This is a genomic window from Nocardia colli (assembly GCF_008704205.1).
Classification (GTDB): Bacteria; Actinomycetota; Actinomycetes; order Mycobacteriales; family Mycobacteriaceae; genus Nocardia; species Nocardia colli.
This window is the reverse complement of record NZ_VXLC01000045.1, coordinates 57672-99465: the sequence shown is the minus strand read 5'-3', so window position 1 is coordinate 99465 and position 41794 is coordinate 57672. Positions and strand designations below refer to the sequence as shown.

Annotated in this window: 18 protein-coding genes (1 of these 18 running past the window's edge); 12 read left to right on the top strand and 6 right to left on the bottom strand. The window is 65.5% G+C overall.

Features of this window, described 5'->3' with window-relative positions:
- Positions 1–21: 21 nt before the first annotated feature.
- Both F3087_RS43900 and F3087_RS43895 read left to right on the top strand, forming a co-directional pair.
- Positions 22–21729, top strand: coding sequence for a C2 family cysteine protease (locus F3087_RS43900; RefSeq protein ID WP_191094444.1), 21708 nt, complete (start codon positions 22–24; stop codon positions 21727–21729).
- Positions 21730–21845: 116 nt separating this feature from the next.
- Entirely contained in the window at positions 21846–22610 is a 765-nt protein-coding gene (locus F3087_RS43895; RefSeq protein ID WP_150408132.1) for an SDR family NAD(P)-dependent oxidoreductase, read from the top strand.
- Between the two features lie 21 nt (positions 22611–22631).
- Here F3087_RS43895 and F3087_RS43890 read toward each other — a convergent pair whose 3' ends face one another.
- Positions 22632–23279, bottom strand: coding sequence for a TetR/AcrR family transcriptional regulator (locus F3087_RS43890; RefSeq protein WP_191094443.1), 648 nt, complete (start codon positions 23277–23279; stop codon positions 22632–22634).
- Positions 23280–23615: 336 nt separating this feature from the next.
- Between F3087_RS43890 and F3087_RS43885 the strand changes: the two genes are divergently transcribed.
- Genes F3087_RS43885 through F3087_RS43860 form a run of 6 tightly spaced genes read left to right on the top strand, consistent with a single transcriptional unit; the run spans position 23616 to position 33370 of the window.
- Entirely contained in the window at positions 23616–23921 is a 306-nt protein-coding gene (locus tag F3087_RS43885; protein WP_150408130.1) for a WXG100 family type VII secretion target, read from the top strand.
- Between the two features lie 30 nt (positions 23922–23951).
- Positions 23952–24440, top strand: coding sequence for a YbaB/EbfC family nucleoid-associated protein (locus F3087_RS43880; protein ID WP_150408129.1), 489 nt, complete (start codon positions 23952–23954; stop codon positions 24438–24440).
- Between the two features lie 12 nt (positions 24441–24452).
- Positions 24453–29693, top strand: coding sequence for a WXG100-like domain-containing protein (locus F3087_RS43875; RefSeq protein ID WP_150408128.1), 5241 nt, complete (start codon positions 24453–24455; stop codon positions 29691–29693).
- Positions 29686–32226 carry a hypothetical protein gene (locus F3087_RS43870; protein ID WP_150408127.1) on the top strand — a complete coding sequence of 847 codons (2541 nt, stop codon included), beginning with the start codon at positions 29686–29688 and terminating at the stop codon, positions 32224–32226. Before F3087_RS43875 ends, F3087_RS43870 begins: the two co-directional genes overlap by 8 nt.
- Complete coding sequence (locus tag F3087_RS43865) at positions 32223–33032, top strand: ESX secretion-associated protein EspG (protein ID WP_150408126.1); 810 nt, start codon at positions 32223–32225, stop codon at positions 33030–33032. The genes F3087_RS43870 and F3087_RS43865 overlap by 4 nt, the downstream gene beginning before the upstream one ends.
- Positions 33033–33061: 29 nt before the next feature.
- Positions 33062–33370: a hypothetical protein gene (locus tag F3087_RS43860; protein ID WP_150408125.1), complete on the top strand. Its 309-nt coding sequence runs from the start codon at positions 33062–33064 to the stop codon at positions 33368–33370.
- Positions 33371–33385: 15 nt separating this feature from the next.
- Here F3087_RS43860 and F3087_RS43855 read toward each other — a convergent pair whose 3' ends face one another.
- Positions 33386–33808, bottom strand: coding sequence for a MarR family winged helix-turn-helix transcriptional regulator (locus tag F3087_RS43855; RefSeq protein WP_150408124.1), 423 nt, complete (start codon positions 33806–33808; stop codon positions 33386–33388).
- Between the two features lie 288 nt (positions 33809–34096).
- Here F3087_RS43855 and F3087_RS43850 point away from each other — a divergent pair, with 288 nt between their 5' ends.
- On the top strand, positions 34097–34813 hold the full coding sequence (locus F3087_RS43850; RefSeq protein ID WP_150408123.1) for an alpha/beta fold hydrolase: 717 nt from the start codon (positions 34097–34099) through the stop codon (positions 34811–34813).
- 166 nt (positions 34814–34979) lie between these two features.
- Here F3087_RS43850 and F3087_RS43845 read toward each other — a convergent pair whose 3' ends face one another.
- Entirely contained in the window at positions 34980–35552 is a 573-nt protein-coding gene (locus F3087_RS43845; protein WP_150408122.1) for a CGNR zinc finger domain-containing protein, read from the bottom strand.
- A gap of 79 nt (positions 35553–35631) precedes the next feature.
- Between F3087_RS43845 and F3087_RS43840 the strand changes: the two genes are divergently transcribed.
- On the top strand, positions 35632–37029 hold the full coding sequence (locus F3087_RS43840) for an MFS transporter (RefSeq protein WP_150408121.1): 1398 nt from the start codon (positions 35632–35634) through the stop codon (positions 37027–37029).
- Between the two features lie 66 nt (positions 37030–37095).
- Positions 37096–38217, top strand: coding sequence for an epoxide hydrolase family protein (locus F3087_RS43835; protein ID WP_150408120.1), 1122 nt, complete (start codon positions 37096–37098; stop codon positions 38215–38217).
- 93 nt (positions 38218–38310) lie between these two features.
- On the opposite strand, the gene F3087_RS43830 is transcribed toward F3087_RS43835, so the two are convergent.
- Both F3087_RS43830 and F3087_RS43825 read right to left on the bottom strand, forming a co-directional pair.
- On the bottom strand, positions 38311–39153 hold the full coding sequence (locus tag F3087_RS43830; RefSeq protein ID WP_150408119.1) for a hypothetical protein: 843 nt from the start codon (positions 39151–39153) through the stop codon (positions 38311–38313).
- Positions 39150–39809 carry a hypothetical protein gene (locus tag F3087_RS43825; protein WP_150408118.1) on the bottom strand — a complete coding sequence of 220 codons (660 nt, stop codon included), beginning with the start codon at positions 39807–39809 and terminating at the stop codon, positions 39150–39152. Before F3087_RS43825 ends, F3087_RS43830 begins: the two co-directional genes overlap by 4 nt.
- 231 nt (positions 39810–40040) lie before the next feature.
- On the opposite strand from F3087_RS43825, the gene mug reads away from it, so the two are divergent.
- Entirely contained in the window at positions 40041–40604 is a 564-nt protein-coding gene (mug, locus tag F3087_RS43820; protein WP_150408117.1) for a G/U mismatch-specific DNA glycosylase, read from the top strand.
- Between the two features lie 26 nt (positions 40605–40630).
- Here the strand turns inward: mug and F3087_RS43815 are convergent, their stop codons facing one another.
- Positions 40631–41794, bottom strand: the 3' portion of a protein-coding gene (locus F3087_RS43815) for a type I polyketide synthase (RefSeq protein WP_150408116.1). It continues 4824 nt past the right edge of the window; 1164 of the gene's 5988 nt are visible here — the last part of the coding sequence; the start codon falls outside the window, past its right edge; its stop codon occupies positions 40631–40633.

Genomic DNA, 41794 nt, shown 5'->3' with positions numbered 1-41794 from the left:
GTCATGAATCGCATTAATGCGATGCTCACCGCATTGCGGTTGGCGGAAGGCACGAGCACTGCCGAACTGGTGCGGGTGGCGCAGCGATGGGGTCTGCCGCTCTCGGCGGCCGATGACCGATCACGCGACATCCAGGATGGTAGTGCTGCCGTTCCCGGCTACGAGTCACGACTGGCGCCGACCGAATCATCGGCACCCGATGGCTACGTTGGTGCCGCGGCCCAGCACCTCGGCGCCGGTGCCACCGAAGCCGAAGACGGAGTCGCGTCCGAGACCGGAACCGAAGCGGCGGAAGCGCTTTCGGGCGGCCCCGGCGGTCCGGCACGCGCCGACGACAAGGGCAAGGTCGATTCTGACGAAAGGCCGAAGTTGTTCTCGGTGCCGCCGCCGGATCTGGGTGTGCAGGCTGTGGGAGTGATCGGGAATACCGAGAACACGGTGCTGATCGCCCGGAACGGCATGGATGTCGTGGTCGTCGGGCCCGGCGACAGTATCGAGTGGGACGGACAAGTTGTCCTGCGCGCCGCGCAGATCAGGTTGAGTTCGGATCCGCAGATGACGTACGAGGTACACGCCGTACTACTCGGTTACTTCGAGTGGGCTTTGGGTCCAGGTGGCGCGCGAGTGGGTAGGCCGAAGCGTGACGTGGATGGTCAGCCGCCGACTCAGCTGTTGTTCTACCACGGAGATAAGGCAGTCCAGGTGGGTGCGGGCGCACTACTGGCGATCGAGCCTGAGGACGACGATGAGATATACGTCGAGAACCTGAGTGGGCGGGTCACGCTGGCGTCCGAGGCTGTGCACGCGTTGGGCTTGGGCGGTCCGGCTGCGGCGATGGTCGCGCATACCGGCCCGGTGTTCGCGACGCAGAATTCGCAGCCGGTGGTGCGGTCTTCGGATGCTCGGGCGGGGTCCCGCGCGGACTTCGCGGTGCTGATGAATAACCTGAGCAGGGAGACAAAGCGGGATCCGCAGGCCTTGGTGGAAATGTTCCATGAATACCCAGACCAGACGGTGGGGGTGCGGTTCTTCGTCGACGGTCAGCCGGTGTGGGTACGAATCGATCGGACTCTGCCGCACGAGACGTCGCAGTCGTCCGGAGAGCCGATGTATGCCGGACATACCGATGGTGAGCCGATGTGGGCGGCGTTGGCGCAGAAGGCATTCGCGTTACTGCGGCCTGATATCAATGCCATGACCACGGTATCGATCCGCCCGTTCGGCGCACCCGTTCAGCCGCCGCCGATCGCGCCGATGCCTGGTTCGTCGATCACCGTACCGGCAGGTCGATTGACCATCGTCGATCAAGACGGTGAACTGCTCAGTGTCCGACCTGGTGACGAGTTGCATGGCACGGTCGATCCAGCGAGCCCGGATCTGCTCACAGTGTGGATCGGTGACGAGTCGACGGCTGCGCGGCATTCGGTGCACCGAAACCTGCTCGGTGAGCTAACGCTATTACCCCCTGGGAGCGACGGCGTCTACCACTGGACGGCGCCGGCTGTCGAAGTCACCGGACTGCGCTGGCTGTCACCGAATGGCGCCGAGCGCCATGCGCCCGTCGGCGAGCCGGTATCGCTGCGCGTCGGCAGTGGGGGTGAACTCCTGTTGGACGAGAAGACTCGGGTTTCCCCGCAAGCGCTGGGACGGCTCGGGCGCTCGATAGTGCGGGGGACCGGTCCGGTATTCGGTGCCGCGGGACCAGTGCCCACTGATGCGGCCCAAGGCAGGGCAGGGGACTGCTATCTGATGGCGACGCTGATGGATATCGCCGAGAACAACCCGCAGGCGATCAGGGACATGATCGTCGAATATCCCGATGGCACGGTTGCCGTGCGGTTCTTCACCGCAGGCGGCGTACCGCAGTGGGTACGGGTCACCAGAGACTTCTACGCCGACGAACAGGGCTGGGTGATTTACGCGGCTCACGACGCGGATCACGCCGTGTGGCCTGCGTTTATCGAAAAGGCCTACGCGGTCTGGCGCGGCGGTGACTACGCCTTGATGAAGGCCGGGTACGCCGCGCACGTGATGGGGCAGTTGCTACCGCCGTACGAGCTGAACGCGACCGGAACCGCTCCGCAACCCGTGCGCGCCCTCGAACTGGCCACTTTCCTGCATCCGATGCGGTTCGGTGTGGACACCCTCTATGACCTGATCATGGAGGAGCTCGGTGCGAATGCTGTTGCGGATACGGCATTCGCGTTCGCGCGACGACTCGGCCAGCTCGAGCCGATCTGGGACCGAGCGAGTGTGTACGAAAAATCCTCGGTCGAACAGTTCCAGAGTTTTCTGGGTCGCCGCCTGGAATCGGAGGAGCGGGCGCAATGGCAGCCCGAGATCACTGCCGTGCTCGACTATCTTCGCCAGGCCAATGATCCCGAGCAAGCTATGACCAGTGCTGTTGTCCAGCAACACTTCTTGGATCTGGTCCGATTCCTGCGCGGTCGTGGCGACCAGATTCTGCTGAGCACTCGTCGCTTCACCGAGGCTGTGGAGGACGTCACCAAGTATCCAGGGTTGGTGGGCAATCACACTTATGCAGTAGTGGATGTGCGTTACGGCGCGACCGGAGGCATCGAGCTCGTGCTGCGGAATCCGTGGGTGGACAACCCGGCAGTGCCGCAGACGATCGACGGATTGACCTACGGCCCGGCCCGCACCCTGATCCTGGATGCCGCACATTTGACCAAATTCAAGTTTCTGTCCACCCGCGGTACCGGCACACGCTTCGCATTCGGGAACACCACCGCGCGGCCGTTGAATAAGGCGTTCGCTCCCGAGTCCAACCCGCCCGCCACGCACGACGGGTCCGCCGCTGCGCGAGCGGACACTCCGGCCGACCATCAGGCCACGTCGGCCGACCAGACCCCCGCCGACCTGCGCGTCGGCCCGAATCCCAACCAGGACAACGGCATCTCCGACGAAAAGGCCGGGCCCGGCGTCGGCAGGGATAGCTCGGTGCTCGCGCCGCCGGGGAGCGACGCAACGACCGACTCCACCCCTCCGGCACAGAGTTCGACGTCCACAGCGCTCACCCATCCGCTAATTACGGCGAGCGCCGGGCAGGTGAATCACATCGTCCGGAATTTGGGTTCGCAGCGTGACGGGCTGAAAGAGATCGTCGACATCGTCCCGGTACCGCAAACGACAGCAACGTGGCTGCGCGAACAGCTCTACCGTCACGTGGTCGGGGCAAATGGGGAAGACGAGCAGTTCCGAGCCGAGCTCGCCCAAGTGGTCACCCCCCGTCTGATCAGCAGCGAGTGGTCGCGGCTGCTCACCAAGCTGGGCCTGCCGCTGCGCGTGACCTACCGTGGCCGCCTCTTCCCCGTCTCGATCCGCCTGCGTCTGCGCAACGCGCGGCCGGCCGAGGAGCAACTCCCGCCGGTGGGCGACCGCGACGCCGAAGGCAACGGTCCGCCGGTCGCGCTGTGGCACTACACGCGCGGTTGGACCTCGATCGGCAATAGCGCCAGTGAACATGACCTGCGATCGATCTCGGGTTCCTACGGCGCGAAAGTGGAGAAGTACGAACGCGGCTTGCGCAGTCTCGATTTGACACCGCAAGGTTCGGTCATCGTGAACCAGTACGCCACGCGCATCGAGGCCGGCGCGACGGTCGAGTCGACAGTCAAGAGGCTGAGCAAGGGCTCGACCATTCCGCACACCTACGAACAGGAGTGGCAGTTCAGCCTGAACCAGGGTATCGACGATGTCCTGCCACCCGATAGCAGCGAGAAAGTGTGGCATGATATCGCCGGGGAGACGCCCGACCTATTGTTGATCCGGATTCCGAAATTCTTGGTCGACAATATCGAATTGCCACGCATCGATCCGAATAATTTGAAAACGGTCCCGGCGGTCTTCCATCCCGAGCAGGCCGGCGAAACCGTGCCGTCGTTGTCGAAGTTCCCGTTCTACTCTGCACTCAGCATCCCGAACCACGACGAACTGCTCCTGGACGTATTTCAGGGGTTCCGCGAACGACTCGTGGGCATCTCCAGCAATTCCCTAGGCGATCTGATGGACTTCTTCAAGGAAGAGAACATTCTGGGCAATATTCCGTTGATGCGCGACGGGTGGCTACCTTCTCCTTCCTGGCTGAACTCGGAAAATGAATCGCTCGGCTTCTTCTTGATGCGAGTCGATTTCGAGGGTGGTACCGAACTCACCGGCCCTACCCATGAGAAATTCGGCCTGGAAATCTATACCCTCCGCGAGCTGGGCGTGACGGGCAAGTCGACGATCACCAACGAATCCGGTACGCACCCGGCATTCACCGCAACCGTCGGCGAGGGGGATCCCTTCCCGGAGACCGCATACCCCCGCCGCGGCGGCCAGTTCACCTTCCGGGGTGGCGTAGCCGACCACTCCAGCCATTCCCTCAGCTACGGCAGGAAGGCGCACACCTCGCGGGCGCTGCGTCTCCACGACGATATGCTGCACACGACACCCCGCATGCGCGTCCACATCGTCCTGGTCCGGGACGGCAAGCGTTTCGGGCCCGCGGCGGGAACCCCGCTGGCCAACGGGAAAACGTACCCGACCAACACGCTGGTGCCGCCGAAGGGAGCTCTGGGCAGCACACCGACCGCGACGCCGCCCCCGCCGTCGCAGAATACTCCGGGCCCGATTCGGTATCTGCCGCCGAAGCTGCTGCATTTGCGTCAACTGAGCCTCGACACCACCCCGTTCGGGGTCACCGGCACCGCCCCGCTGTTCGCCGGCGCCGAAAAGTTTCTGTCCGACAACGGCTTCTTCTCGAGCGAACATGATGAGCCGGGCGTGCTGGACTTGATCGAGCAGAAGGGGCTCGCGACCGCACGCGAGAACAATATCGCCGCCTTCGAGCGAATGAGGGCACAGTCCGATTTGGTTGCCGCTTTTCCCGAAATGATCGATGGCGAAGTAGACGAGACGAATCTGACGCTCGAGGGCGGTGCCATCCAGTGGTTCAAGAAGCCGGGCCGGTTCGGTACCGAGAGTATTTCGATCAGGATTGTCAGCAAACGCTACTACGCTTCGCTGGACCGCCCACGCGACGATGTCAGCCATGACCTGGCACTGCCTAAATTCCAGACACAGAACCGGGTAGGCATCAACCTGCCCGGCAGCACGCAGTTCGACGCCGCCTCGCTGCAGGGGAATTGGAACGGTGGCGGCAATCTGGCGAGCACCAACCCGTTCGATGTGCCGAGCAATCAAATCATCGCCGGCGTGACGCCGAGCTGGGTCCACGCGTACCACGACTCGGCGGGTGCGACATACGGGTTCGACACCGGCGCCACGAATATGATCATCAGCCCCGCCGACGACGGCACACAAAACTTCACAGTACCCGTCATGCATTGGATGGAGATCTCCTACAGCGATGGCGAGGACCCGGACTTGATGCGCAGTGCGGGCGTGGTCCACCTCAATGTGCCCACCTATCGCACGGAAAACCAAAAGCCGGCCGACCCGTCCCCGCCCCCGGTCGCGACCATTCGGAAGATCACGGACGAGGACATCGACCAGCTCGCCGCACCGACCCGAGGCCTTCCCGAGCAGGCGGTCGTCCTCGATGCCGGCTCCAGCACGAAGATCCGCCAGGCTGTTTTCGCTCTCATCAACGGAACGAGCACCGATACCGAGCAGGTCGAGCCGACCGAGCCGACCATACCGGGAGCATTCCCAGTCGATCCCGAAGAGGATGCGGTCCTTCCGCGTTGGAATCCGCAACCGGCAGCGGTGCCCGAGCAGACCAGCCCGCCTACCGCCGCCCTCCCGACCTCGGAAATTCCCATTGTCGTCGTCACCGATCCATCCGGCACGCTGCACACTGTTCTGCCGGTACCCGGCACCGAGACCGCCACCGCGCCACCTCCCGCACGGATACCCGGTGAATTCCCCGTCGAGTCGCCCGAGCAGACCACACCTCGCCGGTCCGACACGCTGCCATCGGACGTGCCGGCGATCATCGTCACCGACCCCTCGGGCGCGCTGCACGATGCGTCCCGGGCACTCTCCGACCCCGAATCGGAACCCGCTGTGCGCCAGGGCTTGGTCGAATGGGGGATCAACAAGATTGCCGTCGGCGGTAACTGGCTCTGGGAACAGTCTTTCGGCGGGCGCACTGCCAACCCGGAGTCAGCGCCCTACCAAGTCATTCACACCGCCCTCTCTCCGCAAGCGCAGATGGCGTCGCTGGTGCAGACCTCACACAGCTCCGACGAGATCGAGGGGGTCGGCACCGCGGGCGTCGTCGCGGGCACCGACTACATCATTCGAGTCGAGTCTTACCTCACCGACGTTGTGGTGCTGCCGAAATCGGTGCGGATCAACACCGAGAACTGGTCTCCCTCCCAGGACCATGCGAACGAGAAATCGGACACTCTGCACAGCGACCAGTTCGGCCTCAGCGCGACACAGCGCTTCGGCGACCATGCCGACGACAGCAGCATTCCCGGCGGCACCTACCAGCACGCGGTCTCCCGCTCACGGCATGCCACGGTTGCCGAAACCATCGGCACCAACCGGATAACGACGACCTCCGTCAAAGCGGCCGGGACGAATCCGGCCGGACCGCGCGGCGAAGCCTATCGTTTCACCGCGCGGGTAGTGCACGTGGTCACCGTCGACACGGGTACCCGCAACCTCATCACGGGTACGGGGAACGATCTCGCCGCCATGGTGCAGCGCGGCTCCAGGGTGGTGCGATATCTCACCGACATCGTGCAACGCCTCGTCGGAGCGTCGGAGCCGACAGCCTATGGCGACAACAGCCTGGTCGTCGATGATCCCAGCGGGACAGAATTCCTGGTTTATGACAAGGATCTGCACCTGCATCCCGATCTCGCCCGCCTGGTCAAGGAGAGCGGCGTGCACAAGATCGTCAAGCAGAAGCGGGCCGATCTGTTCCCGCCGATCGGCTACGTCCTGAGTCACGGCGCCCTCACTTACGGCAACGTCGTCAAAGCGAACATCGAAGGGGGGCACGGCGGCTTCAAAGCGGCTACCAAGAAATTGGTGGAGTCGGTGGCGCCGGGTGTGCTCGATCCCCGCTCTGCCAATCACTTCCGCGGCGTCGTGTCGCAAATCAACAAGTACACCTCTCTTTCCGGCACCCGCACCCTCGCCAACGGCCCGGGCGCCAAGTCGTTCGCCTTCGTCGACCGCAGCTACCCGTTGGCTCCGCGCCTGGTCGAGGTGGTCTTCGAAGCGCGGCCACATCCCAAAGCCGACCTCGACCGGATCCGCGGACGGCGGCTGCCCGATGGCGTCGCGCTGGAGACCAATTTCCTGCACACGACCGCCAACGGCAACGCACTCGGCGGCAGTTCTACGGCGATAGGCACCAGCCGAAGCGGTGACGATCAGTGGAGCTTCAACCCCAGCTTCCAAGTGGAAGGCGGCGTACGCCCCACCTTCAGCTTCGCCGTCAAAGGCACCGGAAGCGCGGGTGGCAGCAGGGATTCCAGCCGAGTGCTGAGTACGTGGCTGCGCGGCGACGACACCGCGCGATTCGCGGTGCCCTACGTGTACACGGTCACAGTCAGATGGTGGCTCCTCGATGGTGCGCATACGACCCGCCTGACGCGCCTCGCCGCATTGACGGCGGGAATCCTGCTGGGACTGGATACCTCGCAATGGGGCCGGCCCAACAGCTCCGTCTCGACGTCCGTCAATTCCGTCAACCACATCCAGTTCCATGTCGACGATGCCAGAACCGTCGGCGACACCGGCACCGTCATCCGCCGCGTCAGGCCCGACATCTACAAATCCGATCCGTCGGTCGCCCGCCCCGCCCCGCCCGCGGGAAGTGTGGCGATCGAGATGGAGATGCCGGCCAGTCTCCGCCCCTTGCTCGCGCAGCCGTGGTTGCCGAGCAGGCCGATCCAGATCTACTGGTTCGACGCGATCGATCAGCTCGACCGAGCGCTGCGTGCGGTTGCCCCCTCGGTCGAGGCCAACCGCCGGACCCGGTCCGTCGAGAGCATGCTCCAGGTCCTCAACACGCTGGCCTGGACCGGCCTGCCGACCGTCTTGGGGCCCGCTGCCATCGCCGCCTTCCTCGACAATGTCGACGCATCGGACCGAATCCTGCCCGTTCCGGTTGCCCACCCGCCAGGCAGGCAAGTCACCGGCATCACCGTCGAAGTGACCCTCTACTCGCCCGAGATCGATCAAACCACCGGGGCAATCGCCCTGGACAGCTTGGAGGTCACGTCGGAGAGTTTCGAGTCCGAGGCAAGCCAGGCCAACACCTTTATGCCCACCATCGGCGTGAGCGTCCCCGCCACCGCGGATGCCAGCAACCGCGGCGCCCCCGCGGGCTTGCCCCTCGGCGGCGGCGCCAAGGCGCACGGCATGTCCAGAAAGGTCGGCAACCAACGCCGCACACTCACCCGCATCGGCACCACGGCCCTGAACGCCGACGGGCTCGGCTCGGACAACCACCGCGCCTGGACCCTCTTGCTGCTCAAGCTCATCGGCCCCGAGGGCACCCTCTGGGTCATCGGCAACGCCGTCCTCCGCACCACCGGTGCGTTGCGCACACCCATCGAGCCGACCACTGCCCCCGCAACCCCCGAGCAGCCCGCACAGCTCACCGACACCACTCCTGCCCCGGAACCCGCGAAGCAACCTGCGCAAAGCCTCGAGACCACCGATCCTGCTGTGGCACCGGGCAACTCGACCGAGGCAACGAACCGACCAGCCGTGCCGGATACGCCCACCATCGAGCAGCACACCACGGAGCAAGAACTCGGTGCGCTATCCGAGAGCCCGGGCCCGGCGCCACTGGAGCCGATTGCCGATCTCGATGCGGCACCCGAGAGCGCACCCGCCCACAACATCGCGCCTGTGCACGGTGTCCGGTGGCAAGGGCCTCGCTTGGCCACGGTGGGCGGTATCGCCGCACCGGCCGGGCAGGTCTGGGAATCCATGCGTGACGACGGTGACTGCCTGCCCCTGCTGCTCGAACGCGTCGTCTATGCGGATAACCCGCCGCTGACACAGGAGATACTGGATCAGCGAATCGCCGCATTGCGCGCGGAGATCGTGACCGAGATCGAAGCGAACGCCGAGGACTACTTCGAGCAGTTCGTGTCCCTTGTCGACGCGGCCGCCCTAGCCCCAGCCGAGGCAGAACTGCTCACTTCCGAGGAATTGGCCGTCCTGCAGACCGCACGAGACGACAACCGACTCCGCGCCGAATTCGACCGGCAGGTACAGGCGATCAGGACTCCGCGGGTCTGGCGAAACGCGGCAAGCCACTTGACATCTCAGGCGGCCGGTGCCGTACTGCGGCGGCGCAGGCTCTTCCTGGCGCTACATAACGAGTATTACCGGACGCGCGGTGTGATACTCGGCGCGGAAACCACCGAGGCGCCCTCCGCCACAGCCTTGAACCACGGCAATCACTTCTATCTCGCGGTGCCGGCTGAAACTCGCACGCCCGATTCTCAGTCGCCCGCACGCATAGAGCAGTCCACCGACCAGAAAACGGCATGGCAGCAAGAGATGCTCGACACGCTGGCACGCAGTCAGCTCGGCGAGACATCCCAAGATGACATCGGTTACCAAGGTGACCCGAGCGACGCTCCACGGGGCCCACCATCGGAGATCGCTCGACCCTCATCACCCTCCGGTTCTGTCGATCCGACCGGCTCTGCCGAGCCCGTGCCACTGCTCGACCGCGATCCGGACGACACCTTCGACGCCGGACAGCCGGACCCCGCAACGCCCTCCCGGCCTCAGTCGCCGGCCGACAGCGCCTCGATCCACAGCACCGACACCGATCTCCCTGCCGGGTCCCAGGAATCCCTTGTCCGCCAGCCGATCACGGACGAACAGACCCGCATCGGCGCACCGTCCGACGGTGTGGACAGCGACCGATCGCCCAGCGCTGCTTCCGGAATCGAGGGCATCGTGCCGCCGGCCGGCTTGGGCACGTCGGATACCTGGTGGCAGGATGGCGGTGAAACCTGGTGGAACAACCTGGGTTTCGATGATCTCGCACCTGCCGAACAGCTGCGTCTGCTGACCGAATTCCCGGCGCTGCGTACCAGTGTTCCGATGGACCTCGAGGACGTACTCCACGGGAAGCTCTTGGCCTTGGAGGTGGCTCGGCTCGAAGGACTCGCCGACGATAGCGGCGAGCTCGCGCCGGAGGTGGTGCGGCAGTTGCACGAGCTGGATTCGCCTTACACCTACCCGGGTAGCGGGCGAACCTGGTGGGACAATCTGCTGTTCACCAACTGGTTCAACCGAGAACGGCTCGGACTGTTCGAGAAGTTCCCCGCGCTGCGCAACAGCGAAGCCCTTCCCGCCTCGATCCGGAACTCCCGCAACATCCAGTATCTGCTCCTTCGGAAGTACTGGTTCATGGAGAACGCCGACAAACCCGACGACCAACTGCCACCGCATCTGCGGGAACGGCGGCACAACTTGGCCGTCCCGCGCATGTTCCTGCGGACTGCCGTAAGGAATGCCGGGGTGGCTGCCGATCGTCGCGGTGGCACGCCCTCGGATGTGCACGTGCTGACGTTCGTCCAGGACGAATCGGGTCGTCACGGCCTCATGGTCATCGCTTTCGGGCCGGTCGACAACGCACCGACAGTGCACTGGCACGCACACTCCGCCGCCTCCGCCGATTCGATGTACGAGTTGACCGGCCGCGCCGCAGGCCAGCACGCCGAAACCGTCCGCGACCATCCCGGTGCCGCCACCGTCGTCTGGATCGACTACGACACCGAGAAAGCCGGCGACCGCGCCGACCGCCTGGGGACAGCGATAGCGCAATTCATCACCCACCACAGCGGCACGACTGAGGTCCACGTATACGGATCTGCGGAGCTCACCGCCTCCCTGCCGCGCACCCGCTCGTCGACGGTGACGGTGCATACCTCGTTCCTCGACACCCCGGCCGCTTCGCAGCCCCTCGGCGATGTGCGCGTATTCACCAGCGACCGCGACGCTTCCGACTTCGGGCACAGGACGCTGCGCACCATGCACCAGCAGCCTCCGGACGTCCGCGCGGCGCTGCTGACCTACCAGCAAACCGCCGCGGTCACCAACGCGCTGTTGCGCAGCGTGGGCACGAGTCTCGAGGAAACTTTCGGTGGGTTCCAGCGCTGTGCCGCCACGTCGGAACTGCTGGTCGAAGGACACCCCTGGGTTCCGAATTTCGCCATGCTGGTCGAGGCGAGAAATGGTCTCCGGGAGAGCTTGATCAGCAGGTGCTCGGCAGCCGAAGCGCAGGAGCTGCGGCTATTACTGGACAAGAACGCTGACGATCTCACGGACTTCGACCGGGACACGGTGCGAAGGCTGGAGGACGCGCACCTCAGTGCTTCGGAAACTCGGAGGCTGCGTGCGCTGAACGAGCTTATGCAGCATCCTCGCCCGCCGGCTCGCTGGGAGCAGATCCGTGTCGATGGAAGGAGCTACGACCGGTTCGTCAAAGCATATCGAACACATTTCGCTACTGCGCCCACGCTGGAAAATATCCGCCGATATCTCGAACTGCTCGGCCAGGGAACCAACCAGCTACTTCATGTGACGAAACCGTTCCTCGTCGTCCGAGCACTCGGCAACGTCGACTTCATGGCTATCGACGAACACGGTAATACGCTCGGCGGACGCAAAGATCTCGGTCTGCTTCGAGGTCACATCCAGCGGGATGGCGGCCTCTTGTCCACCTCCCTGAACCCCGAATTCTTCGAACTAAGCACCGACCCGAACATCCGCCTCGAACTCGTCGTTCCAGCGAACATGACGGAACTACGCGGAATCTATCTTGGTCGCGGCGGCCTGGAGAAGAACGCACACGAGAACGAGTTGTTGTTCGCGAGCAACACTCCGTATGTCATCACCGGAATCGGCACAGACCCCTTCGATTCGTTTCACCGTTCGGACCTCGTCGTCCTGCGCGGACACTTTGTGGCAGCACCCGTGCCCGGCGGAGGATCCGCGCTGCTCGAGCGCGAACCGGACGACACCTTCGACGCCGGACAACCGCAGCTCGCTCAGTCGCCGGCCGACAGCGCCTCGGTCCACAGCACCGACACCAACCTCCCTGCCGGGTCCCAGGAATCCCTTGTCCGCCAGCCGATCACGGACGAGCAGGCCCACCCGGTGATGCCGGTCCGCTTGGCCGACATTCGATCCGAACAGGCCGAGGACGAGCCGGATGAGCCGTCGGTTCCGCTCAGCGGGGAGGACATCGAGTCCGGGCCGAGCTCGGACAGCAAGTCCGTGCACCGGGTCGACGATTCGGGCGCGGCCACGGCACAGACCTCCGGCGCTGACCAGCGGAACCGGCGTGGTGACGGCCTCGTTGCGCCCGTGATTCCCCGTCGGACAAGCTCGCGCCCGAAGTTCACCCTCGACATTCCGGGTCGGCAGTCGTCAGTGGCGCCCGAGCAGCGCGCCGAGCCCTACCGGATGAGCCGGATTCCGCTGCGGATCACCTACGACTGGGCGACCAGTCGGCCCGATTCCTTCGAACTGTGGGAATCGGCCTGGGAGACAAGGCAATTGACACCGCTGTCTACGATCCCAGAAGTGCCGGAGTCCGACGTTTCCACCGCGGGGACGGATGGCAGCGCGCCGGCGCGTGGCGGTAACCCGGCACCCGGGCAACCTATCCGCAGGCCACGCACGCTGGCGCGCTTGCGCGGCTTCGTCTCTCGTATCGGGGCACACCGCAGCACCGGCGAAATGACGACCCAGCCCGCTCAAAGCCGTGGCCTGCGTGCTGCCGCCCGGCAGTTCATTCGCCAACCGCTCAGCGGCACAACGCGTTCAACGGCGTCGTCCACCCGCGGTGACGGCAGCACCGCCCATACGGCCGTCACCGGCCGATCGCGTATCGCCGCAGGCGAGTTCGGGCGCGACGATTGCCTGACCCGGTCGTTGACCGACATCCAGCGCGACAACAACAGCGCCGCGATCCGGCCGAACTATCGGTCCCGGGCGCTGTTCGGCCGCTCGTCACAGAACCTGCCGGGTCGCTCACGGCGCGAAGCCGAGAAGGCCGCAGGCGGCAAACTCCACGGATATGCCGACGAGCACGGCATCGAACAGGAATTGGCACGTCTCGGCCCGGGTGCACAGGCCGAGGTCATCGGCGTGCACCCGGCAGTCGGCGCCAACGGCATAGGCGCACACGGCTACCGGATGGTCAACGAAGGCGGCGTCATCGATGCCAGGGACTACGACGCCGAGGGCAATCTGATCAGCAGACCTGCCGGGCATGGCAGTTCGGTCGGCTATTACGCCGTGTTCTATGCCCCCGACGGTAGCCTGGCTCGCCCGCGGCGTCCGCGCGGTGGCTCGATCCCGAAATTTCCTGCCGATATCCGCGTCGGCGCACCCTACGATGCGACCGGCACCCGGCTTCCCGGCAGCCCGACGGCCGGTCCCAGCCGCGCCGCTGACACGACACCGCACCCGGCCGGGAACCAGCGCGTCACCCCGAACATCGACGGCAGCACACCAGCCCACACCGGCGACGCATCGGGCGCGCAAACCGCGCGCACAGCACGATCGGCAGGTCGTCTGCGGCACTTCGTCTCCCGCCTACGCGGTCGGGACGCGCCGGCCGGTGCGACGGCATCCGTTCCGGCACAACAGACCGCGGCTCAACCGCCGGCAAGCACTGCGTTCCGCAGTATCCGCACCCTCTTCCGGCCGCCCGTTCCCACGCCGAGCGGCGCGACCACGGTGCACCCCATGCCCCGTACGGGGCGACGCTTGCGGAGCTTCGCCTCTCGCCTGCCCAAGTCCAGCGTCGCGACACGGTGGCTGGCCAAGTTCGGCGAACAGGAGCAGTCAGCCGTCGTCGCGCATGCGGGCAAACCTGATGCGGTGAACGACTTCCTGGCCGATCCTGACTTCTTCCTCGACTATCTCGATGATCCCGATGAGCTCGCAGAGGTGGATCAGGTTATGAAGTTGTTGTGGCCCGGTCAGGAGCCACCCGCGTTCGATGATCTGGCATCGAAGCTTGACGAGGTGGCCGGCGATGCGAATTTGGAATTCGCGGTGAGTGGTGTTCGGGAGATTCTTGCCTCCGATGACCCGCGCGGGCGGTGGCAGCGGGTGGTGGACGACGGCCGCCGGTACCGGGAGCTGATCGATCATTTCCAGGTTCATTTGAGCGTGCAGTTCAGTATCGGGGAGGTGCGTGCGCAGGTCCGGAAGTTGGATTCCGTGACCGCGGTGCGACTGCCTATCACGACGGCTGTGCGGGTGGGGGCGGGTCTGAGCGTGACTGTCGAGCAGTTGACGATGTCGGGGGAGGTGGGTTCGGAGGTTTTGATCGGTGGCTTCGTCGTTGGTGCGGTCCTCGGTGAGGACTCCTCGGTGGTCGGGCGGCAGGTCGAGTTGATCGTGCCTGTCGGGGCTTATGGATTGTTGTTCGGTGACCCTGCCGCCCCTCAGGTCTTGCTGCCGCGTGACACTGTGGTGCGGATTGTTGAAATGCCCGCGGATGGGCGTGTTGTGGCTGAGGTCGTGCCGTCTGTTGCTGAGAGCGTGCGTTATGTCCCTGGCCGGGATGACCGGCGCGCGTCGGTGGATTCGTTCGATTCGGTCGACTCGGCAACGTCCGTGCCGCCGCATCGAGGCAGGTTCGTCGGGGGCGTGCGGTACTTCAGTGACGACGCCACTCGAGAACGCTTCGCGCACAAGACCCTCCGCAACTGGGAAACCATGCCTGGCAACGTGATCGACGCACTGCTGGCTTATGAGAACTCGGCGTTGATCAATATCGCGCTTCGCAGGGGCGGCTTGTCCGGACTCGAGCAGTGGGTTGACCAGCTCACCGAGAGTGCCGATTTGTGGCTGGCTCGGCAGGAGGAACTGCAACGCGGCGGAGTTTCCGGTGCCGATCCCGAACGCGATTGGGAGCAAATCCAATCCGATGCCAACCTGGAGGAATCGTTCCGGGAGGACTTCGGGTCCAATGCATCCCAGCGGGTCAAGACGAGCGTGCTACGAGAACACATCGGGTTGCTCGATAAGGGGACGGGTGAGCCGCTGCGCCTGGACGGGAAAGTTCACGTCACGCGCAGTCTTGTCGTTATCGATTTCATGCTCGCCGTAGACGGCAAGCCTCTGGGAGCAAGGGATCCGGACCTGTTGATCGGTGTGGTCCAAGAAGAACCCGGCTATATGTCCACCTCGTTCACCTCCCGGGACGTCCATATGCTCGACTTGTCGAGGTACCGGATGGCGTTGACGGTGCCGCCCGGCACTCGCGGTGTCTACATCGGTAGCGATGCCAGGGACCGCTACAAGCGAGAACTTGTGTTGCCCCGCAATACTCGCTACCGGATCACCCGGATCGAACGCCGCCCCGGCCGCAACCCGGTCCTGCACGCGGAGATCATCCTGGCGACCGCCGACTCCTCCGACAGTCCGCCCCGTGCGGGTCCTGTCCCGGCCTCAGCTGGGAAAGGCAAGCAGCCCAGCGATATCGACGTCGCCGACGCACCGGCGCCGCCGCGCACCGAGGAACTGCCGGAAGTCAGTGCCTACGCTGCGGCGGTGTGGGGCGCCCCGTCCCCACAGGTCGCGTTGGCTCTGGTCGCGCGCCTGGACCCGCGCACGGTGGCGGCGGTGCGCGCCGCGTATCCGGGCGTGGACCTGGCTGCGGATCTTCGCGCCGCACTGCCGGACGAAGCCGACTATGTCGACCACGTATTCGCTGCCGTGCCAACCGAATCCGCGGCACCGCTGCCGGTGGAACGGGAGCGCGGCGCAGAGGTCGGTGATTCCAGCGCGGCAGTGCGCCCCACCCCGCGGCGGGAGCCCAGCGCCGATGCACAGGTCCAGGACGGGTCTGCAGCGCATGTCTCGCATCCCAGCACGCCGGACGTTCGCGGAAACTGTGGGCCGTTGGCTCTCCGGTACGCCGCGGACCAGAATCCCGGCGCCCCGATTCGGGGGCCTGCGATGTGGGTTGGATTGTCCGGTATGCGTGGCGAGGACTTCGAGTCCGCCGCTGCCGCACCGTTGCAACCCGTCGGCACTCTCGTGCCCGTGGTCGCCGAACTTCGTGCTCTCGGACCCCGCGCTTTGAGCCTCGTCGTAGATGTCTATGCCGGTCCGGATGCGCGCGGGTTCGGCGCGCACGCCGTAGTGCTCTACCAGCGGGACGGAGAGCTACGGATTCATGATCCGGTGACCGGTGACCACGCTTTGGCGAACCATCCCATCGCGCGCAGTCGTTCGGTGCTTGCGATCGTGTACGCCGATGAGGGGAGTGTGCGGACTCTGGCGGAATACCCCGTCGACGGTCTGCGCGCCCTCAACGGTGCGCTGATCGGTGCGCCACTTACCGACAAGGAATACTGGATCATTCATGGTATCGCCAAAGGTTATACGGATGGGGATATTCTGGAACATCTGAATCGCAACGGCTTTCCCGATCTGGATATGGCGGAGGTCACCTTCCTCGTTAATTCTTTCTACGCTTCGGCAGGAATCGAGCGGACGGGACTTCTCGCGCGTGAGCCGGGCGGAAGGCTGTTCCAGGTGTTCATGGCGAGTTTTGGGAGCCGGATCAATCAAGAAACGCTCGACGCGCTTCCACTGCGGTTGAGCCCATTGGACAAGGCAGTATTCGAATACATTTCCAATCATTCAGGTGGCGATGTACCCAACCGGGAATTCTATAAAGAGGTAGGCGCAGCTGTCACGGGTCGACAAGTAGACGGTAGAACGCTCGGCCGGGTATCCAGTGAGGCGGCGGAGAACGCGATCAGGTCGATACTGATCAGGGTTGGGATTTCCAGGAGTGAGTGGAAGCTTGACAGGCGCGGGCGGCATAACCTGAGGGAGACTGTGGTGGCGCTCGCTCGCAGTCTCGGCGGGGCGATCGATGCCGAGACGGTCGCCGCGTTCCGCAGGGCCGGTGGGGCTCAGCAGTGGCGGGCACCGCCTGGGCCGCGTCCGTTGCACGTGGTCGGCGAAGGGATTGTCGACGGCAGTAGCGTTCATCCCGGTGGTGTTGCGGGCTCGGAACCGGTCGGTCCGGTGATCTCTGGTTCGGGTTCCGGTGTCGGTGATCCGATCCGGCCGTCGCGAGGGGATTGTGGGGCGCGGGCGCTCGAGTATGCCGCTGGGTTGAATCCCGGTGCTGGGATTCGGTCACCGGGGGTGTCGGTCGGGTTGTCCGGTATGACCGGTCCGCAGTTCGAGTTCGGTGCCGGTGCGCGACTGCAACCGCTCACTGCTCTCGTTCCGGCCGTCGTCCGGCTTCGTATGCTCGGTCATGGTTCGCTGAGCCTTGTGGTCGGTGCGCACTTCGGTGTCGATGCGCGGGGTTTCGGTGCCCATGTCGTTGTGCTGCACAATCGGGGCGGGTCGCTGTGGGTCTACGATCCGGAAACTCGGGTCGATCACCCCTTGGAACAGCATGTCTTCGCCGAGGCTCGGGTATGGCTGGTGATCGTGTACGGCCCGGATAGCGGCCCGCAGGCCATCGCGGGTTATCCCGACGACGGTGCCCTCGTTCTCGGCAGTGCTCTTATCGGTGCGCCGCCTGCCGCTGACGGTATGGATTACTCTGCGGGTTTCGAGACGGGCGGCTATCCGGAGGCGAATGGGCAAGGACTGCCGCGCGTCGAAGTATTCCATGGGCACCCCGAGTCGTTTCCGGGGAATTTCCGATTCGACGCTGAATTCCTATATCCGCCCGGTACTCTCGTGCATATCATCGAAGATGCCGGAACTCTGCTGCTCACTGCCCCCGGCAACGGATGGGTCACCGCAAATTATAGGGACGACGGTAATCCGGGACCATGGGTGCAAACGTTCGCGGGCGACATCGAAAACGCCGCCGCATATTTGATCGGATACCTGTCGGAGGTTGTGCCAACGCTAATCGAAATCCATTACCCGACGCCGCTGACCGCCGCCGAAATATGGGCGACCGCCGAGGAGTACGACACGGCTGGGTCCCTCGCCGACGGTGGTGCGCCACTCGGTGGGGGCCACACCGATGTCTCGCCTGCCGATACTCGCGCCAACAGGGTGACGAAGCCGACCAGGGCGGAGCTCGAGGAAGAGATTTTCGAATATCTTTACGAGAATCGCAACAATGCATTCAATGCTGGATACGAGGGTATCAATGCCCATCTGGCAAGCAAGAGCTTCGGTAGTCTTTCCAGGTCGGAGGTGCACAATTCGATTTTCGATATACTGAACAAGATAGACGTGCCTTTCAGAGCCGCAGAGTTCGTCGCCGCCGAGTGGCCGGCCGTCAGGTTCTTGAACATCGCCGCGCAGTGGCCCGATGCCGTCGAGGCGTACCGGGCGTCGCGTGGCGGGCCGTCGGACGGCAGTGCACCCGTGCCCGCGCGGATCGGCGCCATCCCCGGCCGCGACAATTGCGTTCCGCTGATCCTCACCCACCTCGGCGAGTTCATCGGCAACACCGGGTTCCGGCCCGATGAGCTGTACGACGGACTCGCAGGCAACAGCCACCGGCAACTCGAACGAGCCGTTCCCGGCGCCCGCTTGCACACTGTCCCCGGACCCGACACCATCACCGGCGTGCTCCGGGCGCCGGGCCGGGCAACCCACGCCCTCATCGTCGAAAACCACACCAGCGCAGACGAAAACAACGTCGGCGCACACTTCCACGTCATCACGCACATCGGTAAGGCCGGTCGATCGGGCACCCAAGACCTCTACACCCACGACGTAGATCCCCATGATCCACAGCGCATCCGAACCGACCCGCACACGCCGCGCCCACAGCAGCACATCACCACCACCGACGTCATCTACCTCGACAAGGACGGCAACGTCGTCGCACCACCCGACCACGACCACACCCCAACCGCACACCCCCGACACCGCATCGGCCTCGATGACGCCACGGCAGGCACGCAGACCGATCTGTTCGAGTTCCGCGAGTTCCGCGCGGCGTTCGACGGCACCGAATACCCGCCCGGCACGACGCTGCGTTTCCGGTCCCGGAATCGGGAACTGACCGCCCAGTTCGTCCGCGACAGCGGCACCGGAGAAAGCCTGGTGATCACGCGGGACGGAGGCGACGCACCCACCCGTTCCACCACGCGAACGACAGCGGAGTTCTGGCGCCGCCTGCGGCCCGAACACCTCTCCCTGTTGTTCGACGAGGTCGAAGTGGCGCAACCACCGCTGCGCGGCCCCGCTCCGCAACGGGTCCACGAGATGGTCGATATTCTGGACGAACTGTCGGACAACGGATTCCACACCGGAACGTCCATCCGTCTTCGAGACGGCAGCCGCGAGATCGTCGCGGTGGTCCGCAGGGACGGGGCATTGGATCTCCGGGTACCGGGATCCGATCGGCCTGCCGAATCGCGCGTGATCGGCACAGAGCAGTTCAAACGCCTCGTCGTCGAACAAAGAATTCGGTCCGCCAAGGTATTCCCGCCCATGCCGCATTCGTGGCAGCGCATCGACCCGGAGGGCGGACGACTCTTCCCGACGTTGGCGCGCATCGTGCACAGCGCGGATCCGTCGAAGGTAGCGACCGAACTCGCCGACTACATCGAGCAGCACAGAGCCGTCTTCGAACCACATATCAGCAACCCGGACCAACCTGGCGCTACGTCCGCCGAGCTACTGGCACAGGAGCTTTCGGCGTTGCGTCGGAAATCCGAACCGATCCCGACCACCGGCAACCGACTCGGCGCGGAAGACCTGGACCTGCGGCTGGCCGCGATCACTCTGAAGCACGAGCTCAACATCATCGCGCTGGAACCGGACCGGCCGATGATGGAGATCGGCGACAACACCGACCACCCGTTCATCTTCCTGCGGCGATCCGAAGACGGCGGTTACGAACTGGGACTCACCGACACCGGCCTGATGTTCTCGACCGTGAAACCCAGCCTGCCGGTGACGGGCACCAGCAGGGCGAGACCGATACCACGAGAACATATTCCGCCACCGCGCACCGAGATGCTGGCCGGTGGGCCGGAGCCGCAGCTCGTGGGCGCCGCGCCGCGGAGGAAGTACATCAACGAACGACGCCCGATCGCTCCGCCGACCCACCACGACGCCACGCGCCTCGCACACCTCCCTGGCCGAGTACACCGAAAAGCTTTCCAGGAGGAGGCACTGACTCAATATCACACCCCGACCCACTACATGGACGACGCGGAGCGCGAAGCGCATCGGCGTTTCGTCGGTCCGGACGGCAAGCTGTACAACGCATACGACGGTCATCCTTTCGACACCGGCGACAGCCCGAACTGGATCTTCGTCATGGACGAGTTCGGGAACCTGTACGCCGCCGAGAAAGAGTTCGGCCTGATCCAGCACTCGTCCTTCCTGGGTGGGCGAACCGTCTGCGGCGTCGGCTATTTGAATGTGCGCAAGGGGGTTCTCACCAATATCATTGACTACAGCGGTCACTACGCGCCGCACTCGCAGATGAACGACTACGCCATCGCCGTGCTGCGCGGGCAGGGTCTGCGGCTGCACCCGAGATTCCAGCGGGGGATCGTCGATGCCGATTGGGAGATTCGGCCGCGGGACGCGGAAGTGGAAAGGGAAATTCAAGCCGACGCCTGGGCACGTTGGCAGCGCATCACCGCCAACGGCCCCACCCCCACGCGGCCTTTCCGAATCCATCGAGCGGTCACGGTAGACGGGCGTCTGCAGTGGGAAGCGTACAAAGAGCTGACGCGGGACGATTTTCCACCCGGCACGGTCATCAGTTTCCGCGACGCGCACACCTTCACCGTCGCGACCGTCGGGTCGGACCACATGCTGCACGCGGTGGAACACGACCAGAACGGTGGCGCGCGAAGCTACGACGTCGGCTTCGACACTATGCGCGCGCACCTCAACGCCCGCGGCGTGACGGAGGTCAGAATCGAAGTACCGCAACACCCGAGCGCTGCCGTACCCGAGTCCGCCCAGGACTTGAACGAACTGCCGTCCGAGGTCCGAGGCGCGCTGCGCGCACACATCGCGCGACCGGACTTGCTGGACCAGTTCCTGACCGATCGCGAGACAGTGAGCTCCTATATCGAAGGAGTCGGCTACCACCACCTCATGGTGGAGCTGGTGAGCTCGGGCGGCTCCGCACCCACCCTCGACGAGCTGGCACGGATGCACCGCGATCCCGGTCCGTCCGCACAGAATTCCGCCGTCGTGGAGCAAGTCTTCCAGGCCGGCGATCCAGCGGGGCTGTGGCAGGAAATGCTGACCAATCACGGAATTCACCACGCGATCGACGCGCACTACCGCAAGCATGCGGACCGGCCGTTCGAGGCCGATACGTTCGAGCACCAGGAACGGGCACTACGCACGCTGGCCGACAACCCCCTGTCCATCACCGAGCCACTGCATTTCATCTACGACCTGTCTGCTCCGCCCTTGGCCGGCGACCCGCTGCGGATGCCCGGTCGCACCGTGCGACGCGACACCTTCATCCTCGGCGTGCTCGCGGGTTTCGAGCCACCACAGCAAGATACGTACCGGGTCGATCTCACCGTGTATCCCGGAACCCAGGGTCTGCTGTTCACCGATGACGGCCTACCACGAATATTGCTGGCACAGGACATCCGCATCACCGGCATATATCCGGACGGCGACCATGTCCGGTTCACTGCCGAAACACGTTCGGGCAGTACCGATTCCGAGGGCGACCTCAGCGCCGGCCTCGTTCGGCTCTCCGTCACGGAAGATCCACTCGACGGCGGTGCGACGTCGGACTCATCGAGCTGAGCGTGCCGCACCGAGGCGAATGCGAGCTTCGTTTGACGGCGACCGAGTATTCTGCTTGACTGCTGGTCAAATCAGCTTATTCCTAGTAAACCCCATTGGGGGACTGAGGATCTGGAGTGTTGGAATCGCAGAGTTCGCCGCCCCGGGACGGGGATCGGGATGGTCGTGGGCCGGGTGGCTGGGCGGTGGTTGCCGGTGCGTCGGGTGGGGTGGGGCGTGCGGTCGCGTTGCGGCTGGCCGATGACGGCTATTCGGTGGTGGTGTGCGGTGCTGATGGTGCTGGTGTGGAGGAGACCCGCAGCTTGATCGAGTGGTCCGGTGGACGGGCGATGGGCTTGGCGGCTGATCTCGGCGACCCGGTGGTTGTGCGTGGGGCGATCGGCGAGGTGGGCGGATTGCTCGGCCGTGCTCCGGTGCGGGTGCTGGTCAACAATGCCGGGGAGGTCGACTATGAGTCGGCCGAGGATGTGTTCGATGTGGTGTTCAATCTGAACGTACGGGTGCCGTTGTTGCTGACCGGTGCTTTCGCGCCGCTGATGGCGGCGCGTGGGGCGGGGGCGATCGTGAATGTCTGTGCGCGGGTGGGTACTTCGGACGATGGTCAGGTGCAGGCGGCGCAGGCGGCGTTGGTTCGGCTGACCCGGTTGTGGTCGGTCGAGTACGGGCCGCAGGGTGTGCGGGTCAATTTCGTGGACCCCGGCGACCTGCTCCGTCCGCGGCGGGGAGGCAAGGAGGAGCGGCATTCGGGAGGTGCCGACGACCCGGGTGAGGTAGCGGAGGTGATCCGGTTCCTGGTCTCGCCGCAGGCGGCCTACGTCCAGGGCGCGGTACTGACCATGCATGGAGCGGAAGCCGCGCTGATCGCCAGTCGGCGTCCGTAAACGCCCGCCGGGGGCCCAGGGCTATTTGTGGCGGGGCTCGAGCAGGCTGGCGATCATCGCCGTGGCGTGCCAGCGCTCGAAATCCGCGTGGCTCCAGCCGCGTTCGGCTATCAAGCGGTGGTAGTTCGTGTACTGGAGTAGTAGCCAGAGCACGTCGGTCGCGGCGTCGGATGAGATTCCTTGGCGCAGCGATCCTTTCGCCGCGACGGCGGCCACGACGTTACCGGCCGTCTCCAGTAGTTGCTGCTGCGTCGATTTCAACAGTTCCGCCAGTTCGGGATCGGTGCCTGCGGCCTGCTCGAGCACTACCTGCAACGGCCCCACGCGCTGCATGGTCGCGGCCGTATGGGCGGCGAACCGTTCGAGCAAGCGCCGAGGGTCGTCGATCGTGAGAATCTCGGCCATCGTCGAACCGGCCTCGGTGCCGTCACCGTCATTGCCTTGGTACTGCCGGGCGAGCGCGAACAGTTGGGCCTTGTTGCCCGCGGCGAACACGGTGGGGCGGGAGACTCCGGCGTAGGTGGCGATCTGATCGATGGTGGCGCCGGCGTATCCGCGTTCGGTGAACACCTGCATCGCGGCCCGCACCACGATGTCCCGAGTGCGGCGCGCAGCCTCCTCGCGCACCGGGGAGGAGTAGGTGCGCTGCGAGCGATTGACGTCTGCCATAAGGTCTGATTTACTCTCAGTCATGTCATTTTATTCACGGTCAGCCCAAAGAGGTGGCTGACGTGGATGCGCCAGGATCGCAGGGATCAAGGAACTGTGCAGGTTCGGCCGCCGGCGGATGTCCGGGAGTGGCGGCCCGGAGCGCGCAGCGGGCCGGGCGTCCGCGCGCTACACCCTCGACAGGGTGTAGCTGATGTCGGCCTCATCCGATGTCTTCTCCTGTCGCCCCGCGGCGGGTATCCGCCGACATGTTTTCTACGGCAAGAAGCGTATCAGTCGGCTGTGCGCACTTGTCGGATGCTGGTGACAATGCCGTTCGGAAGATAGAGAAGCGCAATGAATCAGCCCATCAAAATAAATCCCGACGGACTCCGCCAGGCGGCAGCCGGTTTCGATGAGGTCGCCGAACAGCTCGGGAAAATCCACGAGACCCTCGTCCAGTCGACCGAAGCCCTGGGCGAAGCCTGGGGAAACGACAAGTTCGGCAAGAAATTCGCCGACGGACCCAAAGGATACAAAGTCGGCCGGGACAATAATTTCAAGTCGCTGACTCAGCTCGCCGAAGTTGCCGGGCAAAATGCGAAGAATATGCGAGACGGGGCGAAGGTTTTCGAGGAGAACGAAAAGTCCCAGTCGCAGTGATTTCGATCGACGAGCCGGAGGCTGCTGGTGGTGAATGAACGGCTGCGCGCCGATGCCGCGATGATGCTGGAAGCGATGACGGAACAGATGCAGGGCGTGGCGCGGATTCACCGCGACCGGGCCCGGCTCATGGCGACGGTCACCGCGTGCGACAAGCGGATCGCGGTGACGGTCAACGCCGATGGCATCCTGATCGAAACCAGATTCGCCGATGATATCGGCGACCTGTCCTACAGCGAGATCGCCGCGGCGATAACCGAGGCGGTACAGGGAGCCGCCAAGAAGGTGAGCGAGCAGGGGCGCCTGCTGATGGAGCCGTTGCGGGAGCATAAAGCCCGGTTACCGCACCTGTCCGAGCTGATCGGGGGGATGCCGGACATCACGTCGATGATGCCGGTGCCGCCGGTGGTGTCGACCGCGCCGCCGAATTCCCCTGAGCGCCGCGACGACACGGACGCGGAGTTCGGTGCCGCACAGCGGCGTGGACGGCGGTCGTTGGTCAGTGACCTCGACGAGTAAGGCCGTTGCGGGATGAGTTTGTATCTGCCACCGGAGTTGCGTTGGTTGGGGTGGATCGCCGGCAGCACGTGGCCGGACGGTGACGAGGACAAGATCTGGGCGGTCGCGGCCGCCTACAAGGACACCGCCGCCGCACTGCGCGCGGTGATCCCGGATATCGAGAACGCCAAACGCACCGCGGTCGCCGCTTATCCCGAGGGGGAGGGCGGCGAGAAGATCGCCGCGATGTTCGACCAGCTGCTCGTCGGCGATCAGTCGCAGGAAGCGCTGGCGAAGCTCATGGACCAGGTCCACGACGCCGCTTTCGATTTCGGTACGCAGATCGAGGCCGCGAAACTGATGACCATCGTGTCGCTTGTCGCGCTGGGTATCGAGATCTTGTGGGCCTGGAAGTTTCCACCGACCGCGCCCATAGAGCAGGCGGCCGCGGAAGTGGCCACCCAAATCTCGCTGCGCCGCCTGGAAAGACAGTTCCAGGAACGGATTCTGGCGAAGGTGCTCTCGGTGTTCGGCGAGAAGTTCGCCAACCTCAGCAAGAACTGGGTGCTGAAGATCCTGGAGTGGGGCGCCATCACCGGTGCCCTGGACGCGTCCGTTCAGGTCGGCCAGATCGCCGCCGGGCACCGCAAGAATTTCAACTGGGAACAGTTCGGTACTTCGGTGGCCTCTGGACTAGGCGCGCCGTTCGGCCGCTCGGCGGCCAACTGGGTCAACAAACGGACTACGAGCATGCTCGGAAACAAGCTACAGAACCCCTGGGTTCGGGGCGGAAACGGGATGGTCGTCGGGGTAGCCGCCAGCCCCGTATTCGGCTTCTTCGGTGGTCTCGGCGCCGCGGTGATCATCGGTGACTGGGCCGGGACACTGGGTGACCCCCATGGCTGGGTCGGCGGCGCAACCCAGAGCGGGGTGGTGGGCGGTCTGCACGGACGCTTGGGCGGCAAAGGGCTGCACAGCAACTTCGAGGTCAACTGGAAGCTGCCGGGAGATGGGTCGGTGAATGTCAAGACTCGCCTCCTCGACGCGGGCGGATCCGTTCCGGAAGGGTCTCCGAACCGGTTCGGCGGCAACGGTTTCGGCGACGAGATCAGCGTGACCCAGCACACGTCGAGTGGTTCTCGGGGTGGTTACGAGTACCTGGGCTCCGAGGGGTCCGCGCATGATCCGTCACGGTCGACGCGTTCGGCCTCGTTCGCCGGGAGCACCCATTCGGACGGACGGCTCGCGCCGCCGCTGCGCGGTCTCTCGCACTCAGGGCCGGGCAGCGACAGCGGATCGGCGTCGAACCATTCGGGTCGGAGTGATCAGGACTCCGCGGCAACACGAAGCAACCACGGCGGCAGCCACTCGAGCGGTTCCTCCGTTTCCGGAGGATACGAGAGGCTGTCGAGCAATGGTTCGGAGTCCGGATCGCGCGAGAGGCTGTTGAGCAACGGTTCGGGGTCCGGATCGCACGAGAGGTGGTCGAGTAACGGTTCGGAGTCGGGATCGCACGACCGGCCGTCGAGTAGCGGCTCGGAATCCGGCTCCCCGGGGAAGGGGGCCGGTGGTGGTCCGGGGTCCGGCTCGAACGAGCGGTCGTCGAGTAGCGGCTCGGCTGCCGGACAAGACGCAAAGCCATCGGGTCAGGAGTCCCGATCCGCGCCCGCCGGTGGGGGAGGGAGGTCCGAGACGTCGGCATCCTCGAATTCCACGGCGAAGAGCGGAGATTCGGCGGACTCGAATGTGGCGCAACCGTCCCGAGGGTCATCGTCGTCGAATCCGCCTGCCGACGGCCGTGTTTCGGCTGCGACCGGCGGACCGGGCGATCGGTCGGCCGGCGGGCTCGCCGACGGTCGTGGCGGCGGCCCCGCGCGTGCCGTTCCCGACGGGGATGGTTCGGCAGTGGTGCAGCGCCCGTCGGCAGCGCAACCACCGAAAGTCGGCATTCAGGCGCCGTCGCGCGGGTTCACGCCGGACTCGAATATTGTTGCGGGCCAATCACAGCGCGGACCCGCGTCGGTGTCCTCGGTCGGCTCGGGTGAGCAGCGCGGGCCCGCGTCGGTGTCTTCGCTCGGTTCGGGTGAGCAGCGCGGCCCCGCGTCGGTATCCTCGGTCGGCTCGGGCGAGGCGCGTTCGTCGGTGAATGCGGAAGGCGCCGGACCGCAGCCACGACGACCCGTCGACCCGGGGTCCGGTGCGGTTGCGCCGCGGCCGCGATCCGACGGGGATCAGTCGCCGGTGCGGGCATCGGTGCCGCCGGAAAAGCATGGCGGGCAGCGCGGACAGGAGGGCGTCGAATCGGACGCCGGCCGGACGTTCGACGGCGACGGAGACCATCCCTATCGGTCACGCAACGATCGGGATGAGGTGGTGATCACTTCACCTGATGGCACCAAGCACCGGGTGGACGAGGACCACAACATCTTCATCAGTCGTCCGGGCGAAGACACAGTGCTCAGGATCGGGCCGGATCGCTCGGTCGATTTCCTGCCGTTCGCCGGCAACCACACCGTGGCGCAACCTGCTGCACGGTCCGAACCGGCGCAGGGGACGGCTCGGAACGGGGAATTCAGCTTCGGCCGTGCCGACGGTACGCGGCACACGGTGCTTGGCGACGGCTCGGTGCGCACGACGTCACCGGACGGGTCGACGACGGTGGTCAAGCGCGACGGCAGCGCCGATATCCGTTCGCCGTGGGACGACCGGACGCTGATCCACGCGGACGGCACCGTGGTGGAGTCCGGGACGGACCGGCCGACCGTGATCACCAGTCCGGACGGGACCAAGCAGACCATCGAATCCACCAATGCTGCCATCGTCGAGTTCCCCGACGGCACCACACATGCGGTGTTCGATGTGTCGGTTGTGCAGGGTGGCGGGCGCACCGAGCACCCCGATCAGACGGTGATTCACTACGACCTGAGCGACCCCGCGAACAACGCGGCGCACGATCGACCGGACGACCCGGGTCCGGATCGGCCGCGCAAGCTCGGCACCTTCCAGATGGATCGGCCCGACGGCACTGGCTTCGAGTCTTCGCCCAAGGGCATCAAGGTCTTCGACGCCGATGGCACCGAATATTCGCGGGGACCGCGCAATTCGGTGCGCGTGACCGCGCCGAACGGACAGACCGAGTCGCGGCCGATGAACGAGCCGATCGAGTTGTCCAACGGCGCGCGGTTGGAGCGGACGCCGCAGGGCTTCCGGGTGGAACACGGCGACGGCTCGGTCTCCGAGATCGGGCCGCGCGGCGCGAGTTTCACCGACGGTGATTGTGTGGTGCGCGGAACACGTTCGAACGGAACGGCTTTCGTCAAACATCCCGACAACACCCTGCGGGAGATCCGGGGTGACGCGGCAATTCGAGTCACCACACCGGAGAAGACCTCCTGGGGCAGCAGGGGTGACGGCACCATCTGGAAGGTCGACGACAAGAACCGGGTGCATGCCTTCGCGCCCGACGGGACGTCGGCCCCGTTGCAGGACCTCGACCCGCGCTCGCTCAGCGGCGCCCACCTGAACGCCAAGCTCAAGCCGCATCTCCTGAACGGTGACGACACGCCGATGGACCCGTACAGTGCGCCGATGGCACCCGGTCCCGACGACTGGATTCCGCAGGAGTACATCGACGACCGACCACCGCCGACCATCACCATCATTTATGAAGATTCGCCGTATTACGATGAGTCAGAGGGGTATTGGGGTCCGACGTACTTTTGGGGGCCGCCGGGCGACTGGCCGCCGCCCGATGCGGAGCAGGGTGACGGGGGTGCCTCTGGTCCCGGTCCGGACGACGGCGACCAGGACATTCCGTGGCCGGAGGATGCCGACCGAAGCAACGGCACGGGTGGTCCTGGCCGCGTCGGCGATGATGGCGATACCGGTGGGCCAGGCGATTCGGAGAACGGCAACTCCGGTGACCGTGGTGGGCCCGGCGACCGCAGTGGTTCCAGTGAGCGTGGGTCCGGTGACCAGGGTGGGTCGGGTGACCGTGGTCAGTCCAGCAACCGGCACAACCCCGATGACCGGCACAACCCCGATGACCGGGGCGACTCCGGTGACCGGGGCAACTCCGGCGACCGAAGTGGTTCCGGCGATCCCGGCGCGTCGGATGACGACCGGCAGCCGCCGCCCCGACTCGAGCCGCCCGCACCGCCGCAACCGGACCCGAATCTGCTGGCGAAGATGCTCGAGAACCTGCGGCAGACGGCCGGGATGGTGCCGCCGCCGGAGCCCGGGGAATCGTCTGCGGCATCCGACGAAGGCGACCCGAGCACAGGTGCGCGCGGGCCGGGCGGCGTGTCACCGGATTTCTGGCGCTTGGGCCCAGGTAACGGTCTGCCGACGGCAAAGGGAGGGTCGGCCGGTGACCCGCGCGCGGAGGGATCGACCGATGCTTCCGAGCGATCTCGGCAATCCCCGAGCGGCGGAGACGGTTTCGAGAATCGACTCGACCGCACGCAGCATCCTGCCGAGCAGACGGGGACGCAAGCCGATCCGAGAACATCCGGACAGCCTGATGCGCCAGGCCGTCCTGGTGCGACGCAGCATGCGGATACTCAGCAAGCTAGCCAGCCTGATGGGACGAACTACGCTGATAGGGAAGGTAACTCGGGATCAGCCAAGCCTGGCGACCAGGTGAGCGCAGACAACCTTGTTACTGATCCGGGCACCGAGGAGAACGCGACGGATGGCACCACGACCGGAGATCGGTCGGGTGCCAACGGCTCCAGCGGCGAATCGGGCGCGTCTGGTTCCGCTGATGGGCACTCGGCGCCGTTGGCCGGAAACCGTACGGGCGATGGGGAATCGTCGGGCAACACGCAGAACTCCGATCACGCACCGCAACATCGGGGAACTCCGGGACAACAGGGGAACTCCGAGTCGAATGCGAACGGGACGCAGTCGTCCATGCCGGGGCGGATGCCTGTCTCCGCGCCACCGGACGGGCACAACTCCGCCGCGCCATCGGCACCCGGTATGGCGCCTTCCGCGCCCGCGCCTGGGGCCTCGTCCGCCAGGACATCGTCCGGCGGTGTTGCCGGTGCCAAGAAGAAACAGTCGCGGCGTGCGCGCAAGAAGAGCGACGCGCCTCGCAAACTGCCGACATCGGTGTTGTTGCCCCCGCCGGACGAGGCGCGCGAGCCGCGCGCCGGAACCGGCGATTCGACCGATGTCCCGTTCACGTTAGGGGCCTCGATCGTCACGGTCGAGCCGGTCATCGAGAAGCGAACTATCACAGAGACCACGAGGAGCACGACGGATGGCTGACGACGGCAAGGGCTCGAAAATCAACGATACGTCAGAGGCCAGTCGCGACGATTGGCACGATTTGCGTCACAATGCCGACAATGAACTATTGAAGGCAGGCACGGTCGAACTCACTCCGGAGGTATTCGCGCGGTGCGCGCAGGCCTGCCACGATATGGTCGGAAAAGCCCAATGGTATCGGGATTTCATCCAGTCCGAATCCATGGACAATTTGAAATATATTTCCGATGAAGCAGGTGGTCAGGCGCTGACTATTCGGTTCAATCTGAAGGGCACCGAGGTCAGGGACCGATTGGACCTCTTGCGGTGGACCATGGAGGACATGGGGGACACGTTCATCAGGGCGTGCAAACAATACTTGTCCGCCGACGAGGTCAGCAGGGCCGGGTTCGACAAGATCGGCGACCTGCAGACTGTCACACCCATCCCTCCGTCGGCGCCGAAACCGGTGAACGGCGACCCGCCCGGCCAGGGCGAGCACCCGCCCGTCCCGGAGGCGCCGCCCGGCCCGGATAATGGGAACCCGATCCACGTCACCAGCGCCGACGGATGGAGTATCGACCGATTCCATGAATTCCGGCTGGCACTGGAGGGCAGTGATCATGTGACGAATAATGCCGGAGAAAAATACGCTTGGATGGCGGAAAAACTCCGAGGTGATCTCATGGATCTGAACACCAAACTCGGCAATGTAAAAAAAGAGATGTGGAGCGGTCAAGGCGCGGATCGTGCGATGGAAGCGATCAATCGGTTTACCGAAGGTTCGCTCAATTTCGCCAAAGCTCTGGACTATCTGAGCGCGGACCTGATTTATTGCTCTAAATGGATTTTCGCCATGTTCAATGACACGCCTGGACAGGCGGAAGCCTATACGAACGAATGCAAGAAATCGGACTGGCTCAAAGGTTATCGCGAGACATACAAGGCTGTTTATGAACCAGGTATCGCCGGCGCGGTCAACGTGATGCCGCAGATTGTCATGACCGGCACCGTTCCCCAGCCGCCCCCTGGAGATAACAAGAACGGTCAAGGTGATGGCAACGGGAAAGATGATGCCTACCACCACGATAAACGCGATCAGCAGGCCGATAATTACAACTTCGATCGCATGGCGAGAAACCAGAATGGTTCCAATGAGAACCGGAACGAATCCAACGGCAACGCGAATAACTCGAGCAATGGCGGTGGAAACAATCAGGGCAGCGGTAACAGTGGTGGCAATGGCAACAGCGGTGGTGGCAACAGTGGCAGCGGCAATAGTGGCGGCAGTGGCAACAGCGGTGGCATAGACAAGAACAGCCCGAACTACAAGGCCGGCTATCAAGACGCCAGCAATCAGGGCCCCGGCGATAAACCGGCCGGTAACAGCGGCAACGGTTCGAGCGGTGGCTCCGGCTCGAATGGTGGAGGCGACGGCAACGGGTCGGGCTACAGCGGTTCCAAGGCCCGAGTCCCCGAACCCGAATACGGCGGTGGTTCCGGACCCGGCAATGGGTCGAGCAACGGGTCGGGTTCGGAAGGCAAGGGTGGCAGCGGTTCGCAGAGCGGTGGCAGCGGAAAAGAGGGCGGCAGCGGAAAGGAAACCGGCAGCGGAAAAGAGGGTGGCGGCGGTTCGCCGGGCGGCGGCAATCCGAACCCACCGGGTCAGCAGGGCCCGCTGGGATCGCCGCAGGAGCTGCTCAACAAGCTGCTGCGCGGCGAGAATCCACTGAAGAATCTGAGCCCGGAGGCCCTGCGCAAGGTCGGCGCGGACCTGCTCGGCGGACTGAGTCCGGAACTGCTGAAGAACATGACCCCGGAGGGTTTGCAGAAGCTCACCTCCGACCTGTTGCAGGGGCTGAGCCCGGACCAGCTGAAGAAGCTCGGCTCGGACATTCTCGGCGGCCTCACCCCGGAAGGGCTGAAGAACCTCGGCCCGGACGTGCTGAAGAACGTCGACCCGGAGATCCTGCGGAACCTGAGTCCGGAAACAATGCGCGCACTGGGCCAGACCATGGCGCAGACGCCGGGCGGCGCCGATCTGATCAAGCTGTTGACCGACGGAATAAACGGGTTCACCAAGACGATCGGCGATGTCGTCAAGAGCGGCACCGAAATGCTGGCCGGTCTGGCGAACACCGGGGCGCTCGGCATTCCCGGCCTCGGCGAATTGCAGCACACGGCATTGCCGACCGACAGCCCGTTCGCGAAGGATCTCGCGGCCGCTGTGCGCAGCGCCGGCGGCGGCGCGGGCATTCCTGGCCCGGGCGGTGGTGTGCCGCACTCGCAGCTCACCGCCCAGACCGCACCGTTCGAGGCATCGAAGTTGTTCCCGCGGGCGGCGATGCAGCACGAAGTCGGGGCACAGACCCAGAATCAGATTGCTCAGCCAGGTTCCCAGTCCGGCATGCCGATGGGGCCCGGTCCGGGGCCCGGCGGCGCGCAGGGCGCGGGCGCGGAATACAAGCGGCCCAAGTATCTCGACTCGGAGACACACCTGGATGAGGGCCTCGGGCCGGACATCAAGCGGGTGCGGCCGGTGATCGAGCCGTGACGCTGCAGTGGAAGTTCACCTCACTCGAATTTCTCGTGCTGTGCGAGCAGTATCGCGCAGGGTCGTTGCCGCGGCCGTTGCTGTTCCAGAGCGACGAGGAGGTGATGTCCGACGACCTGGAGCAACGAAAACGCTTGGTATGGGCGGAGTTGCAGCCCAGGCTGGACAGCTCGTTCGCGGGCATGGCCCATGTGCTGCGTGCCCCCGAACTGTATGTGCTGCTGCAGAGTTGGGACGAGCGGGAAAGAACCGACCGGGACAAGGTGCTCCGCGTGCATGTCGCGCGGGCGGGTGCGCTGGGGTTCGTCTTCGAACAGGTACCCGGGGAACTCACCTTCGATTCGCCTATGGTCGTCGTGACCGAATGCGATCCGCGAGCCATGGCCGTCGCGGTGGTGCAGGCGATGCCGGACGTGGGAGCCGGTCGGCTGCCGGATATCCCGATCGTGACCGACCCGGTCGAGCACATCGCGCCGAGTTGGAGTGCCAACTCGGTGTGGGACGACGTCGAGTCCCGGCCGGTGTATCGGACTCAGCGGTTCTTCGAGCAGCGTGCCGATCTGACCGGGGTGATCACGGTCGCGCAGGGCCGATCGAAGTTCGGCCCGCGTGGACTGCACGAGACGACGTTGCTGTGGCGGGACGTGGCCGACGACGGACGATACGTGATGGCGCTGGACGATTCGCCCGTCGCCGTTGCCACCAGCAGACAGCAGTTGGTCTATCGGATCCACCGGGACATCGAGCACTTGCTCGAGCGCATCGAATCGCATTGGGAGGACGGGCGTCCCGAGGATCGGTACTGAGTCCGGATCACAAGATTCAGGAGAGTGTCATGGCGGCAGGACGTCGTATCCAAGTGGACACCGCGCGTTTGCGGCAGGCGGCGGAGCAGATGGACGAGGTCGGCACGGAGACGAAGAACATCATCGCGAACTTGCGGAATATGATTGAGGCGCAGGGATTTCCGTGGGGTCGAGATGACTACGGCAACAAGTTCACCAAAGGCGGAAAGGGCTACAGCACTTCCGAGACGAACCTGCTCGCCGGCGGCGACAACATGTCGGAGTCAGCGGGCAAGTTCGCCAAGGGGATGCGCGACGCCGCGGACACGATGGACAAGATGGACGACCGCGCACAGTAGTTCCACAACTCGGCGCTAGCGTCTCGGCTCCAGGAGTTCGGCCAGCGTGACAGTGTCGCGCACGTAACGCTCATACGGGAAGCCGACGGCCAGCAAGGCATCGCGTAGTTCGTCCTGGAGTGGCTTACCACTGGTGTGGAAGGCGTTGCGGCCGGCTTCGGTGGTGCTGACCAGTCGCCGGCGTCCGTGCTCTGGGTCCGGGTCGACCTGGATGAGTCCGGCTGCTTGCAGCGGGCGCAGGGCCCGGCTGATCGCCGGGTCGGAGACCGAAAGCGCTTGCGCCAGTTGGTGCTGGGTCATCGGCCCACTCTCGTCCACCATGCCGAGCAGCCGCATCTGGCTATAACTCAACCCACCCGAGGCTTCCACGCGCCGCCGAGTGGCCTCACCGAGCAAAAACACCACGCGATGCAACAAGTCACCCAGCCCATCATCCATGGTGCGAGCGTACCAGAATCTTGTGTGGTTAATATTAACCACACAACGCTGGCAGATCCCGGCCCGCCGGTGTTGCAGAGCGGATTGAGGCTGCGTCGACGGAATCGGTGCGTTCTGTGGGCTCGGGCGTCGGTTTCTGTCCTTGCGTTCAGGGGTGATGTCGGAAAGCGGCGAGATCGATCTCGCTGGCTCGGCGCCGGCCCGGCCGCCTGGTTGCCTTGTGCTGCGAAGAGATTGCGGCGGCTGGTCCGCTGAATGGGAAGCACGGAGGCGGTTGTGGCGAATGTTGTGCTGGTGCACGGGGCGTGGAGTGATGGGTCGCTGTGGCAGGAGGTGATTGAGGTCTTGGATAGCCAGGGGCATCAGGTGCGGGCTGTCCAGTTGCCGTTGACCTCGCTCAGCGATGACGTCGCCTGGACACGGCGGGAGATCTCGAGTTTCGACGGGCCGGTGACACTGGTCGGGCATTCCTACGGCGGCATGGTGATTTCCGGGGCTGCCTGGCATAACGAGCAGGTCGACTCGCTGGTGTTTGTCGCGGCTTACGCTCCAGAGGAAGGCGAGACGGTCGCATCGCTCAGTAACCGTGGTGCGAAAATGCCTGGCGGTGAGGCGATCCGGTTCGCTGCCGACGGTTGGTCGATCATCGATCCCGCCGAGTTCGCCGATGTGCTCGCCGCCGATGTCCCCGCCGCAACGGGCAGAGCGCTGGCCGCAATACAGAAGCCAACCCACGGCGCATGTTTCTCCCAGCCTGCGGGGCCGGGTGGGTGGCGCGATCTGCCGTGCACTTACCTGCTGTCGCTGGAAGATCGGATCTTCGACCCCGCGTTGCAACGTTGGTTCGCTGACCGGACGAACGCCACCCTCACCGAGCTGCACTCCAGCCATCTGTCCCCACTCACGCACCCCGAAGACGTGGCCGCCGCCATCGGCAAGACGCTCGACGCCGAACGGTTGGGTTTGTCGGCTGATGCGAGACAGGGTGTCGAAACATCGAGATAGTCTCTGCCGCCGCACTTTTCCTAATTCGGCAAGCTTTCCGACGATCGCGCCGTGGCCGGTTGGCTTGACACAGCGGCGGCCCTGCGGGGCTTAGACCTGTTGCGATCTGCACGTCCGATCGCCGGCCCGGACGACACCAGACCTAACAGGGGCTACGTGCCAGTTCTCAGCTCGGGCTCTGTCGACTCCGGTAGGCCGCGACGCTGGCCCTGTGTGCGCAGGTTCGGGTGCAGTACTGCTTCGAGCCGTTGCGGGAGAGGTCCACGAAAGTGGCCCGGCATCTCGGCCCGGCGCATGCGCCGAGACGGGTCGGACCGAGGGTGGCGATCACGGAGGCCAGTGCGCTGAGTGTGGTCGCGGCCAGGTGCGCCGAGTAGCGGTCGGTATCGGACGTGACCTCGGTCCACCAGCGGTCGTGATCGTGGCGCAGCGCCGGGGTGGCGCGGCTGTTGCGCAGGCCGTCATTGATCAACACCGCAGCTCCAACCGGGTCGGTGCTCGCTTGTTCGAGCACGGCACGAACCGTCTCGCGCACCGCGCGGACCTCCGCCAGGTCGGCGCGGGTGAGACGCTGCCGCATACCGGCCGAACTCGCAGGCTCGACCGCTGAATGCGCCTCGGCAAAGTCCCGGAGCTGCTCCACAGTCTCGAGCGCATCCTCGCCCTTGACCGGCCTCGAGGTGTTGGCCAGATCGACGGCCGTCTGGACCGCCGAGTCGTTGTTACACGCATCAAGCATTTGACGTGTCTCCTCGCTGCTCCGTAGTGTGACACCCATAGTAGCTTTCACGTGTCACCATCTGTGGGAGGAGGCGACGATGCCGCAGACGATCCCGTCTGAAAGAGATCTCAGCGGCGGATCGAAACACGCCTCCGACGGCCGCTGGCTGGGTCTGATCCTGGGGATGTTGGTGCTGCCGCAGTACGTAGCGCTCGGCGCACCGTCGGTGGCGCTGCCGGCCATCGGCCGCGCGCTCGGGGTGCCGTTCGGGGCCACGGCGTGGATCCTTGCCGCATGGTCGCTGACCTCCGCGCTGGCGATGCCGGTCGCGGGTCGGCTGATGGCCCGGTGGGGGTCCTTCCGGGTGCTCGTGGCCGGGGTCGTCGCACTTGCCGCGGGCTCGGCGCTCGCGGGAGCGGGCCCGACGCTGGCGGTCGTGATCGTCGGTCGGCTGATCGGCGGCGCCGGAGCCGGTGCGACCGTGATTGCCGTATTCGCCACGGCCACAGCCCTTCCCGGGCGGGAACGGATCCGCGCGCTGGGCATCATCGCGGCCGCCAGCGCGACGATGTCGGCGTGCGGGACGCTGCTGGGCGGGGCGGTCACCGCATGGCTGGGGTGGCGTGCCGTGCTCGCGATCCCGGTCCTCGCACTGCCCCTGCTGCTGGTCGCATCGGCGGGTAGGCGCACTTTCCCGCGGATCGGCGAGCGGGACGGCTCGGCCGGGCGACTCGACATCGTCGGCGTGGCGGTGCTGTCGGTATTCGCCGGCTCGTTGATCACGCTGCTGCAGGCACATTCGGTCGGCCTGCCCGCTCCGGTCACGCTCGTGGTGGCTGCCGCCGGGGTGCTCGCCGCGGTGGGACTGTGGTGGCGGGTGTGGCGCACGCCCGATGGGTTCGTGCCTCGGCGGGTGATCGCGGCCCGCGGCTTCCTGCCGGCCGGGCTGGTCGGCGCGACGATCTTCGCCGGCTACTACGGGGTGCTGTTCCTCGCCCCGTCCCTGATCGAACAGGCCACGAGCGGTGGCCCTCTCGTGGCCGGCGCGCTCTTGGTCCCGGCCGCCGCCTGCTCGGTGCTGGCCGGCCGCGTGATCGGCACGGTGACCGACCGGTTCGCAGGTTGGCAGATGTCGGCTGGGCTTGCGGCACTCACCGTAGTCGGCGTGCTCGTGGTCGCGATCTTCGACGGACCGATTCCGATTGTCGTCGGCGCGGCGCTGACCGTGTGTGGCTTCACCGGCGCCCAGGCCGTATTGGTAAGCCTCGCACCGGAACTGGTCGCCGCGCGCGACCGCGACACCGCGCAGGGCCTGCTCAACTTCATGATCTTCCTGGGTGGCGGGATCGGTCCGGCTGCTGTCGCGGGCCTGTCCGGCATCGCGTCGGTACCGGTGGCTCTCGCCGTGCTCGCGGCTCTTCCGCTGGCCGGACTCGTCCTCAGCCTGACCCGCCGTCCTGGCGCAGGCCGTCGACCTGAACCTGATGGGCGATGACGGGCCACATCCGTCGCCGGCTGCATCCACATCCGATCCGATAACTATCGAGGAAGCGAGTCCGCTATGCCCGCCGAGCCATTCGAAGTCAGCATCACCGAAGCCGAGATCGCAGACCTGCGTGCACGATTGCGCCGGACGCGCTGGCCCGAGCCGGAGCCGGTGGACGACTGGTCACAGGGTTTGCCGCTGGCTTACGCGCAGGAGCTCTGCCGCAGTTGGGCCGAGGACTACGACTTCGGATTCGCCGCGCGACTGAACGCTTTCCCGCAGTACCGCGACACAATCGACGGGCTCGGCATCCACTTCCTGCACGTCCGCTCGCCGGAGCCGGACGCGTTCCCACTGGTGCTCACCCACGGCTGGCCGGGCTCGGTGCTCGAATTCCTGGAGGTCCTCGGCCCGCTGACCGACCCGCGCGCGCACGGCGGCGACCCGGCGGACGCGTTCCACGTGGTCGCGCCGTCGTTGCCCGGGTACGGCTGGAGTGACAAGCCGTCGACGACCGGGTGGGGCGTCGAACGCATCGCGCGTGCCTGGGACACGCTGATGGTCTCGCTGGGTTACGCGCGGTACGGCGCGCAGGGCGGTGACTGGGGTTCGGCGGTGTCCGGCGCGCTGGGCGAGGTGGCGCCCGAGCGGGTCGTCGGCTTACACCTGAACCTGGCGTCCGTGGCGGCGGGCACGTTCGACGACCCGACGCCCGCGGAGCTGGCAAACCTCCAGTCCGAGAAGGCATTCCAGCGCACCGGCCGGGGGTACTCGGCGATCCAGGCGACCCGGCCGCAGACGCTCGGCTACGGCCTCACCGACTCCCCGGCAGGCCAGGCCGTCTGGATCGCCGAGAAGTTCTGGGCCTGGACGGACAACAACGGCCACCCCGAGGACGCGGTGTCGCGGCAGCAGCTCCTCGACGAGATCTCGGTCTATTGGTTCACCGCGTCGGCCACGTCGTCCGCGCGCCTGTACTGGGAGAGCTTCGCCAACTTCCGGGACAAGGTCACCGCGCCGGCCGGGCTGTCGATCTACCCGCGCGACATCACCCGCCCGTCACGGCGCGAGGCGGAGCTCCGGTTCACCGACCTGCGCTGGTTCGAGGAACTGCCGCGCGGCGGCCACTTCGCCGCGCTGGAGCAGCCGGCGTCGCTGGTCGAGCAGGTGCGCGGATTCTTCCGTCAATTCCGCTGACTGCCTGTCGATTTCGGTGGCGGTCCGTTGTCTGACCATCGCCGCGAATCCCCGTCCGGGCAGCGGTGCCGGGCGGGGATTCGAGTCGGACGTTCAGTAACGGAAATGGCGCAGAATCGGCCCGCAGACGTGCCATTCGTCGCCGCCGTCGTGCGCCTCGTGGGCTAGATGCGCGACGTACCACATGACGTTGTCCTGGCCGTCCGTGTTCTCCCCGTTGACGTGCTGCCAGATCTGATCGTCTTGGCTCGTGCCGTGGGCGCCCCGGAGATCCTCTGCTCCGTGATAGGCGACGATCGCCACGTCCAGATTCGAGAACCAGTCGCTGGTGCCGTCGAACGGTCCCTTGTCGATCAGGAACCCACGGTTGGTGTCCTTGTTCATCACCGCCCAGCGGTTGTCGCCGGTGTGGACCGTCGACACCTCGCTCGTCTTCGGATTCCAGCCGGGGCCATATCCCCAGTCCTGACTTGTCGGCAGATGCTGAAGCGCGAGATTGTTCTGCGACCCGTCGATATCGAAATCGAACCGCCAATAGACATGGTGGCGATGATTGTAGGGATGCTGGAGTCCCGCGCTGTACATCTGCGGCAAAATGATGCCGTCGTCCCGGAATATCCAGCGATTGAGCAGACGGTAATTCACGATGCGGTGATAGGAGTCGACCACCAGGAATCGGAATCCGTCGCCCGGACTGCCTTCATATACCTCGACCGGTCGTTGCAGATTCGAGGTTCCCATCTGATCCTTATAGGGACCGCCGCCCTGGTCGTATTGGACTCGGATCATCGGCACGCTGGCCTTGTACAGCACCTTCTTGCCCCGATAGAAGACCTCACGGAACCTGATCGCCTCGGTATCGCCGTCGATCATCTCCCAGTTGAATGTCCACACCGGAGCCTCCGGCGGCCAACTCACCACTCCGGACACGCTCATAGCAATCCCTTCGGAAACAGGCCGGCCTGCACGACCTCGTCGGTGCTCAGGTCGACGATGGCGAAGGCGGCCGGCATCCGCAGATCCCGCGGCCCGAACCGCAGATCGACGAGCCGGTGCCCGTGCCTGGGGCTGTGGATGTCGACGTCTTCGATGATCAGTCCCAGACCGGTGCCGACGTCGATTCCGTTGTCCGGCAAGTGACCGTCCGCGCGGACCAACTCGATCGCGCGCCGCTCCTCCTGCGCGGATACGGCCGGCTGGTTCGACGAGGTGGTGACTTGCACGACCGCGCGCTGAGCCGGGTCGACGATCGCCTCGATGGTGATGTCCGCGTCGTAGTCGTAGATGACGACGACGGGATACTCGGTGTTCCGATCCAGCTCTCGGGTACCGACGCTGATGATTTCGTACCGTTTGCCGCGCAGCAGCTCCTCGATTTCGGTCGCCGCGAGGGCGATCTCGGGTGCCGCCGCCGCACGCCGGTCGAGTTCGGCGAGGCTTCGCTCCTCGTACCGCACCGGCGTGGTCTCGACGGCCGGGAGAAATCGCCCCCAATCCTCGGCGTCGCTGTATTTCGGTTCGATGACCGGACCCAGATTTATTATTTCCGTCTTCAAGAACCCCGGTGGGGGAAGTTGAAACCTTTCAGGCATGCGAGCCTCCGCTTGTCCAGATTTGTTTGCGCACGGTGTTTTGCGCACTCTTATACTTCGGCGGCGAGTTGCGCCGGAGCGTGAGTATTTCCGTACCCGAATTGCACGCTGATCAGCCGCCTATTATTGGGGTAGTCTGCGCGGTCCGCTGAATGAAAAGTGGCTTGACGAACCGGCGGTGCGCCGAGCCCTGCGGCAGGTGGCCGGCGGGGTACCCGGCAGACTGAGGGGATGAGTTCTGGTTCGTCGGTTCGGCCGTCGCCCGCGGATCTGGCCGCGGCGCAGGACAAGACTGTTCCCGATGTGATCGGGCCCAGCTTGCGTGTGCTGTTCTGCGGAATCAATCCGGGTCTGTGGTCGGGGGCCACCGGACATCACTTCGCTCGTCCGGGAAATCGGTTCTGGCCGGCCTTGCGCCGGTCCGGCTTCACGCCGCGCTTACTGCGCCCCGACGAACACCGGGAACTGCTCACCTTGGGCATGGGGATCACGAATGTGGCCGCACGCACCACTGCCAAAGCCGACCAGCTGACCGCCGACGAACTGCGCGCCGGCGGACGTGCCCTGGTCGGTCGGGTCGAGCAGTACCAACCCCGAGTCCTCGCCGTACTCGGTATCGGCGCCTACCGCACGGCGTTCGGTCGTCCACGCACCACCGTCGGCCCCCAACCCGAGCAGATCGGCGACACCGCGGTGTGGGTGCTACCCAACCCCAGCGGCCTCAACGCCCACTACACCCTCGACGCCCTCGCCGCGGAGTTCCGCACGCTGCGCGAGGCGGTCGACACCGACTGACCCGCCTCCGCATGCGATCGGACAGGTCACTCCAATGCTGCGTAGAGATGATCGGTCAGCGTTGTGGCAGTGGGGTATTCGAACACGATCGTGGTCGGCATGGAGATGCCCAGGGCGGCGCGCAGGCGATTGCGGAACTCGACGGCACCGAGGGAGTCGAAGCCCAGGTCCTTGAAGGACTGGTCGATGCCGATGGCGGCGGGGCCGTCGTAGCCGAGTACCGCGGCCGCAGTGGATCGGACGAGCGCGAGTATCTGCTCGCGTCGTTGGGTGGGGTCGAGTCCGGCGAGGCGGCCGAGAGTGGGCGCGCCGGGTGCGACGCCTGTCTTCGGCGCTGCTCGCACCAGGCCGCGGGCCAGCGCGGGAAGGATCTCGCCCGACTGCATGGCGGCGATGTTCAGCCGGGCGGGCAGGGTGCAGGGGCGGCCGAGCTCGATCGCCTCGTCGAACAGGTCCAGGGCCTCGGCTGATGACATCGCGACGAGCCCGCCTCGTGTCACGCGAGTCCGATCCTGCTCGCGCAGATGCCCGGTCATGCCGGTGGCATCGGCCCAGAAGCCGAAGCCGAGCGAGACGGCGGGCAGGCCGAGCTGGGATCGGTGCGCGGCGAGCGCGTCGAGGAACGTGTTGGCCGCGGCATAGTTCGCCTGGCCGGCCGGGCCGATGACGCCCGCGATCGAGGAGCACAGGACGAACATCGACAGCTCGGATCCGGAGGTCGCCTCGTGCAGATTCCAGGCGGCGTCGATCTTCGGCCGGAGCGCCGTGTCGAGTTGCTGCGGAGTCATCGTATCGATCACCGCGTCGTCGAGGACGCCGGCGGCGTGGATCACGCCGGTCAACGGCGGGTCGATGTGCGCGATCGCTGCCCGCAACGAATCACGCTGCGCCACATCGCATGCCACGATCCGAACGGCCGCGCCGAGCGCGCTCAGCTCGCGGTGCAGTCGGGCCGCACCGGGCGCCTCGATGCCACGGCGGCTGAGCAGCACCAGGTTTCGGACGCCGTGGCGGGTCACGAGATGCCGCGCGAGCAGCGCGCCGATGGCGCCGGTGCCGCCGGTGATCAGAACAGTGCCGGCCTGCCGTTGTTCGGCCGGGATCATGAGCGCCAGCTTGCCGACGTGTCGCGCGTGACCGAGGAAGCGCAGTGCTTCCGGCGCACGACGGATGTCCCAGCGGCCGACCGG

Coding starts and splice junctions, on each gene's coding strand:
- F3087_RS43900 (WP_191094444.1), top strand. CDS start 22: ATGCTCACCGCATTGCGGTTGGCGGAAGGCACGAGCACTGCCGAACTG.
- F3087_RS43890 (WP_191094443.1), bottom strand. CDS start 23,279: ATGGCAGACGTCAATCGCTCGCAGCGCACCTACTCCTCCCCGGTGCGC.
- F3087_RS43885 (WP_150408130.1), top strand. CDS start 23,616: ATGAATCAGCCCATCAAAATAAATCCCGACGGACTCCGCCAGGCGGCA.
- F3087_RS43875 (WP_150408128.1), top strand. CDS start 24,453: ATGAGTTTGTATCTGCCACCGGAGTTGCGTTGGTTGGGGTGGATCGCC.
- F3087_RS43870 (WP_150408127.1), top strand. CDS start 29,686: ATGGCTGACGACGGCAAGGGCTCGAAAATCAACGATACGTCAGAGGCC.
- F3087_RS43860 (WP_150408125.1), top strand. CDS start 33,062: ATGGCGGCAGGACGTCGTATCCAAGTGGACACCGCGCGTTTGCGGCAG.
- F3087_RS43855 (WP_150408124.1), bottom strand. CDS start 33,808: ATGGATGATGGGCTGGGTGACTTGTTGCATCGCGTGGTGTTTTTGCTC.
- F3087_RS43845 (WP_150408122.1), bottom strand. CDS start 35,552: ATGCTTGATGCGTGTAACAACGACTCGGCGGTCCAGACGGCCGTCGAT.
- F3087_RS43840 (WP_150408121.1), top strand. CDS start 35,632: ATGCCGCAGACGATCCCGTCTGAAAGAGATCTCAGCGGCGGATCGAAA.
- F3087_RS43835 (WP_150408120.1), top strand. CDS start 37,096: ATGCCCGCCGAGCCATTCGAAGTCAGCATCACCGAAGCCGAGATCGCA.
- F3087_RS43830 (WP_150408119.1), bottom strand. CDS start 39,153: ATGAGCGTGTCCGGAGTGGTGAGTTGGCCGCCGGAGGCTCCGGTGTGG.
- F3087_RS43825 (WP_150408118.1), bottom strand. CDS start 39,809: ATGCCTGAAAGGTTTCAACTTCCCCCACCGGGGTTCTTGAAGACGGAA.
- mug (WP_150408117.1), top strand. CDS start 40,041: ATGAGTTCTGGTTCGTCGGTTCGGCCGTCGCCCGCGGATCTGGCCGCG.